Raw genomic sequence first — 55235 nt, 5'->3', positions numbered from 1 at the left:
GTCATGTGGGGAAAAACGGCGGAAATCTGAAAGGAGCGAACAATGCCCCTGCGTGCGATGGCGGCAGATTTGAGTGAGGTGATGTCTTTACCGTTGAACAGGATCTTGCCACGGGTCGGAGGGAGGAATTTGGTCAGCAGGTTGAAAACGGTGGTCTTGCCCGCGCCGTTAGGCCCGATCAAGGCATGAATGTGGCCACGCTGAATTTTGAGATTCACGTCGTTTACGGCGACGAAACCCTTGAACTCTTTGACTAGGCCGCGGGTTTCGAGAACGAACTGGTCACTCATCGTGTCTTGCATCAGACTAGCGCTCCGGCGGAATGGAATAAGTCATGGTGGAGTGGGCCACGGGCTCCTCAATGCCCTCGGAATAAACAAACACCTCACCCACGCCCATAGTGCGCCCCACTTTCAACATGGTGGCCCGGGCCCAGATCGGGCTGTGGGCTGCCGGCTTGCGCAGAAAGTTGATGTTGAGGTTGGTGGTCACCGCCAAGGGCACCAGACCAATTCTGCTCAACAGCGCCGCGTAGAGCGTCAGGTCCGCGAGCCCCATCATGGCCGGGCCGGCAACGGTGCCACCAGGGCGCAAGTGGCCGTCGTCCACATCCAGTTTCATTTCCGCCCAGCCGTCTCCAAGCTTTTGCAGAGTGCCGTAGGCGGCTCCCTGGGGAAACTGCTGATCCAGAAAGGCCTTCAACTCCTCGAATGTGATCCTCATGCGTCGGTTTCATCCCTGGCAAGGTTGCGCAAAACGAAGCGCTGAATCTTGCCGCTGGGCGTCTTGGGCAACTCGTCGACAAACTCGATTTCCCGGGGGTAGGCGTGGGTGGACAATCTGCGCCGCACCAGTTCCTGAAGCTCGTCTTTCAGCGCCTGATCATCGGCCGGCTCCTGCCCCGCTTTGATGACAACGTACGCCTTGATGATCGACCCGCGCTTCTCATCGGGTTTGGCAACCACACCGGACTCGGCCACCGCGGCATGCTCCAGCAGCGTGCTTTCCACATCCGCGGGGCCGACCCGATAACCGGCGGTGGTAATGATGTCGTCATCCCGCCCGCTGAAGGAGAAGCTGCCGTCACCGTGGCAGATCACCATATCCCCGGTGAGGTAATAGCCTTTTACAAACGGGTCTTTTTCACCCCAGGTGTAGCCATCGAAGTGGAACAGCGGGGAGGCGTTCACATCGACCGCCAGTTGACCGATCTCGCCCTCACCCACTTCCTCGTTTTTCTCGTTCAGCGCCACCACCTTGTGGCCCGGCGACGAGTACCCCATGGAGCCCTGGCGCACCGGGTGCTCCAGACCATGGAAGTTGCAACAGGTCATGCCGGTCTCGGTCTGGCCGTAATGATCTTTGACCGGGCAGAAATGCCGGTTCCTGATCCAGTTGACCACTTCCGGATTCAGCGGCTCACCGGCGCTGCTGGCCACCCGCAGGCCGAGGTTTTCCCCTTCGGGCAACACCTGATCATTGGCTTTCAACAGCCGATAGGCGGTGGGCGCCGCGGCAAGGTTGGTGATCTTGTATTTGCGGATCATGTCGTACGTAGACTCGGGCGTGAACGCGCCCGGGTTGAAATGGGTGGCATGCCCCATCATCAGCGGGCCGACAACAGCGTAGTAGAGACCGTAGGCCCAGCCCGGGTCCGCCACGTTCCAGTATGTGTCGTTATCCCGCAGGTCGATGGCGAATCTCATGTAGACGTAGAACGCCATCAGCGCCCGGGCAGGCACGGCAACACCCTTGGCCTTGCCCACCGTGCCGGAGGTAAACATCTGCAGGAACGGATCGGTGCCTTTGATCATCACCGGTTCGAACTCCGCTGGCTGCTCCGCCAGGGTTGCGGCGAAATCCGGAATGTCCGGGGCCGCTTCGGCTGCGCTGGTACAGATAACCGGAGGGCAGTTCTGCACGTCCGTCAGCTTCGGGTAATTTACCGGATCGGTCACCACCAGTTTGGTGCCGGCACGCTCCAGACGGTATTCAATGGCACCGGAACCGAATGCCGTGAACAGTGGCTGATACACAGCGCCGGCACGCAGTGCGCCGGCAATGACCACCAGCAGCTCCGGACTGCGGGGCAGCAGGCCCGCAACCCGATCACCTTTTCCGATGCCGCGGGACTTGAGGTAGCTGGCAAAGCGGGCAGATCGGGCTTTCAGCTCGGCAAAGGTGAGAACACCGTCGCCACCGCCGTCTTTCTCGTAGTAGAGCGCAACCCGCTGGGGATCATCCGCCCATTTGTCGCAGATTTCGTGGCACACGTTGAGCCCGGATTCCAGGCTTCCGTCCAGGATTTCCGCTTCCAGAGCGGCAGCGTCGAAATTGCTGTAAACCGTTGCGTATTCCGGGAGGCTCATGACCAGCTCCTGTTGTTGTTATCATTGAATGCTGGCAGTAGGTTTAGCATAGGGTTATGTTTACGTAAAGGTAAACTTTAGGCTATACCGGCAGCCCAATAATCCCTCCCGATACGGGTCCCGAAAAGCTCGGATCCGCGCCATAACTAGGCGTCGCCGCCGGAGAGAATGTGTGTAAGGGAACCGCATTCGACCATCGGATCATCGCAATTAACAACGATGTCCGAGTGCGCGATGACATACCCCTTTCCCGTGATGTTATTGTTCACCACCTGATGATTACCCGCCTGCCCAACGGAGGTCAGCTCACCGATAAAACCGGTTTCTCGAAGGGAGACGGTTTCCAGTTTGTCCCCCGGTTGTATGCGCCCTTCATGGTTCATCAGAGCGAGTCGGGCCGACGTTCCCGTGCCGGTGGTGCTGCGGCAAATCACTCCGGGGTGTACATAGGTCGCCGAGCGGGAGCGATAATAGCCGTCTGCCAACCGCTCCACGGGCCCCATGAAATGCAGGAAGGGCAAGGGTCCGACATCGCCGAGGGTGTAGTGGGAAAAACCCCGGTCTGCCTGGATCGCCTCCACAATGGCGTGGGCGGTTTCCGCCAGCGTGCGCTCTTCATTCCGGGTCAGACTGAACCCGAGACCGGCGGCGTCAACCAGCGCGTAAAACCCGCCACTGTAGGCCACGCTGTAGTTCACCGGCCCCAGCGAGGGCACGTCGATAGACGCCTGGTAGGTATCAATATAGCTGGGCAGGCCTTCACAGGTGATGGCCTCCACCACGCCATTGTGTACTATCGCTTCAATCTGGACGAGGCCCGCCGGGGATTCCAGCATGAAACGTTGCCGGCCTTCCCGCTTGGGTACGATGCCCGCTTCCAGCACCGCGGTTGCTGTACAGATGGTGTTGGAACCGGAGTAGATGGGATACCCCATCACCTCCATGATGATGTAACCGGCGGCAGCGCGTGGGTCCGAGGCTGGCACCAGCAGGTCCACGGACATTTCCGGGATACCGTAGGGCTCCTCCAGTAACAAGCGCCGCAAGCCGTCCGCATGGTCACGCAGGTATTCCATCCGGGCACGCACGGTATCGCCGGGCAGCTCCGCAATACCGCCGGTGACAATGCGGCTGACGTCTCCGCCCGCGTGGGTATCCATTAACTGCAGGGTCAGCTCCGGTTTCATCATGGCCTCTCCGCTGCGAATAATTTGCCGTGCTCTTGCCACTGACTGTCGGGAACAATCACAATCTTGCCAATAAAATTGCTCGCCCGGTTCATAAAGTACTCCTCCGCACGGTGCAGATCGGACAACGCGAACGCGCCGTGCAGCACGGGCTTCACTTGCCCTTCACGAATCCACGCCACCAGTTGCTCGGCTTCTTCACGGGTGCCATGGGACACCCCGAAAATCTGCACCTGGTAAAGGTAGATGCGGGTCCACAGGATTTCACTGATGTTGCCGCCACTGGCGCCGGCGATGCTTAACCGGGGGTAGGAGCTGCGGGCGTTCATGTCGAAGATCATGGCGTCGATGAAGATATCGGTCATCTCACCACCGACCAGGTCCATCACCGCATCAAAAGGCTTACCACCAGTTTCGGCCTTGACCCGGTCCACGAACGTGGCCATATCCGCACGGTCGAGCACGGCCTCTGCACCCAGCGTCAGCAACGCATCGGACTTGTCCTGCTGGCTCAGCGCATAGGGGATCGCTCCCAGAATGCGGCATAACTGGATCAGCGCGGTGCCCACGCCACCGCTGGCGCCGGTGACCAGCACCCGCTCACCCGCGGTGATACCCGCTGAGGTCAACATATGCATGGCGGTCTGGTAGGAACACATGCCCATGGCGGCCACTTCGGCGTCCGACAGCTCAGAGTTGGGTATGTGATGAAACTGCTCTGCGGGTAACGCGGCGTACTCGGCGTAGCCGCCGTCGGCGCCATGGCCGTAGTAGTCCGGCGTCAGGTTGATGTCGCGGCGTTCATTGGCGTAGATGTTGAAGTCCAGCAGCCCCCGCTCGCCGAGGCGGCTCTCACTCACCCCCTCACCCACCGCCACCACACGGCCCGCGATATCGGCTCCCTGAATGCGGGGAAAACGCAGCGTGGGCTCTCCGCCCATCTGGAAAGACTGCATTTCGCCTTTTTTGGTGGGGTACAACCCTTCCCGGGCTTTGCGATCGGTGTTGTTCTTGGCGGTTGCGGTCACCTGAACCAACACCTCGCCAGGGCCGGGTGATGGCGTGACCACGTCCCGGTACTGCAGCCGGTCGATACCACCATAACCGGTGAGCACCATGGCTTTCATGGTCGTCGGGATCATGGGCGGTGATCCTCCGTAATCGCTGAGTGAGAGGTATCACGTCAGCATAGGAAAGAATACCGCCACTGTCAGGGAATGCCGTTGGGGCCGGGCCACGCCTCAGCGGGCGATTACCCGATACACCGGCTGCAATCGGGGAATCTGTTTCAGAACCACCTGAATGACCGTCATCAGAGGCACCGCCAACAGCACGCCAACCGGGCCCCACAGCCAGCCCCAGAAAAAGATGGACACAAAAATCACCACCGGATTGATGGCCATGCGGAAGCCGTGAATCCAGGGCTCAATGAAGAAACCGACGAGCGTAGTCAGCGCCAGATAACCGAGGGGCGCAATGGCCATCATCCACAGCGCATCCAGACTGATGGCAGACACCACCGCCAGCAAGGCAATGGTGAGAATCACCCCGAGATAGGGAATAAAGCGCGCCAGGGCAGCCACGATACCCCATACCGCCGGGTCCGGAAGCCCCACCGCCCAGCTCATCAGACCGGTGGTGACACCGACCACCAGATTGCTCAAGCCCAGTACCCCAAGGTATTGCGCGATCTGGCTCTGGGAATCGCGGGTGATGCGCAGCGCAGTTTTTCGCTGGGAGCGGGGTAACTGCTTGACCAGGTTGCGGATCAGCCGGTCGCCCCCCACCAGCAGGAAATAGGTCAGGGCAAGGGCAAGCGCCAACCCGGCCACACCATTGCGGGCCTTGCTCATCAGCTGGCTTCGCCAGGATTCGGTTTGCATTACAACGGTGGTGGGTTTTTCCGCCTCTTCTTCGTCCGACAGATCCTCAACAGACTTTTCCACTTCCTTGGCGGATTCCGTCACCCGGTCGATCTGTTGCTTGAAACTGCTCTCCCCCACCAGCAACCGTGAGATTCCCTGGGGCGCTTTCTCCGCCCATTCAATGGCCGGCATGGCAACGGCAACGCCCACCCCCACGATACCGGCCAACACCATCAGCACCAGAAAAAGCGAGCTGACCATGCGCGGCACGCGCCATTTGAGGTAAGCCTTTTTGACCAGCGGTGCCAGCAGCAGACTGGTCAACACAGCAAGGATGATTGGCAGAACGATCTGATGAGCCAGGTAGAGGGTGTAAAGCACACCCAGCACGAACAACCCATGGATAGGCGTCGACAAGTCGGAAGAGAACAGGGGGCGTTGGGTCTCTGCTGCCGGATTGTGCTGGCTGGAGTGGTCGTCCATGATAGGCCCTGGTTACGTGTCAGAAAGCCGACCCGGACAATCCCGGGCCTGCAAATAAAGCGACCAGTCTACCCTGCCCAATGCGGGGCTGCACTACCACGCGAATTACGGGGGCTTAACGCCCGGTGTTCTGTCCGACGCGCTGGTACCCGCCCTGCACCAGTTGCCCGGATTGAACCAGCGTTTCTGCTTTACCGTTTCTGAGTGCCGGCACCACAAACATACCCGCACCGACCAGGAAAAAGACGGCCCCGATGCCACCGACAATGAGTGCAATACCCCACAGCGAGAAAAAGCCGTCGATACGGGCCGACTCCGGCTCACCGGGCGTGAACAGCACGCGAACGCTCTCGCCACGAGCATAACTGGCGGGATTACTGCCGCTGGAGGACTGAAACTCCACTGATCTTCCCTGCTCATCCTCAAATCGGACCACCGGATAATAGGTACCGGAGTCGCTGGATCGGGAATAGATCAGATCTGTGACAACGCCAGGCTTGGCGGTTGCCGTTTCGAGAAACGTCGAGGTGCTTTGAAAGGAGAAAAAGGCGCCAGCGAGCATGCCGAGGCCAATCAGCGTAAAGATCACCCGCAGGGTGTTGAACTTTTTCATATCAGTTCCTTTGATGGTTGTTTCCGTACCCGAGAACGGCCTGTTTTCGGGAAGTGGGGAATATACGTGGACTTGCCTACCGAAGCGCAGTGGGAATATGCCGCACGGTCGGGTGGCAGACCGTTGCGTCACGCAACCAATAACGGAGAGCTCGAGCCAGGGCGCAACATAAGTAGCGCCAATGGCTCTGCCTGGTCACTGGACGGAGATTCCCGGGAACTCCCGGAGCCTCCCGGCCGTTACCAGCCTAGCCCCATCGGATTGTACGATATGTCTGGTAATGTTGCTGAATGGGTAAATGACTACTATCACGCGGACTACTACCAGAATTCAGCGAGAACCAATCCTGTGGGCCCAGCGGCCGGCAAAGCTGTTACCGTTGGCCCTGGCCTCAAAGGACCTGAGAGAGTCATGCGTGGCGGGGACTATCACGGCCAAATCATCAACAGCTCGACTGTTTCCCGACGAGTCGTGCCTGAATCGAGTGTACCTTTGAGTGGCGGGTTTCGTTGTGCGAGTATCTAATCGTGCATCACACAACAATCTTTGCTAAGTCTATTGGGCACATACACCGAAGTCGTTTATTCAGTTCCACACATAGACGCATGAGTTTTGGCACCGGCCAGGTTGCGCTTCATCAGAAAACGCACAGCATTACCAGTGATCCAGAACGAGCGCCATTGAAGAGCCCCATTCCTGTGTTAGAAGGGCAAACGCCATCCGCGCGCACCCACGCTTAGAAAAGCCGCATGCTCAAGTGTTACTCAATTGGTTCTGAGCTATTGACAACACAACGGAAGCCCTGTCTAGGCGAGTCTAACGATACGCCCGATCTTCCAAAAACCGTATCTTGCCCTCCGACTGTGTCTCCATGACCTGCCCAATCTCTTACGGTTCTCTCTCCCTTGCTTCCCGGCGGTCGTTCCGATGCGTGCGGGTTATCTCGCTCAGCAAATTGATAGAAGTCTTCGTAATACCAATCGCGGGTCCACTCCGGAACATTTCCCGTCATATCGTGAATACCCAGGGGGTTTGGGGGATAGCTTCCTACTGGCCTTCGTTCTAGCTCTACACTTGAATACACTAAACCGTTGCCCGACACAGGCGTTGATGGATCGACATACTGACTCGGCCGCCGCAAGTAAGAATCGTTCTCTAAACTACCAGTCTCAGTTGCATAAGGAACGGCATCGCCCCTGCTCCGGGCGGCATACTCCCATTGAGCCTCCGTTGGTAACGCGAACTCAAGGCCAGTCCGCTCTGCCAACCATGCGCAATAGCCCTCAGCCTCACTGAAATTCGGGCTCCGCGCTGGCTTGTGTCGGTAATTAGGTGATAAAGGGTCTGCATTGGCCGTGACCGGCAAAATCGCAGCTCTCGTAAATCCATTCTCGCTTGTGTACTGGCCAGCTCTGCCCTTGGCCCGAAGGTAAGTCATAAGTTCACCCCATGTCGTCTCATACTTGGAGATTGAATACCCATCGAGCTTGACTTTTATTGCAGGCTTATTGTTGTCCAGCAAAGAGTTAAATGGCTCACCGTCGTCGTTCCCTACGTCTCCAAAGTAGAATTCGCCACCTTCGACGTAGACGAGGTTCTGTTGTGCCCGAGTGATCAAAGACTCAATCTCATCTGGGGAAGAAACATTCTCTTCAACTTGGTCTGAGCAACCGTAAACCGTAAAGAAAGCACAAACAGAAAACAAAAATGAATACCCATTAAACTTCATCAAAGACACCACTCCTTAAATCATGCAATACCGCAATTACGGCATGCAGCATGCGGATCTTGGCGCACCGGACCAACCAAATTCGCGGCTTTGCCCATCAAAATTTTTCTGAACAGATTGTAGTGCTGAGCGTTTTTTCCAATGAATGTGAACAAAGAAACGACGTTGGTATCGAAGCTATCTGGTCGAGACTCTCCGTCGGGGTTCATCCGCATGATACTTTCCTCAAAATCTCTCCAACTCTGAAAAGATTCAAGAATTAAACCAATCGCACGGACTTTGGCTCTAGTTCCGTCCATCAGTTTCGGTGTGAGTCCGAAGTCATGAATCAACAATTCGAGGATCTGGCCCTTCACTTCTGGGGGGGAATGAAGAATGACGCTGGACTCACCTGCCGTGATATCCGTGATCAAGTTATTTGCGACAGTGGCTCCAAGCTGCTCCCTTCTCCTGGAGGTCTGAAAGGAGCCCAAAAACTCTCCATAAAATCCGTCAATCAGCTCAACGCCAGATTCCAGCATCCGAGTTGCGGCAATGGTGAACGAGACCCCCGTCCCCAGGGCATACAAAGCCAAACGACGATACCAAGTGAAAGACCTGGTTTCAGAATCGAACAGCTCCAGATAACGATAATCGACATCACCAAGAGCCTTGTAAACAAAGTGAATCATTTCAAGTATGTTAGCGGGATCCACTTCCAGCGTAAAACTCCCAGACGCACCGACACCAACGACGAGGCCGGCATGAAAATTGAAGTAAAACTTTCCGGTCACCTCACTGAATCTCAGCTGAAGCTGAACCTCTCCCCCAATTCCAACTGCCCCCTCAACCTTCTTTCCTATTTCACAAAGCGTTTTCCAGTCTGACTGAGCTGAAAGAACGTCTGCCCATAGCAGTGCGCCAGCAATCTCACAGCCAGCACGGATGCCAGCAAATACACCCCCGTCAATCGATGCTCCTTGCCCACGTTCTCTGGCTGCAATGCCTTTCAGATTTGGAATGCCATCGCTGGAATCTACTTTCACATTTGCGGCGATCAGCGCAGATGCACCCGCAAACCCTGTCAACGATGCCCGCAGTCTTGCTTGAAAGTGCCCCAAAGAAATTTCTTTCCGTTCACCATCCCAGCCACCAACTCGGTAGAAAACTTTGACCTCAGACCGATTATTAACCGGGTAAGACTGTTCAACACCCACTTTGCCCTGAGCCAGAGAGTACTGCCCCTCCAGCTTAGCCTGTAGATGAACTTTACCTTTCCTCGGATCAAACTCGCCGGAAGCACTCGCGCCTGCCGCAAAGCGCATGAACTGAGCTTCCGCTGAGGCGTCAAATCCGGTTTCGTCTATCGCTTGCTGTCGAGCCTGTGCATCGCCCCAGATAGACCAGGATGCTTCATCGTAGAATTTGTTCAATGTCGTCATGAGCGCACCATTCTGATCTGGCTCCCACAACGTTGTATTGAATTTAACGTTCAATTCACTTCGAATTGCATCCCGGAGCTTTGCAGGATCCAAGCCGTTTTCGGTCAACCAACCCTGACTACGAGCTCGATCCCTCGCTGCGATGGAGTACCGACGCGGATGGTTCTTCAGCTTATCCGAGCGAACAAAAGTGACGTGTTTGTTTCCGGCCAGCCGTTTGATCTCAGTGATCGGAGGTATTGTCTGCATATCTCCAGTCAGCACCGACCGGGCTTCCAACTCCTCCGCCAGCCGCCCTTTCTCTTTCTGGACGTCAGACATAAGCTGGCCCTCACCCTCGGTAGGGCTAACTTCCGAATCCCGAGCGCCGTCATCGAGCTCCTCCAACCTTTCGTAAAATTCCCTGATTGGGGTGCACACGAACTCCTCTTCTTCGATCCACTCGGCGAGTTCTTCCTCTGTCAGCAAGATCAGTTCATCCGATCCGGTGACGTGAACCACATCCGCGATTTCCTCGCTACAGGCGGGCTCCTGAGTGACTTGGCCCACCTCGCAACTGGAGAAGTTCGCATCGTTCGCGGCAGGCAACTTCAGCGACTGCCCCGGGAATATTCTGTCCGGATTCTCAATGTCTGGATTCAACCTTAACAGGCTACTCAGTGTGGTTTGGTGACGCTGGGCGATTGCACCAAGGGTATCCCCCGATCGAACGACGTACTCAGAACTCATGAGGCAACTCCGTATGCCAAACGTTTATCCATTTCACTTAACCGCGCACTCGCCAACGAATTGGACTTCGACAGAATCTCCTCAATCTCTGCGCTATTGAGCCGCTCTCCATGGACCAGAGAGAGCTCCGCGTAGCGGCTAACATCCTTTTCAGTCCGAAAACCATGAGCATTGGCCTCGCGTATCAGACCATCGAGGAGTGCCCGATCATCGACTCCAAGGTACTTGCCCAATCTACCCGAAAATTCATCTTTCGCGCCGATTGATAACGCCTCAATGTGCTGTTCCGCCAGCACGAACCAACCTTCGTCGGATGATTCTCGGTATTCGCCGGGACCATCTGTCGCAAATCGATGTAAGCATCCATCAAGATCGAAAGCCAGCCACTCCCCCACTGGACCATTAAAACGGGTGAGTTCCAGGTCACTAAACGCGCCCATCAGGTGTTGCAGCTGCTTGGGTGAGTAGAACCTCAAATAAGAAAACGCCCCGTCAGGCAGTTGAACACTCAATAAACTCCGCAAATGGCCAGCCACCACATCGAGCTCTGCCCCGGAGATCAGAGCGACAGCATGCCCTTGCCACTGTGCCTGCTCTTGCCATATTCGGGATGAGAGCGATGGTTTCACAAGGCAAGGACTTACCTCGATAGCGCTGTGGTGGGGCGTGCCCAGGTACAAATACTCCACTTCCGGCTGATCATCGTGCTCGTAAACAAACCTCGGTGCATCAAGAGCCGCGCCATCAAGCAGTAAGTAAGCATCTTGAATGGTGGTGTGATCGAGATCCGTCATGCAGGGCTTTCCTCGCAGGCACATTCTGCCATAGCGCAGGAACCATCAGACTGACGGCCGCATTGCTTCACCAACGCAACATCTTTCTTGGCTGCAGCCCTTAACGATGGCACAGAGCTAGCGACCGGTCCTGCGGTAGCCCTGGTATCGACCTCTGCCAGTTCCACATGGTCAGAGTTGTTGCATCCCTCAACAAAGCTCGTTGGTAAAACCGGTGCCTCTGCTGCCGCGCCGGTTCCACTCCCCGGCCCACCCCCGGAATTCATCCGCACCAACGGCCCGGACACTGTCACCCCACTCGGATCCACCTTCACAAAACTGCCACCGGCCTTCAGCGTCACTTCGGCACCGGCTTCGATGACGATCTTCATGCCGGCTTTATGGTGAATTTCGCTGCCGGCTTCGATGAGCTGGTTTTTGCCCTGCTTGCTGTGGTGGCTGCCATTGGCCGTAAGGCTGTAATCGCCGCCAATGTGGTCGCGGCGTTCGCCGTCGACGGTGGAATGGTCGCTTCCTTTAATCTGAGCAAAGCGGTTGTTGTCGACGGTCAGATGGCTGTCGTTCTTGATGACTTCCCTGCGGTTGTTTTCGGTCAGCAGGTCCAGGTCTTTCTGGGCGTGGATGTAGATCTGTTCTTTGTCAGCTTCGTCTTCAAACCGCAGTTCGTTGCTGCCCTCGCCTTTGTGGGTCTGGGTTTTTAATGTGGTGCGGGTTTTGTGTTCCGGCAGCGCGTACGGCGGTGTGTTGGTGGCGTGGTAGGTTCTTCCGGTGATGATGGGCTGATCCGGGTCGCCGTCCAGGAAGCTGACGATGACTTCGTGGCCGATTCTCGGCAGTGCCATAAAGCCATACTGACCGCCGGCCCAGCCCTGGCTGACTCGTAACCAGGCGCTGCTGTGCTCGTCATTCTTGCTGTACCTGTCCCAGGGGAAGCGGACTTTGACGCGGCCGTGTTCGTCGCAATGGATCTCTTCACCCTCCGGGCCGGTGACAATGGCCATCTGCGGGCCGTCCATCAGCGGGCGATGGCTGATCTGCGGGCGCCAGGTGCGGTCGGCGGGCACGGCCTTGAAACGGTTGCTGTAGCTGGTGGGGTCGGAACCGCCCTCTTCTTCCAGCGCTTGAGGCTGTTTGCCGGTGTGGACAATGCCGGTCAGCAGCCATTCCCGGTTCAGGGGCTCACTGTCGTGGTCGGTGAGGGTGACTTTGGCGCCGGGGGTGAAATCGGCGCGGTTGCTTTCACCACTGGCGGTGCTGGCGTCGTTTCGCAGGGCATCCAGCCGGGCTTCGGTGAAGGGTTGGCCACTGGCGTCGGCCTTGAAGCGGCCGGGGTATTGATAGCTCTGGTAGTCCTCGCGGTGGGATACGTCTGCACCGACCTGTTCGTGCATCAACGCGTAGGCGGGGTTCTTGAAGGTGTAGTCCTTCATGGCCACCGAACTGGTACGCACTCGCTCCTGGCAGGCGAAGCGGAACACACAGGGAGTCTTGGCGCTGCCGCCGGCTTTGCCGTTGTATTCCACCGGGTCCAGTTTCGGGGCGTCGCCGTGGTGGTCGGCGATGATCAGGGCGGGTTGTTCACTGCCATCCACGGAACCGTGCTGGTAGCGGAAGTGCCAGCCTTCCTCGGCGGCCAGGCGCTCGACAAAGGCCAGGTCGCTTTCCCGGTGTTGGACGCAGTATTCCCGCGCTTCGGGAGATCGCTTCAGATCAAACACGGTGTCAACGATGCCGCGCTCTTCCAGCAGCGTGCGCACAATGGTATCGGTGGTCTGAGTCTGGAAAATGCGGCTGTTGTGCATCAGGCCCAGGCGCCACAGGGCGGGCTGGAACACGACTTGGTAACGGGTGCGGCGGTGGCCGCTGTCGCCGCGGGCGAACTCGTTGGCCACACCGGTGAAGCGGCGCAGCGGGACACCGTCCTGCCAGACCACCAGGTCCACGGTCTGTTCCAACACGTCGGCGGCGGCGACCGAGGGATCGGTGCTGGCCAGCTCAAGGTTGCCAGTGAATAATTCGGAGAGATGCTCCGTCACTCTGAAACCAACGACGGCGAAAACATCCGGGGGGAAATTGCCAATAACGGCGGTATACTGCAGTCCGCTTGCCTGAGGCATATCTTCAATCCTTGAAGGTATGTAGAGATCCTGAATCAGCCCGTCATAGATAGCCCTGCTTCGGCGCCAGCCAGACTGATTTTACGTGCGGGAAAACTACCAGCACTGACACTGAAAATCCAGTCGCCAGTGCTGGAATTGAGGAGGGCATCCTCTCCGGACCGGGGGTTATTCCGGCGTGTAGAGCCGCTGTATGCTTGAGAAGTCCAGCGTTCCATTGCCCTGCCCGGCGTGCAGCTCGAACAGGTTGCGTGCCAGGGAGCCCATGGGGATGGCTGCATGATTCTTGACGGCATTATCAAACGCCAGCCCCAGGTCCTTGTTCATCAGATTGACCAGGAACCCGCCCTCATAGCCCCGGGAAGCCGGAACACCTTCCATCACGCCGGGCCAGGGGTTGTAAACGTTCAGCGCCCAGTTGCCGCCGGAGCTCTGCTTCATGATTTCGGACAAGACGGCGGGATCGAGCCCGTTCTTGACGCCCAGCGCCAGCGCTTCACTGGTGCCCGCCATCAGAATAGCCAGCATCATGTTGTTGCAGATCTTGGCCACCTGACCGGAGCCGTGTTCGCCGGCGTGGAATATGTTCTTGCCCATGCCTTCAAGAATGGGCTTTGCCTTGGTGAAGGTTGCTTCCGCACCACCGCAAATGAACGTCAGGGTGCCTGCCTTAGCGCCACCAACGCCGCCGGACACCGGGGCGTCGAGGAACGGAATATCCCGCGCTTTTGCGACCTCGGCAACACCGCGTGCGGTCTCGGGCGCAATGGTTGATGAATCGATCACCAGAGTGCCGGCCGGCAGGCTGGCCAGCAGGCCATCGTCACCCAGGTAGACCGCTTCCACGTGCTGACCGGCGGGGAGCATGGTAATCACACACTCTGCGCCAGCCGCTGCTTCGTGGGCCGTGTTTGCGGATTTCGCACCCTCGGATACCAGCGTTGCGACGGCGTCCTTGGACAGGTCAAACACGGTGACGTCATGGCCGGCTTTGACCAGATTGCTGGCCATGGGGCCGCCCATATTGCCAAGCCCGATGAAGGTAATTGTTGCCATAGTTCTTCCCCTTTCTTGTTGTATTCGAATGAGTGGGCCGGCTTGCGTTATTGAGTGAAAAAGTCGTCGATCCAGGCCGGGTCCATTTCCGCCAGAGAGGCATAGCGCCAGCGTGGCTGCTGATCCTTGTCAATCAGCAGCGCACGGATACCTTCGGCGAATTCGCCTTTCGTCAGGCACTTGCTGGAAAGCGTCAGTTCTTTATCCAGCACTTCCTGCAGGCTGTCGTGGCGGACGTTGTTGAGGTGCCGCCAGCACAGCGCCAGGGAAGTGGGTGAGGCCGTGGCCAGGGATCGGGTTGCTTTGGCCAGCCAGCCTTCACCGCTCGAGAGTTCGTGCAACTGGGCCACAATGTCTTCCAGCGTGTCGGCATCCGTCACCCGGTTGATGTCGTCAAAGTGGGTGCGCACCGGTGACTCGGGCAGCGCATCGGCGCTTTGTTGCTCGAACTGGCGCAGTACGCTGCTGACCACGGCATGGCTGCTCTCATCCAGCCAGTTCCGTTGTGTCAGGGCGGCCACGACTGACGCTTTCAGATCATGACGGATGAACCGGTCCGCCAGGCCGACAAACAACGCGTCTGCACCATTCATGCGGGCGCCGGTCAGGCCCAGAAACAGCCCCGTGCGTCCCGGTGCGCGGTTCAGGAACCAGCCGGCGGCGACGTCGGGATACAGGCCAATGCTGCTCTCGGGCATCGCCAGTTTGGAGCCCTCGGTGACCACCCGGTGAGACGCCCCCGCCATAATGCCCATACCGCCACCCATGACAATGCCGTGGCCCCAGCACACGATGGGCTTGGGGAAGGTATGGATGAGGTAGTCCATCTCGTATTCTTCTTCGAAAAAAGTGACTCCCTCACCCGCTCCGCTACCCGCTCCACGGGGCTCAGTCATGCTGCGATACAGGGCCACGATGTCGCCGCCGGCACAGAACGCCTTGTCACCCTCGGCCTCCAGCCACACCGCGCACACGCTGCTGTCGTCTGCCCAGCGCTTCAGTTGCGGCGTCAGCAGGCGGATCATTTCCAGAGACAGTGAGTTGAGGGCCTTTGGCATGTTCAGCCGGGCCACGGCAATGTATCCGCCGTCGGCGGTGGGCCACTCCTCGAAAACCATGGGTTGGGCAGTCATATCAACGGTTCTTCCATTCCGGTTTGCGCTTGTCCAGAAAAGCGTTGACGCCTTCCTTCTGATCCTCGGTGGAAAACAGCTCAATGAACAGTTCGCGTTCCATGCGCCAACCGTCCTCATGGCTGCGGCCGTCCCGGGCACTCATGACCAGCGTCTTGCAGCGGGCCGTTGACGACGGGCTCTGCTTGCACGCCATCTCAGCCAGTTCCAGGGCTTTCTCCAGACTCTTACCGGTGGCAACCACTTCTTCCACCAACCCGATCTGCAGGGCCTTGTCCGCCTTGACGCGCTCGCCGCACAGGATCATGCGCTTGGCCCAGCCCTCACCCACCAGCCACGGCAGGTTCTGGGTGCCACCGGCGCAGGGCAACAGGCCAACGCCGGCTTCCGGCAGCGCCATCTGGGCGTGCTCCTCGGCAATTCGGATGTCACAGGCCATGGCACACTCCAGCCCGCCGCCCATGGCATAACCGTTGACGGCAGCAATGGATACCCCGCGAAATCCGCTCAGTGCGGCGAAGGCTTCACCGAAGGCCTGGGCCATCCGGTTGGCTCGGGCTATGTCACCGTCGGCGAACGACTTCAGGTCGGCGCCGGCAGAGAAGAACTTTTCACCCTGACCGGTCACCACCAGGGCGAAAATGTCACGGTCTTCATTCAGTTCCCGGATGGTCGCCGTCAAAGCGGACAGGGAATCCCCGGTCCAGGTATTGGCCGGTGGGTTGTTGATGGTCAGTATGGCAATGTGCCCGCGTTTCTCGAGCTGAATCAGATCGCTCATGGAACTCTCCTTCTATCTGGTTTCCACGACTGCTTGAATGGTTTCGGCCCCGGTTACTGAATGGCTTCCGCCACGCCGTCATCCAGCAGTCGGCGGGCCACAATCAGGCGCATGATTTCGTTGGTGCCTTCCAGAATCTGGTGCACCCGCAGGTCCCGCAGGAAGCGCTCCAGCGGATATTCCCGGATATAACCGTAGCCACCGTGCAACTGCAGGGCGTCGTTCACCACGTCAAAGCAGGCGTCGGTGGCAAACCGCTTGGCCATGGCACAATGCAGCGTGGCCTCGGGATCGCCATTGTCGAGCTTGAAGGCACCCAGGCGTACCATCTGCCGTGAGGCCATCAGGTTGGTGGCCATGTCGGCCAGTTTGAATTGCAGCGCCTGGAATGCCGCCAGCGGCTTGCCGAACTGTTCGCGCTCATGCATGTAATTGCGGGCGCGCACCAAGGCCGCCTGGGCGCCACCCAGTGAGCAGGTGGCAATGTTCAGGCGCCCACCGTCGAGGCCTTTCATGGCGATGGCGAAGCCGTCCCCCTCATCGCCCACCCGGTTACTGGCGGGAATGCGAACGTTCTCCAGGCTGATCATGCGGGTGGGCTGACTGTGCCAGCCCATCTTCTCCTCGTTCTTGCCGTAGGCAATGCCCTCAGCACCGGCCGGAATGACAAAGGTAGATATGCCTCTGGCGCCGGAATCCGCTGCACCGGTACGGGCCATCAGCACCAGCAGGTCGGTGGCACCGGCGCCGGAGATGAACACCTTACTGCCATTGATCACATAACTGTCACCCTCCCGCAGGGCCTTGGTCCTCAGACTGGCAGCATCGGAGCCGGCACCCGGCTCGGTCAGGCAGTAAGAGGCCAGCCACTCACCGCTGGCCAGTTTCGGCACGATTTCCTGCTTGAGATCGTCCGAGGCGAAGCTGGCCACCATCCAGGTCGCCATGTTGTGAATGGTGATAAACGCCGCTGTGGAAGGACAGGCCGCAGCCAGCTCTTCCACAATCACCGAGGTGTCCAGCCTGGACAGGCCCATGCCACCCAGGGCTTCCGGGGTATACATGCCCATAAAGCCCATGTCACCGGCTTCCCTGAGCACGTCTTTCGGGAAAATATGTTCTTCGTCCCAGCGCGCGGCGTGAGGCGCCATGGATTTCTCCGCAAACGCCCGGGCAGCCTCACGAAACGCCAGCTGGTCTTCTGTCAGGTTAAAGTCCATCGCTCATCTCCACTGTCCAGTCCGAAGGGCCCCCTCGGTCAGGTAGGCCCCGATCCCGTTAACGCAACTGAATGGAGAAATTGGCTTCTGTGGACGTGGCCTCACTGGAGAACCAGCGCGAGGTGACCGTCTTGGTTTCGGTGTAGAAACGCACGGCTTGCTTACCATAGGCGTGCTGGTCACCGTAGAAGGACCCCTTCCAGCCGGTGAACGAAAAGAACGGCAGGGGTACCGGGATGGGGATGTTCACACCCACCTGGCCCACATCAATCTCGTGCTGGAAGCGACGTGCACAACCACCGGAACTGGTGAAGATGGACACACCGTTGCCGTATGGGCTGCTGTTGATCAGTTCAATGGCGTCACCAAGGCTGTCCAGCTCCACGCAGGACAGCACGGGGCCGAAAATTTCCTCGTTGTAAATATCCATTTCCGTGGTCACACCGGAGAACAGCGTGGGCCCAACCCAGTTACCATCGGGCAGACCCTCCACGGTGCAGCCGCGGCCGTCCAGCAGCAGCCTGGCGCCCTGGGCTTCACCGGTGGCAATCAGTGATTCGATACGATCCTTGGCTTTGCCAGAAATAACCGGGCCATAACTGGCACCGGAGTCGTTCCAGGCACCCGGGCGCACCTTGGCCATGGCTTCTTTCAGCTCGGGGATCCACTGCTGGGCCTCACCTACAAACACCGCCACAGAGATCGCCATGCAACGCTGACCCGCGGCACCAACAGACGCGCCGACCAGGGCATTGATTACCTGTTGCTTGTCAGCATCCGGCAGGATGACCATGTGATTCTTGGCGCCAGCGAAACTTTGTACTCGCTTCATATTGCGGGTACCGGTTTCGTAAATATAACGGCCCACAGGCACGGAACCGACAAACGAAACGGCCTTGATGGCCGGATCAGTCAGCAGCACGTCCACTTGCTCCTTGCCACCATGCACCACCTGAAGAACACCTTTAGGCGCACCGGCTTCCTCGAACAGCTCCGCCAGACGCATCGGCGTTAGCGGGTCCTGCTCGGACGGCTTGAGAATAAAGGTGTTACCGCAGGCAATGGCCATCGGAAACATCCACAGCGGGATCATGGCCGGGAAATTGAACGGGGTAATACCGGCACACACGCCCAGCGGCTGAATCCAGGAGTGGGTATCCACTTCCCGGGCCACGTTCTCAACCGTCTCGCCCATCATCATGGAGGCCACGTTGGCGGCGTGCTCAACCACTTCAATACCACGCCAGACGTCGCCCTTGGCATCATCAAACGTCTTACCGGTTTCCTGTGACAGGATTTCGGCAATCTCGTCATGGTGTTCTTTCAACAATGCCTGGTAGCGCAGCATAACGCGGGCACGTTCGGACACTGGGACTTCTTTCCAGGACTTGAACATCTCGCTGGCACTGTCGATGGCCTTGCGCATTTCGCTATCGGTGGTGCACGGCGCTTTGGCGATGACCTCGTTGGTGGCCGGGTCGGTCACATCAATCCATTCACTGGCCTGGCTCTGAACAAATTCGCCGGCGAGATACAGAGGTACGTTCTTCATCATTTGTTCCCTGCTTGTTGTTGTACGGGGAAGTCGCCCGAACTGCCGCGGGACGACCACGTTTGAATTGATGCTAGCACAGGAATTCCGTACGCACCGATTGACTAAATTTCGCCCGTGATGGACTATCTTTCGATCAGAGGCCAAACAGTCGATTGATTCATGACCCAGACTTCCCAATGGCCAGTACCGCCAGACAGCATTCGCTATGTGGTGCCTGCCCCCATTATCAGACTAATGTCGACCTACCCTCTCACCCGGGACCTGTACCCGCTGGCATTTGGCCATTACCGCCGGGCCGCGGGCCATCACATGCACCGCGAGCACCACCACGACAATCTTTTGATTTACTGTACCGAGGGCAAAGCCTTCCTGAACGTCGAGGGTGAACCCCTCACGGTGGAGGCCGGCGATTTGCTATTGCTGCCTGCGGGCGCGACGCACCGCTATACCGCTGACCCGGACAATCCATGGACCATTCACTGGGTGCACTATACGGGACCGCTGGCCGAGGACTTCCGCCATTACATGGGCTTCGACAACACCCGCATTCGACACCTTGGTCGTCAGCCCCGCCTTTTGGTGGACTTCAACGGCCTGCTGTCGGTGCGGCAGACCGGCTTTCGCACCCGCGGCCTGATCCACGCCGCCAATCGCCTGCGCCAGTTGCTGGCCGCCGTGCCCCTGAATGCGGATGAAACCAGCCACGAGCGCAAAACCGAGCTGGACACCATCCACAGTTACATGCGGGAGCATCTGGATGAACGGGTATCACTGGAGCAACTGGCAGACCTGGCCGGGTTGTCGCCGGCGCATTTCGCCACCCGTTACCGTGAGCAGACCGGTACCTCGCCCATTGCCCACTTCCTGCACCTGAAGGTGGAGCGGGCTTGCCAGATGCTCGACACCACCAGCCTGAGCTTTGCCGACGTCAGCCGACGCCTGGGTTATGACGACGCTTACTACTTCTCGCGATTGTTCAAGAAAGTGATGGGGCAATCGCCGACAGATTACCGCCACACCAGCCGCCACTGAACGTAGATCGATCGGAAAAGGCGGTTCGGGCCAAGGTTGGGTCTGCCGCTATCTGCGGCTTTTGTTGCGCCCGCTGGAACGATACTCTAGGCCTTCACCCTGTATCCGTCCGCGGGACTGTCACCAAAACACGAGTAACACCATGGCTATGTACACCATTGAAATTGACGAAACCTTCAACGTACCGTGCAACCGGGTTTTCGCCCTGTTTGCCGACCACGAGCGCTTTGGCAAGCTGCTTGGCGCACCGGTAAAGCGTATCCATGACAGCGACCAGGCTGACCCCAATGGCCTGGGCTCTGTGCGCAAGATCGGCATCGGTCCCATCGGGCTGGAAGAGACGGTGATCGGATTCGAGCCGGATTCGCTGATCGAATACACCATCACCAGCTCCAGCCCGATTCGCAACCACCTTGGTCGCATCCGCTTCGAGGATTCCGGTGAGGGTCAGACCCGGGTGAACTACACCATCACTTTCGAAGATATCGTGCCGTTTACCGGAAAGGTGGTGAGCGCAGCCCTTGAGCAGGGCATCCGCAAGGGCATCAAGCGGGTACCGAAGCTGGCCTGAACCCTCGCTTTCCGCGCGATACGCATCGACCGGCTTCTGAGGGCCGGTCGGCTGTTCTGCTGCCAATGCCGGCCCGTTATAAGTACTTCCCCTATTGTCATAATGGGCCTTCGGACGAATACCTGCTGTTCTTTTCATACCAATCATGTGTACAGTCGTACACACAATAGAGTGAGGTCAGGATGACCCCTAACAAAAAACAGCCGTAGGGTTTCGTTTTTGTTTCTTTCTCTAAAAGGAGGCTCTGATATGAGCTTGCATACAAATCGTTTGATTGGTTTGACCCAGGAACGGGCGATGGAAGTAAAAACCGGCGTCACCGACCTGCACATTGGCTGGCAGAACGAGTTCGAGCAGCAACAGCAGAAGGACCCATCCGGACATAACCACCGCGCGCCGGTGGTAACCTGGAAGCGCGACGGCGTCACTTACCAGTTCGTACCGACGCTTGAATTCCGGGTGAATGTCACGGAAACGCTGTGGATTCGCCGCATTCTCGGCCTGACCGACGATCCCGACTTTTTGGTAGACAGCGAGAGCCTTGCTGCTGCCATCGAGGCCCAACTGACAAGTCGGGGCGTTACCCAACCACAGGGTCAGAGCACGGCTAGCGCCTGATCTCCCTGAAAACAGAACAGCAGCCCATCGCTGCTGTTCTGTTGCTTTCCTCTACTGATGTACTCCACTCGGCAGAATGTCCTTAACGGATACTGAGGCTGAAGGCACCGAAGGCAGGACCGCAACGGAAACGGTCATTATCCGTTAACCCTTCATAACTCAAACCTCCCTTTTCATTATACATCCGATACCCGCATGTACCCGCAGACGCTGGGAAAACCGTCGTGGATCAAATGTCATCCGGAAAAGGCGGCAATTAAGCCTGTAATCCGAACGTTTTGTTCAGTAAAATCCGCCTCTTTCAGATTGATTCATGAGGCAGCGCAATGGGCAGAGCCTATCAGAACCGTAAAGAATCCATGGCCAAAACGGCCGCGGCAAAAACCAAGGTCTACAGCAAGTATGGCCGCGAGATCTACATGGCGGCCAAGTCCGGCGGTACCGACCCGGACGGTAACCTCTCGCTGCGCGGACTGATCGAGCGGGCCAAAAAAGACCAGGTTCCGTCCCACGTTATCGAGAAAGCCATCGACAAGGCCAAGGGCGGCGCCGGTGAAGATTATTCCACCGCTCGCTATGAGGGTTACGGCCCGGGCAACTGCATGGTGATCGTGGACTGCCTGACAGACAATCCCAACCGCACCTTTGGTGATGTGCGTCTGGCCTTCACAAAGACCAAGTGCAAAATCGGCACACCGGGCGCTGTCGCCCATATGTTCGACCATTGCGCCATCTTCGCGTTCAAGGGCGAAGATGAAGAAGCGGTGCTGGAAGCGTTGATGGAAGCCGATGTGGATGTAACGGACATCGAGAACGAGAACGGACTGATCACCGTGTTCACCCCGAATACCGAATACGCCAAGGCGCGGCAAGCGCTGGTGGATGCTATTGAGGGCATCGACTTCGACGCGGACGAGATTCAGTTTCTGCCCAAGACGTCAACGCCGGTGGAAGGGGATGACATCCCAATGTTCGAGAAATTTCTGGACATGCTCAACGAACTGGACGACGTCCAGAACGTGTTCCACAACGCCGAGCTGCCTGAGTAAGAGCATTCGCCGGTGTAAACACAAAAGCCCCGCTGCCTTCTCAGGCAGCGGGGCTTTTTACTGGCATTTTGGTATTACTGCGGCGTGGCGAACACTTGAGTCCAGTAGTTCTCGTAATCCACGTTAATGGCGTCCACGCGCGTCACGGCGAACTCGGTAAACCTCGGATCCATGATATTACGACAATGGCCCGGGCTTTCCAGCCAGGCGTCCATCACCGTCTCCACCTCGTCATATCCTGCTGCGATGTTCTCACCAACCACCGACCAATCGTACTCTGTTGCCGTGGCACGGGCGCCGACCCGCAAACCGTCCGATCCTATGTGACTGAAAAAGTTGTTGGTGGCCATATCCTGGCTGTGTGCCGTTGCTGCGGCTTCGATCGGGCAGTTGTAAGTCAGCGGCTGTGCCGCCGAAAACGATTCCGTACCGCAGCTGCGCGCAGTGGCACGGGCCGCATTAACCTGCTCCAGCATGGCGGCCTGGTAAATATCCACCTCGCAACCCTCGATCATCACCGTTTCGCTCTGGGTGGACTCCGTCGCGGTCGCAGAGGTCTCGGAACTGTCGGCAACGGCAGACGCTCGGCCGCTGTCGGTGCTGCTGCTGTCGCTTCCACCACCCCCCCCGCCGCATCCGACCAGCAGGAGTGCAGAGAAAGCCAAGGCTGGAACCGTCAATTTTATGGTCATATTACACCGTAATCCGCGTCAATTTGTAAGCAATGCTACGGTGTCTTTTCGGCGAAAAATGTGAGCACTTCAGCGGAACTACATTAAATTACAGAGACTTACTTTAAAGTAACGCGTCACTGCCACCGCGCTTACCCATGACACTTAAAGACAAGAATTTTCGGGGGCCACCAATGCGTTTGAGGCGAGTTGTCCAGTATGATTGTGACTTTGCGTGACACCCGAGGAGCGCCACCATGAGCCGTACCCCCGAAACCGCCCGAACGCCAAAACTGGTTATTCTGAAAACCGGCTCTACCTACCCGTCGCTCAAGGCGCAATTTGGCGACTTCGATCGCTGGTTTATGCGCGGCCTGGGCGGGGGGCTGGACATTACCGTGGTCAACGTGGCTGCTGGCGAGTCACCGGGTCATCCGGAACAGTGGGACGGTATTGTCGTGACGGGGTCGCCCGCAATGGTCACCGAGCAGGCACCCTGGAGCGAACTGACCGGGACCTGGCTCGCCCAGGCGGTTGATCAGAGGGTTCCGCTGCTGGGCGTCTGTTACGGGCACCAGCTGCTGGCTCATGCACTGGGCGGCGAAGTTGGGTATCACCCCAGGGGACGTGAGAGCGGCACCTATCAGGTGGAGCGGCTGGAGGCTGCGGAAACCGACCCGCTATTCAGGCACCTGCCCGAGCGCTTCAACGCTCAGCTCACCCATCGCCAATCCGTTCTGACATTGCCGGAAACCGCAGTGCTACTTGCCCGCAATAGTTTTGAACCACATCAGGCCTTCCGGGTTGGCCCCTGCGCCTGGGGGGTGCAGTTCCACCCCGAATTCACCGATGAGGTAATGGCGGCCTATCTGGACGTTCAGGCACCGGATCTGGAGAAAGAGCAATTGGATCCCCGGGCTTTGCGAGCGGCAGTAGCTGCGGCACCGGAAGCGAGCAGTCTGCTCGAACGCTTCGCCGAGCTGGTCCGCCAAAAGCAGTAGCACCACTCGACCTGTCAGACGACCCTCTCGCGAGAGAAATAGGCAGTCAGTGCGCGTGTGCAGTATAGTCTTCGGGGTTATGACTCAGGAGCCAGGAAGCTTGCCCATGACAGTGAAGTTCGTGATTGCCGCGTTGTTATTGCTGGTCGCCGGAACCGGCCTTTACCACACCCTGAAACCCCTCCCGGATGGCATCAGTTACAGCGGGCCCCTGGCACCGCTGGTAAACCCGACACTGCTGACCGACGTCACGGTGCACCAGGCCGACGGCAGTACCCGGCTGGAGCACACCATTTTTGACGAAGCTCTGCGCCAGATTGCCAACGCCGAACGATTTATCCTGGTCGATATGTTTCTGTTCAACGACAGCAAACCCGAGGGGGCCTCCGGCTACCGCCCCCTCGCCCGGCAGTTGACTGAGGCCCTGATCCAGCGCAAGCAAGCGCTTCCGGACATCCACATTGTGGTGATCTCCGACCCCATCAATACCTTTTATGGCGGCACCCGCTCGCCCTGGTTCGAAGCACTCAGCGAGGCCGGCATTTCCGTTGTGGAGACGAATCTCACCCGACTCAGGGACAGCAACCCCGCGTGGTCAGGGTTGTGGCGGGTGTGCTGCCAGTGGCTGGGGAATTCCCCGGATGGGGGCTGGCTACCCAATGCCCTGCAAGGCCAGCCGGTCACTCTGCGGAGCTACCTTGCCCTCCCCAACTTCAAGGCCAACCACCGAAAACTGATGGTCACGGATGACGGTGACGCGATGCGGGCGCTGGTGACGTCCGCCAACCCCCATGACGGCAGCAGCCGCCACAGCAACATCGGCCTCAGCTTCAGCGGGCCCGCCGTTGCGGATTTGCTGGCAAGCGAACGGGCGGTGCTGGAAATGTCGGGCATCGACACCGCCCTGATCAGCCGCACAATCGCTGACATTCCTGCCAGAGCTGGTGCCGCACCGGCCATGGGCGATACCGTCCAGGTGGTTACTGAATCCGCCATACTGTCCAGCGCGCTGGGCATGATCGCGTCCGCCGGCGCCGGCGATCGGGTGGATCTGGCGGTGTTCTATCTGTCCCATCGCCAGGTCGTTCAGGCACTGATTCAGGCGCATCAGCGCAAAGCCCGCGTCCGCATACTCCTGGACGCCAATAACGACGCCTTTGGCCACGAAAAGAACGGCATTCCCAACCGTCAGGTGGCGGCGGAACTGACTCGCGCCGGGATACCGGTACGTTGGTGCAATACCCGCGGTGAGCAGTGCCACAGTAAGCTACTGATAACCCGTGACAGCAGCGGCAATGCGGAAATCCTGCTTGGCTCGGCTAACCTGACCCGGCGTAATCTGGATGATCTCAACCTGGAGACCAATATCCACCTGCGGTTATCCGCTTCCTCTGCCGTCGCCACCGAAGCGATCGTTTTTTTCGAGCGCCAATGGCAGCAGGGCCCCGGTTCGACGCCGGTGATGAGCCAGCCCTATGAAATCTGGGCAGACGGGTCCGGACTCAAGTACTGGCGCTATCGGCTGATGGAAGCCACCGGGCTGTCCACTTTCTGAGGCACGAGGCCAACGTTCACATTCATGGCAGATTTTGCCGCGAACGTGATTGAAACGGCGGTTCAGGAACTTACTGAAAAAATGGTAACCCCCTCTGCACTCCTTAACTGGCCTGAGCTCAAGCCGGATGTGCAACCTGCCTGCCCCCTCCGCCGGTTGCCATGCGGAAACCAACTGCTCTATCGTGGTCAACGGTCTATCACCAAAAAGAACAGGAGTTAGGGATGCAGGCAATTCGCAAAAACCTGAGACATGTGTCGTTCTTTCTGGCCATCCTGATGGCCATGACCACGGTCTGGTCATCCGCCGCAACAGCCGATGTGATAGGAACCGGCGAGTTGCTGACGGAACAACGGGCCGACATTGACCGCGAGTCGCTGCTCAGCATGCTTGAGCAGCAAGAGGTCAAGGACAAACTGGCCGATATGGGCGTCAGTCAGGAGGTGGTGGAAGAGCGTATCCAGAACCTGACACCGGCCGAGCTGGCCGAATTCGAGCAACAGCTGGCCCAGGCTGAAGTCGGTGAGGGCGTGGTGGGCATTATCGTGCTCTTCCTGTTGGTGTTCATCATCACAGACATGCTGTGTGCGACCAACATCTTCTCCTTCATCAACTGCATTCGCTGAGTCTACCGTGAGACTGTCAGACGGTATCCAGTGATCGCGCAACTCGCCTCAAACCTCGCCAGAACCTTCATCAGCCTTGTGCTGGTAACGGTTCTGGCCGGCTGCGCCAGCCGCCCCCAATGGCCGGCGCAACCCGCCGGCGACAGCCAGGCCAATCTTCAGCAGCGTTGGGTGCTCGATTCCGTACCCTTCTATCCTCAGGAAAAATATCAGTGCGGACCGGCCTCGCTGGCCATGATGCTGAATACCCGCGGCTTCAACACCAACCCGGACGTTCTCAAAGAGCTGGTCTACCTGCCCGAACGTGAAGGCAGCCTGAGGGTCGAGCTGGTCGCGGGAGCCCGAAGCCATGGCCTACTGGTGTATGAGCTTGATGGCAGCCTGGCCGCTCTGTTGTCGGAAGTCGCTGCTGGCAACCCGGTGCTGGTGATGCAGAATCTGGGACTGAGCTGGTGGCCGCAATGGCATTTTGCGGTGGTGATCGGCTTTGACCGGGACGAACGCAACATCATCCTGCACACCGATACCCGGGAACAACACGCCGAAAGCCTGGAGGTGTTCACTGCCACCTGGAACCGTGCCGACAACTGGGGAGCCGTCATGATGGCCCCGGACCAGCTGCCTGTCACCGCAGACCCTATTTCCTATCTGATGGCGGCCAACGACCTTGAAACCACCGGACGCACCCTGACCGCGATGACCGCCTATCAGACCGCAGAGGCTGAGTGGCCGGAACAGCCCGCCGCCATTATGGGCCAGGGCAACATTGCCTACGCCCGCTCGGACTGGCCGCAGGCAATGGGGCATTTTCTACGAATGACGGAACGATTTCCCACACTGGCACCCGGCTGGCATAATTTATCCCAGGCCCTCGGCAAGGCCGGCTGCGCCAAACAGGCCAACAAGGCGGCCAATTGTGCCGCACAGCTGGCCCCGGACCGATTTCAGCCCACTGCCGGCAACAACGCGGTGGCATCTGGCGCCAGCAACACCCTATGCCCGGTCATCCAGTGCCCTGCCCCGACCTCACCCTGAGCGGTCAGGCTTTGCGGAACAGGGCAACATCCTTCGCCGGCACCTCAAGTTGCCAGCCATGCACCCGCGCCAGCCATGCCAGAGTGGCCTCCCGGTAAAATACCACGTGGGTGGGATCCCGGCGGTAATGCCAGTTGGCAAACTGCCGGTCGTCGGTCTGGAAACAGGTCATCACGGCCAACCAGCCACCGGGCCTCACCAGCGAATCCAGTTGGCGAAAAACCTTCGCCGGCTGATGCAGGTGCTCCACCACTTCGGTGCAGGTCACAAAATCGTAGGTGTGATTCAGCGCCGACGGATCAGCATGGAAGAACGGGTCGTAGAGGCTTATCTTCATCCCGGCCTGTTCGAGCATCAACGCCAGCGCCGGGCCGGGGCCGCAGCCAAAATCCAGCCCCTGCGCGCCCACTTCAAGACGCTCCAGCAGGGGCGTGGTCAGCTTTGACAGGAAGCGGCGGTAACCCGGATCGTGCGGATCGTTGTCATGCAGATCGTAGACGTCACGTTCCCGATGCGCCGTAAGCCAGTGGGCTGGGTCCATCACCGTGGCTTCACACCACGGGCAGCGATGATACGCCGTGCCTTGCACCTGCTGAAAAGGCTTTAGCCGGCCGGTTTCACACACCGGGCAGGTTTGCGGTTCGATCAAAGACGCTCCTGATAATCTGAACAAGGTTTCATTGTGATATTCGGTCATGACCCGGCAACCGTGAATCGCTCGGGATCCGGTGCCCGCTATGAGCGTGTTGAACTTACCCTGGACAATGGCGACTCCGCCTGGGTCTAACGGCTGATGGAACCGGTATTGCAGGAATTGTCGGAAGAGCTCGATGACTAGTCCGCAAGGCCTGCCGCCGCGCGCAATTGCCGATCCAGAACCTGTGCATCCAGTGCCCCGGCAGCAATCACTTCAACCCGCGACATGTCACGGGCCTCGGTGGCGATCACCGACAATGCGCCGTCAGCCACATTGACCGCCCGCCAGCCTTCCAGGCAATGCACCACGGCTTTGAAGCGCGCCAGTCGGTCGTCCATCGCCATGGCCATGAGGGTGTTTTCGTCCAGCCGCAATTCGGGATGGATCTTCCACCCGACACTGACATGGCCCTGGCCCTGGTTGGTCACCTGCTGCCAGGGCTGTTCGTTGATATCCACCGGCGTTTCACCATCCGCACGCTGCCCGTGATGGTGGTGTGCGTGAGGGGTGGTTACCTGCGGCAAATCGGTGTTGCCCTCAAGCCACTGCGGAGCCAGCCGCCCGAAACGGGTATGAAACACCGCCCGCCGCGCCGGCTCCAGCGCTTCTGCCCACTGATCAAAGGCAGCAATCTGCTCAGCTGTGCAGACATCGGTTTTATTGGCCACCAGAATGTCACTGGCTGCCACCTGATCACGGAACTGCACATTCTCGCGCACCCGGGCGTCCTCAAGCCGCCGGGGATCCACCAGACAAATGACCGGCCCCAGAGCCAGCACGTCCCGGTAGTGCTCACTGGTCAGGGTATCAAGGATCTGGGACGGGTGGCCCAGCCCGGTGGGCTCGATCAAAAGGCGGTCGGGCTTCGACTTGTGGATCAGTTGATTCAAACCGATCTGCATCGGCAGGCCGGCGACACAGCACATGCAACCGCCGGGAATCTCCCGCACAAACGCCCCCTCCCGTTCCAGCAGCGCGCCATCGATGCCGACCTCACCAAATTCGTTGACCAGCACTGCCCAGACTTCGCCCTCGGGCCGCTGGCTGAGCAAGTCCAGTATCGCGGTGGTTTTCCCGACCCCGAGGAACCCCAGGATCAAATTGGTTGGAATAGGCTGTTTCATGGGCGGTCCGCAGGCAGAGAGACGTTTTAGAATGTTATACTATAACACCTTGAGACAGCATGGGCATTCACAATTTGTGAGCCTGGCCAGCCTCAGATCTGCACCTTGCCTCGCAGAGCCTTGGTTTTACCCTTTCGGGTTTTCTTGTCAACGCGTTTGCGCTGCGACGACCTGGTCGGGCGGGTTGCACGGCGGACCTTCTGCTGTTTGACCGCCTCCAGTATCAGTTCTTTGAGTCGCTCAAGGGCATCCTCTTTGTTCAGTTCAAGGGTCCGGAACGACTGGGCCTTGATGATAATGATGCCCTCCTTGCTGATGCGCTGATCCGATAGTTGCATCAGCCGCTCTTTGTAGAACGGCGGCAAGGTCGACCGGAGAATGTCGAAACGAAGGTGCACAGCAGAGGCCACCTTGTTCACATTCTGCCCGCCGGCACCCTGGGCGCGAATCTGGGTTATTTCAATTTCCCAGTCGGCGAGTTCTACGGCGCTGGAAATTTTCAACATGACGGCATCACGGCTTCACATAGACTTTAGAAGGCATCGGCGGCAATCCTTCACTGGAACTGGATCAGGAAGGATGGAGTATCCCCTTCCCGCGTGCCACTAACTTAAAGAATACCGGCGGATAACACAATTTTGGCGGCGCTCTCCCCGCTGCCCTGTGACTGACGCCTTACCGTGACCCTGCTATCATGCGCTGAACATCAGACACGCCTCACCGTTTAACCGTTACAGGACACCCATGGCCACCGGAACCTCCACCCGTCTCAACAAATACATCAGCGAAAGCGGTATGTGCTCGCGACGGGAAGCAGACCGGTACATCGAGCAGGGCAATGTCTACATTAACGGCAAACGCGCCACGGTGGGCGATCAGGTGTTGCCGGGCGATACTGTCAAGGTCAACGGCCAGGTTATCGAGCCGCGGTCTGAGGACGAACTGGTGTTCATCGCAGTCAACAAGCCCGTGGGTATTGTCAGCACCACTGACAGCGCGGAAAAACACAATATCCAGCGGTTTGTGGGACATGGTGAGCGGATTTTCCCGATCGGGCGGCTGGACAAAGACTCCCAGGGGCTTATTTTCATGACCAGCAATGGGGATCTGGTCAACAAGATTCTGCGGGCGGGCAACAATCACGAAAAGGAATACCTGGTCACCGTCGATAAACCAGTCACCAAAGCCTTTATTGAGGGCATGGCAAACGGAGTGCCGATCCTGGGCACCGTCACCAAAAAGTGCAAGGTTCACCAGGAATCGCGGTTTGTTTTCCGCATCACGCTGATTCAGGGGCTGAACCGCCAGATTCGCCGGATGTGCGAGCACTTCGGCTACGAGGTGACCCGACTGGAGCGCGTCCGCATCATGAACGTCAGCCTGAAGGGGCTGCCGGTCGGCCAATGGCGGGATCTGACCCAGAAAGAGCTGGCGGAATTGTTCGACGCCATCCGCGATTCGTCCTCGGAAGCGCCGCCCGCCGCAAACAAGACCGCCTCCCGACCGGACAAGGGCGCCACCCGGAGATCCCCCGGGAAGAGCGCTGGCGCAACGTCGAAACCCTCCAGACACAAAAAACCCGGCAACAGAGACGCGGCCAGGCCCGGAAAACGCTCAAAACAGGCCAAACCCAAACAGCGCAGCGTCAAGCGTTGATCTGGAACAGAGAAAAACCCGTCCTTAAAGACTACACTGTTGGAGTATGCTAAAGGCCAGGATTAATTCGCCGAGCCAGGCCCATCTGAGTCGGTCAATTTCCTGCTGTAAACACAGTGATGAGGATGCACCGGTGAATGATCATACCCATGGCCTGAGTGAGTGGTTCGACCTGACCTTTATGGGGCATGGCCATTGTTACTTGTGGCGTCCCGATCTCGTTTTGCTCCATTCGATTTCCGATACGTTGATCGCTGCAGCCTACTTCACCATTCCGGTTGCTCTGTATGTTCTGATGGCCAAACGAAAAGATCTGGAATATCAGTGGATGTTCGTTCTGTTTGCCCTGTTCATCTTCGCCTGTGGCACCACACATCTTTTGTCTGTTTGGAACATCTGGCATGGCGATTACTACATTTCCGGCGCTGTAAAGGCCCTGACCGCCATTGTTTCCATTCTCACTGCCATTCTGATCTGGCCGCTGATTCCCAAGGCACTCGCCCTGCCCCGCCCAATGCAACTCCAGCAGGCAAACTTCGACCTGCAGTCTGAAGTCAATCTGCGGAAAATATCTGAAGGCAACCTTCTTACCGCACGCAATGAGCTCCAGAACCACGTCAAGCAGCTGCTTGAAACCAAGAGGCAACTCGAAACAGAAATTGCCTACCGCCGCGCCGCGGAGGAGAAAGAAAAAGCCAAATCCCTTGCCCTGGAGCGGTCAAATGAGGATCTGGAACAGTTTGCTTTCATCGCCTCCCACGACCTCAGGGAACCATTGAGAAAGCTCATGTCGTTTACCCAGCTGCTTTCGTCCGGCCGCTACGGCAGCTTCGACGAAAAAGGCCAGCAGTTTGTGGCGTACATCCGGGACGCGGCCGAGCGTATGGAAGCCCTGATCAACAGCTTGCTTGCCTATAGCCGGGTCACCACACAGAGCAGTGATTATGAGGACGTTTCTTTGGCTGAACTGACGGAAGAAACCGAGCGAGACCTGCAACTCAGAATTGAGGAATGCGATGCCCGGATCGAGAAGGATATTCAGGGTACGGTGATGGGCAACCGCTCACAACTGCGTCAGGTGGTGCAGAACCTCATCGGCAATGCGATCAAATACCGGGCTCCGGACAAAGCGCCGGTCATCCGGATTACCGGCGCCCCGGTCTCGGAGCAAACCTACCGATTGACCGTGACCGATAACGGCATCGGTTTTGATCCACAGTACAAGGACCAGATATTTGAGGTGTTCAAACGTCTCCATGGGCGGGACGAATACGAGGGTACCGGCATGGGGCTGGCTATCTGCAAGAAGGTGGTTGAACGGCACGGAGGCGCTATCACCGCAACGAGTACAATCGGCGAGGGATCAACCTTCCAGATCGACCTTCCCGTCCATCACATGAGGCAGTTCTCCGCATGAGACCCATCACGATTCTAATGGCCGATGACGATCCCCTGGATCGCATGTTGACCCAGGAGGCCTTCGACGAAAGCAAATCCATTAATCCACTGTATTTTGTGGAGAATGGCGAGGAGCTGCTGAAATACCTGCGCCGCCATCCGCCCTACAACGCCAAAGAACACCCGTTTCCGGATCTCATTCTGCTCGATCTGAACATGCCGAAAATGGACGGTAGGGACTGCCTGGTCGCCATCAAAAACGACCCGGCGCTGAAACATGTGCCGATCATCGTTCTGACCACGTCGAACCGCGAAGAAGAAGTGTTCCGGAGCTACGATCTCGGCGCCAGCTCCTTCATCTCGAAGCCGGTGGATTTTGAAAAACTGGTCAGCCAGATACAAATCTTCAACAGTTACTGGTGTTCCATCGTGGAGTTGCCTGATGCCAGTGAACACTGAATTCAACGTTGTCGTCATCGAGGATGACAGTGCCGACTTCCTCATTCTGGAAAGCCTTCTGCTGGCTTCCCAGCGCTTCCGTTTTCGACTCACCCATGTAAAAAGCTTTCAGGAAGCCCAACAGCACCTGACCAATCCGGCCTACGACATTTTTCTGTTGGACTATTTTCTGGGCGCAGATACCGCCATCGACTTCTTGAAAGAAGCGTCGCTGTTGCACATACCACAGCCGGTCGTGGTGCTGACCGGCGCGGACTCCGGACGCATTGATGACGAAGTGATCAACCTGGGCGCCGCCGACTTTCTGCCCAAGAACGAGCTGTCCACCCCACTGCTGGAACGCACCATCCACCATGCCATCGAACACAAACGCGCCGAAATGAATCTGGAGCGACTGGCCAAACGCGACCCCCTGACCGGGCTCGGCAACCGCCTGCTGTTCGAGGAGATGCTAGAAGCCTCTCTGGCCCGGGCCGAACGCAAAAACGGCAAGCTGGCGGTACTGTTTCTGGACCTTGACCGTTTCAAGGAGATCAACGATTCCCTCGGCCACCCGACCGGTGACCTACTGCTTACCCTGATTGCCGACCGCATCCGCAAGGTGATCCGTAGCTCGGATTTTGCCGCCAGAATTGGCGGCGACGAATTCACCATACTGGTCGACGAAATCCACGACTACGAGGATGCCGCCCTGGTGGCCACCAAGCTACTTGATGCCATCGCACCCCCCACGGCCATCCGCGGACACGAGATCAATATCTCCGCCAGTATCGGCATCGCCCTGTACCCGGAAAACGGAAAAACGCCGATCAAGCTGATGCAGAAGGCCGACATAGCACTGTATGAAGCCAAACGGCACGGCATCAACCGGCTGCAGTGTTTTACTGCGCGGCTGCAAACAGAGCTGGAAAAAAACATCAAACTCGAGAGAGGCTTGCGGCGGGCACTGGAGCACAATGAATTTGAACTCTATCTGCAGCCCAAGTGGAACCTCGCCGACCGGACCATTATCGGATTCGAAGCCCTGTTGCGCTGGATTGAGGACGAAGGTGGCGTTAAACACTTCGTGTCCCCGGCCGCGTTTATCCCCATCGCCGAGAAAACCGGCCTGATCATCCCGATCGGAGCCTGGGTGATCGAGCAGACCTGCCGGTTGCTTAAAGACTGGGAAGCTCGCGGCATTACCCAATTCCCGATTGCCATCAACGTATCCCCGGTTCAGCTCAAGCCCGGCAACTTCGGCGCTTCGGTCAAGGCCGTTCTCGACAGGGAGAACATACCGTCAAGATTGCTTGAAATCGAACTGACCGAAGAGACCATGGTGGACATCAACTCGGAAGACGATAACGCCCTGGAAGAGCTCGACCAGATCCGGTCAACCGGTGCCAAGATCTCCATTGACGATTTCGGCACCGGGTATTCATCGTTGAAATACCTGAAGCATTTCCCGGCAGATTATCTGAAAATCGACAAGAGTTTTGTCTCCGTTGACGGCCAGGATTCACTGGCTGAACCGGCCATTTGCCGCGCCATTGTGACCATGGCCGAATCCCTGGGGATGCAGGTGATTGCAGAAGGCATCGAAACTGAGGAGCAACTGGCGGCCCTGACCGCAATTCAGTGTAGGATGGGGCAAGGCTACCTGATTGCCAAGCCCATGCCGGCAGAGCAGGCTCTGCAGCTGGCGCTGAGTCAAAAGGGCCGGAGCCCCGAAGTCTCCGGGCAACTCTCGTCCTCGGGGGGGCGAAATCACCAATGAATATGCCCGCCGATCCGCGAAATGACAGACAGGTTGAACCCCGCTCGCCATCAAGACCGTTCAGGATCGCGCTTCTGGCACCCCGTGAGGAAGAACGGGAGGAGCTCTGCGACGCGCTGCAGGTCAACGGCATGGGCCACGAACTCTTGGTTTTCGACGATGCAGACCAGCTGTTTGAGGCCATTGAAGCAGCCAGCATTAACCGGGCTGTCCGAAACGGCGGCCTCCCGAACCTGCTGATGATCGCCGCGGCAACCGGCACCAGATCAACCACCGACATTCTTACACGCCTCAAGGGCACCGCGACCATCAAGGCCATTCCGGTGATCGTCTTCTGCCCCCGCGATGTGACATCGAGCACACCACAGCTTTACCAGCTGGGCGCAGCGTCGGTGATTCGCATGCCGCTTCAGTTCAACGGCCTGATCGAAATCATCCGCGTTATGGAAGACTACTGGTTCAAGGTCGCACTACCACCCCCGGTCTGACCGAAGGGCCGGGGGTGGTGGATTCAATCCGTGCTATTTCTTTACCCACTGACCGTCGATCAGCACGAACTGACCCGGGGGCGTTTTCTCGATTGCTTTCTTGCCGGCCACGGTTTCTACCTGGGTGACCGGGATGTTGTGTTTCTCGGCAATGCGGGTGTATTCGTCTCTGCGGGCGCTGTTGATGGCCTGCGCCACCTCACGGGCCTCGCCACCGGCCTTGACCACGTCCAGGTAACCCGCTGGCGTCTCACCCACCGCCCCCTGCTGCTTTGCGGATTCCAGCTTCTGTTTAGCCTCGTCGAGGCTCATGGCAAATGCCGGCAGAGCCAGGCTAAATGCCAGAATTACCGCACCCAGTTGCATCAATCGTTTCATTATCAACTCCTTGCAAGCGCCGGCTTCGATCAGAACAGACCCTGTTCACTGAACAGCTCGTCTACCTCTTTGTCGACCTTGACGTAGATTTCATGCTGAATCTTGACGTTAAGATTCACGGTAATGGGCTCTTTCGGTGCGGCCATCTGCACCGTGGGCGTGCACCCGTACATCGCCAACGGCAGCATCATGACCATCAACATCCGCACTGCGAGCGGCCGGAGCGACCGCAATCCATTCATCATGGCACTGTCTCCTGCCCGGACTTCTGCCCGGATTGTTGCAGGCGTTCCCGAACCCGTTCGGTCACCGCCTCGTTTACCCTGCCACTCAGCTGCAGGCTGGTTAGCAGGGCGGGAATGTCTTCTTCAAGATTGATGTTCAGCACCACCGGTTGCCCGCCGCGGACGTCGGGGTTTTCACCCTCCAGCCGCAAACCGAGCACCAGCTTGCCTGTGTTATCGTAGTCTATCGTGCTATCGAGCACCGAATAGTGAAAGTTTTGCAAAGCCTCCACCACCAGCTCCATGGCCTGGCTGCTTCCCAGCATGGCCTGCAGCCGCTCGGCGGGCAGCCTCAGCAATCCGCCCGGTGCCATGGCAGACACCCGGCCCAGCTCCACCTCAACACCGGACCCGCTGACCTTCAACGGAACGCGGCCGCTGAGCGTGCCGGAACCCGTCAGTCCCTCCGTCGGGTATACCTGCAACAACCTCGCCAGCGACACCTCGTACACATCAATGGGCAGTCGCCAGGGTTGTCGGGCAAGGTCAAACGAGCCAGGCGCCACTCGCAAACGGCCATCCAGAAATCCGGCCGTCGCCTGCTGAATGTCCAGAACGCCGGCGGCAAGCTCAGTCCGGGGCGCCCGATATACTGCGAGCACACGCACCGGGCCGATACCGATACCGGAATTGATCTGGCCGATCACCACATCTCGGGCACGAGCCACCAGCGCGTCCTGTTCCAGGCTGACCAGCAGGCGCCCATTCAGGCCGGAGACAGCGGTGCGGTCAATCAGGCCGCCCACCCCGTCGAAGTCCAGTTGGCCGTGCACCGCCAAGGGCTGGCCGGGGGCCTGGTGCACCCGAGCTTCCAACTGTATCTGGCCGGCACTCAATTCCAGCGACCCGGGCCAGTCCACAAATGTGGCCGCCATCGCCTTTGTGCCCTGCCCTCCTCCGAGGGCCATCATCACATTGGCCACCAGGAACGTCCCCATCCGATGTCTCGCAGCGACCTCTGCGGTCAGACCGGAATCGGCCCTTAGTTGCCCCGCGACCCTCACGTCGCTCAAGGGCCCCCTCACCGTGCCGTCGAATTGCCAGCCCAGGGCGTTCAGGGTTGGGTGGTGCAGCGCGCCAATATCCACTGCCACTTGACCGGTTATCGAACTGCGCTCAGGCAAGGTACCCGGAGTGTCCAGATCCACGGTGAGGGTGACATCCGTCAGGTCCACCCGCACATCATTCAGTTGCAGTCCATTACCGGCTATGTTCTGAACGATCCGTGCCGCCCGCAGGCGGGAACCGGGCTTGAAGCGGATCCGGGCCACGTTATTATCCGCGTCAACGGCGGTGACCACATCGGCATGAAGGCCGGTAAATGACCAGCCTCCGGAGTGAATATCCGGTAGCGCCAGGTCAAATTGGCCCTGCTGCAGCACCAGCGACCAGCTCATGGCAAAGACAGGCTGAGTGAGCACGAGGCACATCGCCAGAACTGCCAGGTGGACCCGGGGCTTCCATGGCGAGAGGCCATCACAAGACAACATAGTGCTCCTGTCGATCAGGGCGATGACCCCTGGCGGGTTTTCATCAAACCGAAGCGCTCCACCACGGAATAAACGGATCCCTGATCGCCCCTTTTGCTTTCAAACAGGACAAAATCGGAGACAGTAAAGCTTCCGAACGAGCAGCTCTGGTATTCGTCCAGCAACGCTGCCACGGAACCCGGCTGTTTGCCAAATCTCGCCAGTGTCACATGGGGGCGAAAGCCCCGTTTCTCTGGCGTGAATCCGAGGCCTGTGATGCGGGCGGCCAGCGCTTCATGCATCACTGCAATCGGATTCAGCGGCTGCACGCCAGCCCACACATGGCGAGGATTGTGTGGCGGACCAAAGCTGCCAAGGCCGTGGACGTCCAGCTCGAAGGGCTCAAGCGGGAGATCCCTGGCAGCGGCCCGGGCATTCACCGCCCTGCCAGACTCCACATCCCCAAGAAACAACAGGGTGATGTGGAACTGATCATCGCGCTGCCAGCGCGCGCCGGCAACCGGCGTAGGCACCTGCAGCAGCCGTTGCCGGATAGCGGCGGGAATCTCGAGCCCGAAAAACAGCCGGTGCATTACGCTCCTCAATCTACCCGGGTGATGTTCTGACAGGCACTCGCCATCTTGAGCCTGCACAAGTGTACGCTTTAGAGTGCCAGCAGAACGAGGCCGAGAATCGCCAGCGCCAGCAGGAACCCGCGCGCGTAGAAATCCGGTCGGCGGTCGTCATCGCCGGTCACGACAGCCTCGGGCGCCGATGCTTCGTATTCCGACACCACCTGTCTGGCGCGGTACAGGTCCTCATCCGCCACATGAACGTTGCTGAAACCGGCTGCGCCGATTTCACCCATCGCCCCCTGCAGATACAGGCCGCCAACGTACGTCTCAATGCCGTTCGCCTCGATCAGACCGGCCACAATGTGCGCCTCGGTGATATCACGGGCTCTGTAGGCTATTTGCAACGCCTTGCTCCTTCTGTGATGGTTCCGGTAGGCACCCGCCGCACCCTGCGGGTATTATCTGAAGCATAGTTGAAGAGTCGTCGAAGCATAGTTTTCCGGGGGTTACCGGATTCATCTGGATACGGGCTACGCCATGTTATGGATTGTGATTGCCATCGTTGGGCTGATCATTGCGATTACGCTGGTCCTGTTTCGAGTAGAGGACTTTTCCCATTTTGATCAGGACGAGCACCCCGTGCGCGAAGCGCTGCCAAGCGAGGCTCACGAACAGGTGCTCGGGCGTATCCGCGACATGGGCAACGCATCGCGCGGGTTGAGGGGCAAAGCACGGCTGATGGCATTGCGCCAGCATATGGACGGCCTCAGCGAAGGGCTGGCGCTGGCCTCGGCGTTCCGTTTCAACGACGAGCCCCGCGGCGAGTGGGTGCTGGCACCGGGAGCGGATAGCCAGCGGCGGATGCTCTACATTCACGGTGGCGCCTGGGCCGCGGGCAGCCCCCGCAGTCATCGCGCCATTACCGACCGGCTCTCTCACATTGCCAACGCTGCGGTCTTCGCACTCGACTACCGCCTGATGCCGGAAAACCGGTTCATGGACGGCGTAAGAGACTGCCGCAAAGCCTATGCATGGCTTCTGGATCACGGCCCGGATGGCGAATCCGCAGCCGATTTCATGGTTGTTGCCGGCGATTCCGCAGGGGGCAGCCATGCCCTTGCCCTGATTGCCTGGATTCGGGATAGCGGCCTGCCGCAGGCCGACGCGGCCATCGCCCTGTCGCCGTCCACCGACCTGACCCTGACCGCGCCCAGCAATCGCGGCAATATTGCCAGCGACCCCCTGCTGGGGCCAGTGTTCGGCGGTTTGTCCAAGATTCCCCTGCCGGTGATCTGGTGGGCCACGCTGGCCGCCTTTCGGGTGTCACCGACCAGTCCGGTGGCGTCGCCCCTGAGGGGCAACCTTGCCAATCTTCCGCCCACCCTGATCCACGCCAGCGATACCGAGATGCTGCTGGATAACGCCCGCCGATATGCTGCCAAAGCGCGATCCATGGCGTCCCCGGTTGAGCTGCACACCTGGCCCGGCATGGTGCACGTATGGCATATTTTTACGCCATTATTGCCAGAGGCCAACGATGCCTTCGACGACATCGCCGAGTTTCTGGCGCAACTGGAAGCACCGCAGGATCACAAACCGTAACCTGACATCCCGGCGAAACCATAATAATCTGGCATGAGGATCAGGCAGTCAGGACTCCAGTATGGGTAGGTCGTTGCGATATTTAGTAATTATGTGCCTTTCAGCGTTAGCACTTGGCGGCTGTGCCAGTAACCAGGCTCTGCAGAAGGGATCGCCTGACGGCTACGCCCATGCATCGGTGCCGCCGCCACAGGACTCCGCCAAAGCGCAGAAACTCTGGCAGGTGTTCGAGCGCTACCAGGGCACGCCCTACCATTACGGCGGTACCTCCGCCCGCGGCTTTGATTGTTCCGGCTTCATTCTCACCGCCTTCCGGGAGGGCCTGGACAAGCAACTGCCACGCACCACCTCACAAATGCTCGCCTCCGGAGATGCCGTGCACCCGGGAGACATTGAGCCCGGTGATCTTGTGTTCTTTCGTATCGGGGGAAAGGAGCAGCACGCCGGGATCTACATGGGCGGAGACCGGTTTATTCACGCGTCGACGTCGTCCGGTGTAACCCAATCATCGCTGAACGGGTATTACTGGAAAGGCCGCTTCACCGAGGCCCGTCGCTTTGACTGATGCCGGAGTATCCGATTAATGCGCCTTTGCCACACCTGTTTCGGGTTGATCGCCACGCTGTTTGTAAGCCTGCCCGCCACCGCAGAGGTTGAGCTTACGCCCTTTGCCGGCTATCGCATGGGTGGCGAGTTCGACGTCAACAACCGAACCGACGACGAAGACCGACGCGTGGATCTTGAAGACACCGTAAGCCAGGGTCTGTTGCTGAATGTGGACCTGAGCGAACCCGGCAAACAGCTGGAGCTCTATCTGGGACGACAGGAAACAACGGCGAGGAGTTCCGAGGGTTTACTGACACCGACCCGGACCAGCGTCGACCTCACCATTACCCAATTGCAGTTCGGCGGTCTCTATTTTCCCGGCGGCACAACCACAGGCGGGTTTGTTTCCGGTGTCGCCGGCGTCACCCGGCTGGACCCGAAACCCTCAGGCCTGGACACCCATCACCGCGCTTCTCTGTCACTGGGCGGTGGCTACAAGTGGCCGCTGAATGACCACCTGCGGCTGCGACTGGACTTGCGGGGGCTCTATACTGTGCTGGACAGTGGTGGCGCGGTATTCTGCTCCGGCGGCTGCAATGTCCGCTTCGAGAGTAACGGCTTTTTTCAGGTAGAAGCCTCCGCAGGGCTCGCCGTCCGCTTCTGATCAGGCTTTCTTGCGTCTCACGTACAACACCTTGTGCACCCGTGCGACGCACGCCCCGGTCTCATCAACAATGTCGACATCCCACTCCGGCAGCATTTTTTCGCCACTGGCAGTGGCCTCTCGGATGGCCGCCACGCGCTCTTCGGTCAGCTCGAAACGGGCCGTTACCGTACCCTTGCCCGGGCGAATGAAGTCGATGCTGGCCGACTTGTCCCATACGATGTAGTCGTCCCCCAGCTTGCGCATCAGCAGCAACATGTACATGGGATCCACCATGCTGTAGAGCGAGCCGCCAAAATGGGTACCCACGTAATTGGTGTTGTACCAGTGCTGGCGCATCTCTACCGTGGCGGAGCTGAAGTCATCAGCGAGCTGTGTCACCTTGACCCCGGCGCCCAGATACGGTGCAAAGGTAGACAGAAAACGGCGCAGGGCGCCGGCGCTGGTAAACCAGCGTCGAAGAGTGGAATTCATCAGCAAACCTCGGTGGTCGGTCGGTTTCGGAAATACTGGATAGCCGGCCATCTTCAAGACAGCTGCCAGCCATTGCAAGCCATTTCATACGACCGTTTGAATGCTAGAGACCATTTCCCAGCGCAAGGTGCAGCGCAATCGCGGTCATCATCAGGCCGATCAAGCCATCGATGATCCGCCAGGCCAGCGGCCGCGCGAGAATCGGCGCCATGGCAGACCCGCACCAGGCCAGCAATCCGAACCACAGCACAGAGGCACTGCTGGCCCCGGCGACGAAGGTGGTGGCATCCGGCTGCTGGGCACCCACTGCAGGAATCAGCAACAGAGTGTCCAGATAAACCTGCGGGTTCAGCAAGGTCACGGCCAGGGTCGTAGACACCACCGCTTTCAGGCTTCGTTTGGTCGCTTCGCCGGTTTCCAGGGCAGCCCGGCCACGAGCAGCTCGCATAAATGCCTGAGCCCCGAGCCAGCCAAGAAACACCACCCCAAGCCAGCGCAGAATGTCCAGGGCCTGGGGCATCGCCATTAATGCTGCACTGACACCGAACATCCCCAACGTAAACAGGGTGACATCCGCCACCATGCAAACACCGGCTGACCACCAGTGATGCTCCCGGCGGATGGCCTGGCTCAGCACATACGCATTCTGCGCACCAATGGCAACGATGATTCCGCCGCAGACAATCAAACCTGTCAGGTAACTCTCCAGCACGCTCTACCTCCTTATCCAGTTGCGCAAGGCTGCCGCTCTGCGACTATACTCGGACGCTCGGCCTGACGATCGGACACTTCTCAGCCACAAGGACAAACGATTGGATCTGACCACACCCGCACTGCTGTTTCCTGCCATCTCGCTGCTGTTACTGGCGTACACCAACCGGTTCCTCGTTCTGGCGCAACTGATTCGCCAGCTCAAACAGATGGACACCGAGGAGGACCATGCGTTGATTGCGCGGCAGATCGGCATGCTGCGTAAGCGCATTGTGCTGACCAAGCGCATGCAGACCTACGGGGTGCTCAGCTTTTTCCTGTGCACGGTGTCGATGTTCCTGCTGTTTCTCGGCTCTGACCTGCCGGGCGTGGTGGCGTTCGGCGCCAGCCTGGTGTTGCTGTCCTTATCGCTGCTCTATTCCCTCTACGAGATACAGATCTCGACCAATGCCATCAACGTAGAGCTGGCCAGCTTCGAAGCCCGAAAAAGTTCCGGCAAAGAGGATATCGACTACTCCTGACGCCCTGTACCGCCGCGGCGAATCCGTCTGACCCCGAACCAGTGCGGAAAGCGCAGCAGGCAGAACAGAGCAATCACGTCGTAAACCGCGTGCCAGAACATCACCAGTACGATACTCCCGGACAGCAGATAGGCCACGCCCAGAATCAGACCCAGCCCGGTTGCGATCAGGAAGTAGGTGAACGACACCCAGTGCACCAGCCCGAACAGCACTGACGCGCCCAGAACCGCCACCGTGGCATTGGTGTGCACCAGCAACCCGCCCTGAACCGCGCCGCGGAACAGCAGTTCCTCGCCGATGCCCGCCAGCAGTGACAGGCACACCAGTACGGCAGGCGAATAGCTGACCGCGAAGTCGTACAGCCCCTGCATCTGCCGCTCGAGATGGTCGGGCAACAATCCGGGAATGTGGGTACACAGAAGCAGACCGACATAGGTCAGCATCGCTCCGATCACACCCCATAAAAGGCTGTGCCAGAGGCCGTGGCCCAGCAGCGGAACCGGGATATCGAGCAGCACAATGGCCACCAGACCGACCACACCAATGGCGCCCTGAAAAGCCAGGGCCGTCAGGGCGGGGATTCCGGATGGGCGCCGGTTTTTCATCTGCAATTACTGATCGAACAGCGGCTTCACCGGGAACAGGTCATCGTATTGTGGCGCCTGTTTCTGTGCCTTGGCCTGGAAGGTTTTCATCATGTCTGTGGGACGGAACATGCCGGCCTGCCACGTGGCCATGTACTTCAGGCTGTCTTCCACGCTGTGGTCGCGGCTGTAATTGAGCATTTCCTTGCAACCGGTCACTGCCAGTGGTGAGTTGGCTGCAATCTGACCTGCTACCGACATGACCGCCGCCAGCATGGCTTGCTGATCCGGGTAAACCGAATTCACGAACCCCAGACGGTAGGCTTCCTCGGCGGCACATTTGCGCCCGGTGTAGGCGAGTTCCCGCACCACACCCTCGGGCATCAGTTTCGGCAGACGCTGCAGCGTGCCCACGTCCGCTGTCATGCCCAGCTCGGTTTCCTTGATGGTGAAGTAGGCATCCTCGGTGCAGTAACGGCTGTCTGCTGCGCAGACCAGATCCAGCGCACCGCCAATACAGCCACCGTGGATAGCCGCCAATACCGGAAGGCGAATCTGCTCCAGAGACGTCAGTGTGTCCTGCAGCTGCAGAACCACGCGACGCAGGTTTTCCGCCATGCGGCCCGGATCACCGCCCATGGGCACCGATTTCGGGTCACTGAACACACTCAGATCCATGCCCGCGGAGAAATGCTTACCGGTGGATGAGAGCACAATGACGCGGGCGTCAGTGTTGGCTTCAATGTCCTGCATGCAGCGGAGCAGTTCCAGCCAGAACGCCTTGTTCATGGTGTTCAGCGCGTCGGGGCGACTGAACTGCACATGGGCAATGTGGTTGGACACCTCAATGGAAAAACTCTCATAGGTTGCAAGTTCTGGCACGCGGCACTCCTTTTTACGCAGATCGGGTTCGGGTCAACGCCGATTAAACCATGTTCCCGGGTACAGCGCCCACCCCCGGCCCGTTGTGAGCGCGCTATTGGTGCCCGGGACCTTTGCCTGGCGGAAATTTCCACCAGGCAAAGAGCACGGCCAATCCGAACAGGGAGTATGCGACGATGAAAACCCAGGGTGGCGCTTCGTAGTACAGCAAACGCTGCAACCAGTACTGCACAAAACTGCCGGTGTAACCTGCCTCACCGGCCTCGGCACGCAGCCACATCTCCAGTGTGGTCAGGGGGCACAACACCCCCAGCCATGCCTGTAACACCACGACCCCGATCGCCAACAGGTGGAGGTAGCGAAACCCACGCCGGTTAACCCAATGCCAGTCCAGCCGATTGCCGACCAGAATCAGCACCAGCCCGGCAACCACGAACACCACGATCGCGACATGAAGGGCCAGCACCGCATCCGCCAGAATCTGATAAGGCATGGTTCGTATCCTGCTATGACCGCCCGGACGGCATCACCACCCACTCCGGATCCTCGAACTCCCCGAGTGGATGGATGTCCACAAACGGCGCGGCACTGCGGATGATCTCGGCAATGCGAGGGTTCTTCCCGGATTCCATCGCATCCCGCGCCGCCTTGCTCTCCCAGGTGGCGATGGCGATCAATGTGTGGGGGTCACCGATCTTCCGGTGCAGTTCCGTTCCACGGGCGCCCGGTGCCTGCTGTATCAACTCACTGGCCCGCACCCAGGCGTCGGCGTATTCCTCTGCGGTATGTCCCTCGCGGATACGAACTTCAAAAATAAATTTCATCATCCCTCCCCCCTGGAGTGTGCTGTCCAGCCACAGGTTGCGCTCAATCACCGGAGCCTGCTGGTTAATGCTTATGAGAAATACCTTTGCATTCCGCTCAGTCAGGAGTATGGTGACTCTCGTTGGAAAGATTTAGCAAAGCATTTCATCAATAAGACGCTTCTCTGTAGTTTATTCGTAGTGCAACGTCCTGTTTTTGACCACGCCAGTTTTTTGTTTCCCGCACAACGCTGATCTGACGTCATCGCGACGGTCAGGCGGCACACAAAATTTAGAATTCAGGATAGTTAAACTATGTCTACTGTTACCGGTACTGTTAAGTTCTTCAACGAATCAAAAGGTTTTGGCTTCATCACTCGTGAAGGCGGCCCCGACGTATTCGTTCACTACAGCGCTATTCAGGGCGGCGGTTTCAAGACTCTGGCTGAAGGCCAGCAGGTTGATTTCACCGTGACTCAGGGCCAGAAAGGTCCTCAGGCGGAAAATGTTGTTGGTCTGTAAATAACAGCCCACGCATTAAGAAAAGGCAGCTTCGGCTGCCTTTTTTCGTTTCCGTTACCCCGCTTTCCCAGCCAGCCTCGCCATTACTTGCCCAGCAGTTCCCCAACCGGTCGCAAATCGACAACGTGATCGCACAAGGATTTCACGATCATCAGAATCGGTGTCGCGACGATCAGCCCCACTGGGCCCCAGATCCAGCCCCAGAACAGCAAACCGATAAAGATGGATACGGTATTAAGGCTTGATACCTGGCTGGTCATCCAGGGCGTCATCAGATACCCCTGAATACTGGTGATCACCAGCGACACCAGCCCCACCACGAGCACCATGTCCACCGTTCCAAACTGCAGAAACGCTGCCAGACTGACACCAATAAACACGAGAAACGGGCCAAGGTAAGGGATTCCGCTGGCGATACCCGCCGCAACCCCCCACAAACCGGCTTCTTCCACACCGATGGCGAGGAAGGCAAGCCAGGTCGCTATACCCACAAACAAAGCTCCGACGAGCATCACAAACAGAAACTGCCGTACCTGGTGATGAAAATCGTTCATCAGCCGGGCCGCATTGCGCATTCGCTGGAAGGATGGTCCGGACAATCGAATGATCTTTCGGCGATAGAGTTTGCCGATGGAAAGCATGAAAAACACCAGAAACACAACGGAGAAAAGCTGCGAAAACAGCAGCAATGCCGCGGAGGAGCCACGCATCAGGTAGTTCCGCAAATTGAAGGAGTCATCCACGATACGGACCGGCGTTACACCAGGTTCGGAGTCTTCCTCGTCGTCCTGCTTGGTCGTCGACTCGATTTCCTTTACCGCTTTCTCCGCCTTTTCCAGCAGATCCTCTTCTCCGGCTACCGGTGTCTGGGCGCGTATTCGCTCGATTTGCTTCGCGGCCAGCGGGATCTTGTCCAGCATGGCCATGGCTTCACGCTGAAGCGGGACACTGGCCGCCGCGGCCAGCGCAATCAGCGACAGGATAACGATCCCCGCGCCAACGGCACGTGGAATCCGCAGCCGTCCGAAAGCGGATACCAGAGGGTCCAGCGCATACGACACCAGAACCGCCACAACTAGAGGCAACAGAATGGCCTCGGCCCAGTCGATGAAAAATACAGTGGCGATCGTGGCAAGCACAACCAGCGCCGCATCCCTCACCTTGACCGGACTTTTCCATACCGGTTCCGCCTGATCCGATTGCACGTTTCTATCCTTGTCTTGCATGAGCGTTATCCTTTTTGCTCTTACCACGCCAGCCAGATTACATGGCGGGCGCCCTTGCCCGGACGGTGCGCCCGCACGGTGACCGGATCAACCGAGAGCCCGGCGCGCTTCAGCCGTTCGGTAAAGGCCGGGTCCTGCCCTGCGGACCAATACGCCAGAATGCCATCCGGCCGCAACGCCGCATGGGCCGCTTCGATACCTGCCGTGGTGTACAGCCAGTCATTTTCCTTGCGGGTCAGCCCCTCCGGGCCGTTATCAATATCCAGGAGTATGGCATCAAAGGTACTGGCTGAATCCCGGATCAACTGCACCACATCACCCACATGTACCCGCGCTCGTGGATCATGCAATGGATAGCCGGCGGCCGATCCCAGAGGCCCGCGATTCCAGGCCTCCACTTCCGGAACCAGTTCGGCGACCGTCACCTCCGCGCTGTCACCCAGTGACTGCAGCGCCGCCGCCAGGGTAAACCCCATACCCAGACCACCAATCAATACCCGCGGCGCCGGGTGGTCCGCAAGACGCTCGCAAGCGAGTGTGGCCAGTGCATCCTCCGACCCATGCAGGCGACTGTTCATCAGTTCACCGGTGGTACCGGCGATCTTGATGGAAAACTCATCATTGCGCTGAAGCAGCCTCAACCGGGTTCCCTTGCCCGGGATGGTCGCGGTACCGAGTAGTTCAAAACGGGCCATAAAGTGTGTCATCCTAATGATTAGAGAGCGCCTATCATACTTCACGTCCCGGCTTCAGGAGTATGGCACCGCTGCAGCAGGCGGGCCAAAAGAGCGGCGTCTGACTTGAACAAAAACAATCTGATCTGGATAAGGCGAACTCTGTGACGGAATCCTCTTTGCGAATTGTGATTTTTGGCGCCGGCAGCATCGGCTGCTACCTTGGCGGCCGACTGCTGTCTGCAGGCGCCGATGTGGTGATGATCGGTCGGCCACGATTGCAGGAAACGCTCAAACAGGTCCCCCTGGTAGTCACCGACTATCAGGGCTTCAGCGCCCGCAGCCAACTCACCAACGACCAGTACCTCTGTGAGGCTGAAGCTGCCCGGGGCGCCGATCTGGTTCTGGTTACCGTAAAATCCGCCGCCACGGTTGAAGCGGGCAAACAACTGGCACCCTGGATTCCCGCCGGCACGCCGGTCGTCAGTCTGCAGAACGGCATTTCCAACGCCGAGCATTTGCAGGCGGCCATGCCGGAGGCCAACGTGCTGGCCGGCATGGTGCCCTTCAATGTGCTGCAACAGGAACCCGGTCATTTCCATCAGGGCACTGAGGGTCATCTGGTGGCCGAGCAACACTCGTCACTCGAAGCGTTTTTGCCCTGGTTTGAAACAGCGGGACTGCCGCTGGAGCTGAGATCGGATATCGAGTCGGTGATGTGGTCGAAACTGCTGCTGAACCTGAACAACCCGATCAATGCCCTGTCCGGCGTGCCTCTGCTGGAGGAATTGTCACAGCGGGGGTATCGCCGTTGCCTGGCCATGGCTCAACGAGAGACCATGCAGCTACTGAAGGAGGCGGAGATTCCCACCGTCAAACTGACCGGTCTACCCATGCGTCTTATTCCGCCGCTGATGTCTTCCCCGGACTGGCTGTTCACCCGGCTGGCGCAGAAAATGCTCACCATTGATCCGGTGGCACGGTCGTCCATGTGGGAAGACCTGCAAGCCGGCCGGCCGACGGAAGTGGACTGGATCAATGGCGAAGTCGTGAAGCTGGCAAACAAACTGGGGCGGCAAGCCCCGGTGAACCAGAAGCTGGTGGACCTTATCCATCAATGTGAAACACAAAGGCAGACATGGCGCGCGGACCAGCTGCTCTCGGCACTGCAACACCCCTGAAACGGAGTTGAGCCGGTATGTCCTCTGTCGTGATCTTCGCCATCTTCGCCCTGACCGTGATCGGTCTGAGCGTCTTTCGCTTGTTCTTTTACCGTCGATGGCGTCGTGATCGCGAGTTGAGAAAGGCGTTTCCGGACCATTGGCGAACGCTGTTAGGCGCGAACGTGCCGTTCTACTTGCAACTGCCCGAACCTGCCCGCCGCCATCTGGAACAGCGCGTGCAACTCTTCCTCGCCGAGAAAACATTCTATGGCTGTGACGGGTTTACGGTGGATGACAGAGTGCGGGTGACCATCGCCGGCCACGCCTGCCTGCTGATTCTGGCGCGCGCCTACTCCGATTTCGATGAGGTTCGCAGCATTCTGGTGTATCCCGGCAGTTACCGGGTTGAGCACGAAGAGGACGACGGCACGGTGGTGAGTGTGCGCGAAGAAATTCGTGCCGGCGAAGCTTCCGGCTATGGCCAGGTGGTGCTGGCCTGGGAGGAGTGTCTGGAGGGCGCAGTCCATCCCGAGGGCGACCACAATGTGATTCTCCACGAATTTGCCCATCAGCTGGATTACCTTGATGGCAGTGCCGATGGTGCCCCTCCGCTCAGCGGCGAGCAGGCCCGCTATTGGCAGCGCACCATGTCGCAGGCGTACGAAAATCTGCGCACTTCACTGGCGCACCACCATTCGTCCTGGCTGGATCCGTATGGCGCGACCGAGCCCGCCGAATTCTTCGCGGTGCTCACCGAAGCCTTCTACCAGCAGCCGCAACACCTCAAGAGTGAACAGCCGGAGGTTTACGCGGCATTGTGTGGTTTCTATCGCCTCGACCCGCTGCGGCCCGACCTCATGGAAGCCTCCGGAACACCGTAAAAATCGTGTAAACATCAACCAATCGTGCCTACGAATAGTAAAGTAAAGATCAAGGCATCATCGAACGGTACCGCCCCATGACCCGATACCTGCTATGGCTATCGCTGATCACGCTCAGCACCGTCGCCCAACACACACAGGGCGCCCTGCGTTGCGGCTCTTCGCTGGTCAGCGAGGGCGACTGGCCGCTGGAAGTGGAAGAGCGCTGTGGCACACCGGACTACGTGGCAGAATACCCCACGGCGACCCTTCCGGGGCTCGGCGTTGTGCAAACCGAGGAGCACTGGTACTACAACCGTGGGCCGCAACGGTTCGTGCAACGACTGGTGTTTCGCAATGGCAAACTGACCGGTGTCGAGAGCCTCGGGTATGGCTTCCATACCTCCGACAACGCCCGCTGCAGTTCACGGGCTTTACGACAGGCCTCGAATGAGTACGAGCTGGTGGCCCGCTGCGGCGAACCCATCTCGAAAAACATCGAATGGCGGTTTCCACAGCAGCATCGGCACGCCAACCGCTGGCAAAGTGCGCAACCGGTTCTGGTGCAGGAGTGGCTGTACGACTTATCGCGCAATCAGTTCCGGCAGGTGGTCACCCTGCGCAACGGCAAGGTCTCCAACGTGGAATCCCGTTCTGGCAGCCACTGAGTGCCGGGTCTGGCACCCCTTCAACGACCATCCCCCTTCACGCCCAGCCGGTCCAGATACAGGTGCAGTTCCTGCTCACTGAGATCTACATACTCCAGAACCCGGCCGTACAGCATCACGGTCGGCACATTGCGGCCATCCAGCTCCCGCTGGGTCTCCTGAAGCACATACAGAATGATGCGTTCGGTCCGGGTGAGGCCGTCCCGCACATCAGGCATGGCTTCCAGCAGGGTGTTCAGCTCGTCCGGACTCAAGGTGTGCTCAGTCTCAATTCAGATGGCTTCAGTCGCCGACGGTGTAGGAGAGTATGCGGGACAGGTGGCTGTAGGGCAGCCCGGTTTCCTCATGCCAGCGAGTAAACGCCTGTTGTGCCTGAACCAGCGCTTTCTTGCTGCCCGGGGTAGCATCCAGCAACTCTTCCCGCCGCAATCCGGCGACCACGTCAGGAGACAGTATAAAACCGTCCCAGCCCACCCGGCGCAAGAAATACTGAGCCGAGTTTCCGCCCAGACGCGCTCCGTTGCGTTTCAGCCAGAGCAGCAGGCCTACCTGATCTGCAGAGGGCCAGCTGGCCAGGAACTGACCAAAACTGCCGTGCTCGCGAGCGGTATCAACGATCAGCCGGGCATTTTCAGGCACTGTGCGGATTTTCTGCATATTACGGACAATGCGTTCATCCTGTGCGAGCGCCTCAAGCACTTCCGGCGGTACCTGCTGCCAGTAAAGCGGCACGAAGCCCTGAAACGCGGCTTCAAAGTCAGGCCACTTGCGCTCGATCACCCGCCAGACGAAACCGGCCTTGAAAATGCAGCGGGTTATCTCGGACAGGTAGCGGTCATCCCCCAGTAATTCCAGTTCACCGGGCTCAGCAACCTTGGGCAGCATGGCGCGCAGCGCCACTTCTCCACCTTTGCGAGCGGACGCCTGATCGTATATGCGGGAAAAAGACATAGAGTAGTTTCCGGAATTCTGGTTGTGGTTTGCTGAACGTGTGGTCCACTATAAAGGAAACCCCACGGATCAGGGAGACACGCATATGCCGCTTATCGGATGGGTATTCATTCTGCTGGCCATCGGCCTGGTGCTCGGCAGTCTGTTCATGCTGAGAGACAGCGCCGGGAAATTCCGCATCTCGGATGACAAGATGAAGAAGATCCAGGAACGCAAAGCCGAGCTGGAGGCCGAGGAAAGCGCCGAAGACAAGGAAAACTGAGCCGGTCAGTGGTGACCGTGCCCATGCATCCCGTTCTTTTCCTGCGGTTTCAGTGGTTTGCCATCGAGGGATCGCACAGTCAGCTCCACCTTCAGGCTGTCTGCACCGTCAAAACTCAGTGTCATCGGGACCGCCTCGCCCGCTTTCAGGGGGCCTTCGAGTTGCTCCAACATCAGGTGATAACCGTGGGGTTTGAGCTCAACGGTCTCCCCGCCAGGAATCGTCAGCCCGTTTTTCAGCGGCTGCATGCTCATGACCCCGTCGTTCATGATGCTTTGATGAATGGAGACATTGGCGGCCCTCGGTGTTTCAGCCGCGGTGAAGGTGATCTCGCTGTCACCGGTGTTGGTGAGGGTCATGTAGCCAACGCCCATGGGGGATCCCGGCGGCGTGGGGCGACTCCAGGGATTCTCAATGACCACCGTACCATGGCTGTGGTGATCGGCGGTGACAGCGGGAAGTGTTGTCATTACGGAACAGGCCAGTAGCAGGCCGACAGCCAGAGAGTTGCAACGTGTCATGGTAGCTCGCAGATAATGTGTCAGTTTGGGTAGCACCCGGATTTTGTCAGGGTTTTACCAAAGCTTCCACCAGAGCCCCAAGAAATCGGGAAGCCTCGCCACCAGTCGCAGCGCGGTGATCAAAGGTCACCGAAAGCGGCAAGATGCGCCGTACGGTCGCTGCCCCCTTGAAGGGCACCACTTTCTCCCGGATGGTGCCCGCGCCGACGATCGCTACCTGCGGCGGTGTCACAATCGGGTTGGCATACTGGCCGGTCATGGTGCCGAAATTGGACAGGGTAATGGTGGCCCCCTGCATTTCCCCGGGGGGAATCTTGCGGGTGGCCACCGCGTCGCGCAGGTTCTCGAGGCCTTGACGCAGATCTTTCAGGGACCGGTGGTTCACGTCCCGCAACACTGGCACAAACAGTCCATCCGGGGTATCCACGGCAATGCCTATGTGCACCTCATCCAGCAACTGCCGGCTGAGGTTATCGCCGTCAAACCAGCAGTTCATCGCCGGCGAGGTTTCACAGGCGTTGGCGATGGCCCGCACCAGGCGCATGGTGATGTCCGTCCCCTTTTTCCAGTCGCCAATGTCCACGTCCTCGTAGATGGACACAGGCACTACCTGCGCGTGGGATAACGCCATGTTCCTGGCCATGGTGCGGCGGGTGCCCCGCAGCGGTTCGGAATCCCCCAGCTGCTTCTGGTGACTGGCGTGCTTGTGCACGTCGTCGTTGGTGACCAGACCGCCCGGGCCGCTGCCCTTGAGCTGCTCCAGGCTCACGCCCAGACGCTCCGCCAGGGCGCGCACCCCCGGCGTTGCACGATTGGAGCGCGCGCGCTTGCTGGAAGGCGCGGCACCAACAATAAACTGGTCCTGACGGGAACCGGCTTCGGCCTTTTTCAGCTCACCTACCACGGTGCCGCCGTCATCGCCTTCGCCTTCGTAGGCCAGCAACGGCTCACCGGTGTGGATGATGTCGCCCGGTTCACCGTACAGCTTGGCGACGACACCCGCCTCCGGTGACGGCACCTCGACAATGGCCTTGGCGGTCTCCACGCTGACCAGCGCCTGGTCCACGGCCACGGTGTCGCCCACTTTGACATGCCATTCCACAATTTCCGCTTCAGGCAGGCCTTCGCCCAGATCCGGCAGTTTGAAGTTCTTCATAACGCGATCACCTGTTCCACGGCCTCCACAATGTCATCCACCTGGGGCAGATAGGCTTGCTCGTTGCGGTAGTACGGCATGATGGTGTCGTAACCGGTCACCCTCACCACCGGTGCCTGCAGGTCCAGAAACGCCGCTTCGGCAATGGACGCGGCAATCTCCGCCCCGACACCACCACTGCGACAAGCCTCATGGACGATCACAGCTCGGCCGGTTTTGGCCACCGAGCACAGCAGGGTTTCACGATCCAGTGGACTCACCGTGGCCACATCAATGACTTCGGCCGAGATGCCCTGCTCAGTGAGTTTGTCTGCCGCCTGCAGGGTTTCCATAATGGACGCACCCCAGCTGATCAGGGTGACGTCGTCGCCCTCCCGCAGTGTGAAACAGGTATCCAGGGGCAGCGCGTCACCGTTGTCAGTGACGCTCTGGGTTACCGCACGGTAGATACGCTTGGGCTCCAGGAACACCACCGGATCCGGGTTGCGAATCGCCGCCAGCAGCAGCCCATAGGCGCGCTGTGGCGAACTGGGAATCACCACGCGCAAGCCGGGCACATGGGCGAACAGCGCCTCGGTACTTTCCGAATGATGCTCCGGCGCGTGAATGCCGCCACCGAACGGCGCGCGATACACCAACGGGCAATGCAACCGGCCACGGGTGCGGTTGCGCATACGCGCAGCGTGGCTGACCATCTGCTCCATACCGGCGTAGATGAAGCCCATGAACTGGAATTCCGCCACCGGTTTCAGACCCTGGACGGCCATCCCGATGGTGGCACCGGCAATCAGGTTTTCCGCCAGCGGCGTGTCCATCACCCGCTTGTATCCGAAGCGCTCCTTGAGGCCCACCGTCGCCCGGAACACACCGCCGTTGGTGGCGATATCCTCACCCAGCACCACCACGCTTTCATCGTGGGCCATCTCCCAGGCCAGGGCCATGTTCACGGCCTCGACCAGAGTGATGTCCTTCACTTCGCTGGCACTGGACCGGGCAACGGCTTTCTGCGCAGACGCGTTCATGCAGCACCTCCCTGCCCGGTGCGGGCACGATACTTGTCAGCAATCCGTTCGCGTTGGGCCTGCAGCGCCATCGGCACAGTTTCAAACAGGTAGTCCACCATCGCGGTCGGTGGCTCAGGCTCGGTCGCCAGATAGGCCTCAACCGCCCTGTCGACCGCCTCTTTGCATTCGGATTGCAATCGTTTTTCTTGCTCCGGATCCCAGAGGCCGGTGTTGTGGAGGTAATTCTGCAGGCGTTTGAGGCCGTCTCTTTCCCAGGCCTTTTTCAGTTCCTCGGCACTGCGATACCGAGTGGCGTCATCGGCGGTGGTGTGATCCCCGAGCCGGTACGTCACCGCCTCGATGACCGACGCACCTTTACCGCCATGGGCACGCGCCAGTGCCTGATCCATGGTTTCGGTCACCGCAAAGTAATCGTTGCCATCCACCACATGCCCGGGCAGTCCGGCCCCGATCGCTTTCTGTGCAATGGTCTCGGCACTGCTCTGAACTGTGCGAGGGGTGGAAATCGCCCATTGGTTGTTGATCACCACGAACACCACCGGCAAATGCCAGGCCCCGGCCAGGTTGATGCTTTCCAGGAAATCCCCTTTCGACGTACCCCCATCCCCGACGCAGCAGACTACGGCACGGGCTTCACCGCGAATCCGGAAAGCGGAGGCCACACCCACCGCATGACAGCACTGGGTGGCAATGGGTACCGAGATGGGCAGGTCTTCGGGGCAGTGTTTCCAGGCACTGCCACGTTCATCGCCCCCCCAGTACAGCAGCAATTCCGTGAGGCTGACGCCACGCAGGATGTGCGTTGCCTGATCCCGGTAGTAAGGTACGAACACATCGGTACTGGCCAGGCTCTGGCCGATCGCGGTGCCAATCACCTCATGCCCGAGAACCGACGGGTAGGTCCCGCATTTGCCGGTGCGCTGCAAGGCGATGGTTTTGGTGTCAAAGGCGCGGGTCAGCACCATGTTGCGGTAGGCGGCCAGGGTACGTTCGGTCTGTTCGGCCTGAGGTGGTAGCTCGCCAAGTGGCTTGCCGTGATCATCCAGGTAACGGGTGCTGTCCACGTGAAATTCGTGGCGTTGTCTCATCCCATCCTCCTCTCCCCTGCCTTTTGGTGAAGGCGCTGACTGCGAAGAAAGCCTGCTTGTGGCGGGCCGGCCGGCAGTTCTGGGGTGGCTGTTTTGTTGGAACGCGGGTTTCGCGTTGCTGGGACTTGCGCAGAGGCCCCGAAGGCGCTCTGTTTAATATTTAGACGATGACCACGGATAGTTCAATACACCCGGGCGGGGAACCGCCTGCCAGAAGCTAACAACAGCTTAATGAAAAAGGAAAAATGGCCAGTCTAGAATAAAGCGACGTATCCCATCGTGAGGAGCACCACCATGAACGTGATGAACGTGTTGAACCAGATCATGCAACAGGCCTCAGGTAGTCCCTCTGGCGGCGGATCACAGAGCGGCATGGAACTGAACAAAGTGGTTCAGAACGTTGGCACACAGTTCCGCGGCGGACAAGGAGGCAGCCGCGGCGTGGACGTCAAGAGCCTGCTTGGCGGCGGTGCACTGGGCCTGATGCTGGGATCGAAACGCGGGCGCAAGATGGGTGGCACGGCACTGAAATACGGCGCTCTGGCGGGCGTGGGCGTGCTCGCCTGGAAGGCCTATCAGAACTACCAGGACAACGCCCGGGGCGGCCCGCAACCCATGGCCACTCACAACCAGGGACAGCCGATCGAACAACTGCAGGGGCAGGCCCAGGAGCGTCGTGGACTGGAAATACTGCAAGCCATGATCATGGCCGCACGGGCCGACGGCCACATTGATGCCAACGAGCGCACGATACTGACCCAGGAAATTGAAAAGCTGGGACCAGACGACGAACTGCATGCGTGGATTCAACAGCAATTTGATGCCCCGCTGGATG

At 58.8% G+C, this 55235-nt stretch carries 63 protein-coding genes (2 of these 63 only partly in view); 24 read left to right on the top strand and 39 right to left on the bottom strand.

Features of this window, described 5'->3' with window-relative positions; genetic code table 11:
• The 7 genes from MLC70_RS07410 to MLC70_RS07380 all read right to left on the bottom strand — a co-directional run.
• Window positions 1–290: the 5' end (the start) of an ABC transporter ATP-binding protein gene (locus MLC70_RS07410; RefSeq protein ID WP_248182744.1), read on the bottom strand. The gene continues 487 nt to the left of window position 1, outside the view; the window shows 290 of its 777 coding nt (coding positions 1–290); its start codon is at window positions 288–290; the stop codon falls past the left edge of the window.
• A gap of 16 nt (window positions 291–306) precedes the next feature.
• The gene (locus MLC70_RS07405; RefSeq protein ID WP_248182643.1) at window positions 307–723 is read right to left on the bottom strand and encodes a PaaI family thioesterase; all 417 of its coding nucleotides are present in this window, start codon (window positions 721–723) and stop codon (window positions 307–309) included.
• The gene (locus MLC70_RS07400; RefSeq protein ID WP_248182642.1) at window positions 720–2369 is read right to left on the bottom strand and encodes an AMP-binding protein; all 1650 of its coding nucleotides are present in this window, start codon (window positions 2367–2369) and stop codon (window positions 720–722) included. Before MLC70_RS07400 ends, MLC70_RS07405 begins: the two co-directional genes overlap by 4 nt.
• 146 nt (window positions 2370–2515) lie before the next feature.
• On the bottom strand, window positions 2516–3556 hold the full coding sequence (locus MLC70_RS07395; protein WP_248182742.1) for a proline racemase family protein: 1041 nt from the start codon (window positions 3554–3556) through the stop codon (window positions 2516–2518).
• On the bottom strand, window positions 3556–4698 hold the full coding sequence (locus MLC70_RS07390) for an alcohol dehydrogenase catalytic domain-containing protein (RefSeq protein ID WP_248182641.1): 1143 nt from the start codon (window positions 4696–4698) through the stop codon (window positions 3556–3558). Before MLC70_RS07390 ends, MLC70_RS07395 begins: the two co-directional genes overlap by 1 nt.
• 99 nt (window positions 4699–4797) lie before the next feature.
• A complete protein-coding gene (locus MLC70_RS07385; RefSeq protein ID WP_248182640.1) occupies window positions 4798–5904 on the bottom strand; it encodes an AI-2E family transporter in 1107 nt (368 codons plus the stop codon).
• A 115-nt stretch (window positions 5905–6019) separates the two neighbouring features.
• Window positions 6020–6517, bottom strand: a complete 498-nt coding sequence (locus tag MLC70_RS07380; RefSeq protein WP_248182638.1) for a DUF3592 domain-containing protein — start codon at window positions 6515–6517, stop codon at window positions 6020–6022.
• A gap of 66 nt (window positions 6518–6583) precedes the next feature.
• Between MLC70_RS07380 and MLC70_RS18740 the strand changes: the two genes are divergently transcribed.
• A complete protein-coding gene (locus MLC70_RS18740) occupies window positions 6584–7042 on the top strand; it encodes a formylglycine-generating enzyme family protein (RefSeq protein WP_427902093.1) in 459 nt (152 codons plus the stop codon).
• A 235-nt stretch (window positions 7043–7277) separates the two neighbouring features.
• Here the strand turns inward: MLC70_RS18740 and MLC70_RS07375 are convergent, their stop codons facing one another.
• The 9 genes from MLC70_RS07375 to MLC70_RS07335 form a co-directional block, all read right to left on the bottom strand.
• Window positions 7278–8246, bottom strand: a complete 969-nt coding sequence (locus MLC70_RS07375; protein WP_248182741.1) for a formylglycine-generating enzyme family protein — start codon at window positions 8244–8246, stop codon at window positions 7278–7280.
• Between the two features lie 20 nt (window positions 8247–8266).
• On the bottom strand, window positions 8267–10396 hold the full coding sequence (locus MLC70_RS07370; protein WP_248182637.1) for a LysM peptidoglycan-binding domain-containing protein: 2130 nt from the start codon (window positions 10394–10396) through the stop codon (window positions 8267–8269).
• Window positions 10393–11190, bottom strand: coding sequence for a DUF4123 domain-containing protein (locus MLC70_RS07365; RefSeq protein ID WP_248182634.1), 798 nt, complete (start codon window positions 11188–11190; stop codon window positions 10393–10395). The genes MLC70_RS07370 and MLC70_RS07365 overlap by 4 nt, the downstream gene beginning before the upstream one ends.
• On the bottom strand, window positions 11187–13307 hold the full coding sequence (locus tag MLC70_RS07360) for a type VI secretion system Vgr family protein (RefSeq protein ID WP_248182632.1): 2121 nt from the start codon (window positions 13305–13307) through the stop codon (window positions 11187–11189). Before MLC70_RS07360 ends, MLC70_RS07365 begins: the two co-directional genes overlap by 4 nt.
• Before the next feature lie 168 nt (window positions 13308–13475).
• The gene (mmsB, locus tag MLC70_RS07355) at window positions 13476–14363 is read right to left on the bottom strand and encodes a 3-hydroxyisobutyrate dehydrogenase (protein WP_248182630.1); all 888 of its coding nucleotides are present in this window, start codon (window positions 14361–14363) and stop codon (window positions 13476–13478) included.
• Window positions 14364–14410: 47 nt separating this feature from the next.
• Window positions 14411–15496, bottom strand: coding sequence for an enoyl-CoA hydratase/isomerase family protein (locus tag MLC70_RS07350; protein ID WP_248182629.1), 1086 nt, complete (start codon window positions 15494–15496; stop codon window positions 14411–14413).
• 1 nt (window position 15497) lies between these two features.
• Window positions 15498–16277, bottom strand: a complete 780-nt coding sequence (locus MLC70_RS07345) for an enoyl-CoA hydratase (RefSeq protein WP_248182627.1) — start codon at window positions 16275–16277, stop codon at window positions 15498–15500.
• Window positions 16278–16330: 53 nt separating this feature from the next.
• The gene (locus MLC70_RS07340) at window positions 16331–17497 is read right to left on the bottom strand and encodes an acyl-CoA dehydrogenase family protein (protein ID WP_248182625.1); all 1167 of its coding nucleotides are present in this window, start codon (window positions 17495–17497) and stop codon (window positions 16331–16333) included.
• A 58-nt stretch (window positions 17498–17555) separates the two neighbouring features.
• The gene (locus MLC70_RS07335; protein ID WP_248182624.1) at window positions 17556–19052 is read right to left on the bottom strand and encodes a CoA-acylating methylmalonate-semialdehyde dehydrogenase; all 1497 of its coding nucleotides are present in this window, start codon (window positions 19050–19052) and stop codon (window positions 17556–17558) included.
• Between the two features lie 159 nt (window positions 19053–19211).
• Here MLC70_RS07335 and MLC70_RS07330 point away from each other — a divergent pair, with 159 nt between their 5' ends.
• From MLC70_RS07330 to MLC70_RS07315, 4 genes are all read left to right on the top strand, one after another.
• Window positions 19212–20084 (top strand): AraC family transcriptional regulator, encoded by an 873-nt coding sequence (locus MLC70_RS07330; RefSeq protein ID WP_248182623.1) that lies wholly within the window; start codon window positions 19212–19214, stop codon window positions 20082–20084.
• 142 nt (window positions 20085–20226) lie between these two features.
• Window positions 20227–20655 (top strand): SRPBCC family protein, encoded by a 429-nt coding sequence (locus MLC70_RS07325; RefSeq protein ID WP_248182622.1) that lies wholly within the window; start codon window positions 20227–20229, stop codon window positions 20653–20655.
• A gap of 249 nt (window positions 20656–20904) precedes the next feature.
• Window positions 20905–21273, top strand: coding sequence for a hypothetical protein (locus MLC70_RS07320; RefSeq protein WP_248182621.1), 369 nt, complete (start codon window positions 20905–20907; stop codon window positions 21271–21273).
• 326 nt (window positions 21274–21599) lie between these two features.
• A complete protein-coding gene (locus MLC70_RS07315; RefSeq protein ID WP_248182619.1) occupies window positions 21600–22322 on the top strand; it encodes a YebC/PmpR family DNA-binding transcriptional regulator in 723 nt (240 codons plus the stop codon).
• A 74-nt stretch (window positions 22323–22396) separates the two neighbouring features.
• On the opposite strand, the gene MLC70_RS07310 is transcribed toward MLC70_RS07315, so the two are convergent.
• On the bottom strand, window positions 22397–22987 hold the full coding sequence (locus MLC70_RS07310; protein ID WP_248182617.1) for a CAP domain-containing protein: 591 nt from the start codon (window positions 22985–22987) through the stop codon (window positions 22397–22399).
• Between the two features lie 263 nt (window positions 22988–23250).
• Here MLC70_RS07310 and MLC70_RS07305 point away from each other — a divergent pair, with 263 nt between their 5' ends.
• From MLC70_RS07305 to MLC70_RS07290, 4 genes are all read left to right on the top strand, one after another.
• Complete coding sequence (locus tag MLC70_RS07305) at window positions 23251–23994, top strand: glutamine amidotransferase (protein ID WP_248182615.1); 744 nt, start codon at window positions 23251–23253, stop codon at window positions 23992–23994.
• A gap of 106 nt (window positions 23995–24100) precedes the next feature.
• Window positions 24101–25549, top strand: a complete 1449-nt coding sequence (locus MLC70_RS07300; protein WP_248182614.1) for a phospholipase D family protein — start codon at window positions 24101–24103, stop codon at window positions 25547–25549.
• A 224-nt stretch (window positions 25550–25773) separates the two neighbouring features.
• Entirely contained in the window at window positions 25774–26175 is a 402-nt protein-coding gene (locus MLC70_RS07295; protein WP_248182612.1) for a PA2779 family protein, read from the top strand.
• A 30-nt stretch (window positions 26176–26205) separates the two neighbouring features.
• Window positions 26206–27210, top strand: a complete 1005-nt coding sequence (locus tag MLC70_RS07290; RefSeq protein ID WP_248182611.1) for a PA2778 family cysteine peptidase — start codon at window positions 26206–26208, stop codon at window positions 27208–27210.
• A 4-nt stretch (window positions 27211–27214) separates the two neighbouring features.
• Here MLC70_RS07290 and MLC70_RS07285 read toward each other — a convergent pair whose 3' ends face one another.
• The 3 genes from MLC70_RS07285 to arfB form a co-directional block, all read right to left on the bottom strand.
• A complete protein-coding gene (locus tag MLC70_RS07285) occupies window positions 27215–27751 on the bottom strand; it encodes a class I SAM-dependent methyltransferase (RefSeq protein ID WP_427902094.1) in 537 nt (178 codons plus the stop codon).
• 293 nt (window positions 27752–28044) lie between these two features.
• On the bottom strand, window positions 28045–29031 hold the full coding sequence (locus tag MLC70_RS07280; RefSeq protein WP_248182609.1) for a CobW family GTP-binding protein: 987 nt from the start codon (window positions 29029–29031) through the stop codon (window positions 28045–28047).
• 92 nt (window positions 29032–29123) lie between these two features.
• Window positions 29124–29537: an alternative ribosome rescue aminoacyl-tRNA hydrolase ArfB gene (gene arfB / locus MLC70_RS07275; RefSeq protein WP_248182608.1), complete on the bottom strand. Its 414-nt coding sequence runs from the start codon at window positions 29535–29537 to the stop codon at window positions 29124–29126.
• A gap of 238 nt (window positions 29538–29775) precedes the next feature.
• On the opposite strand from arfB, the gene rluF reads away from it, so the two are divergent.
• From rluF to MLC70_RS07250, 5 genes are all read left to right on the top strand, one after another.
• Window positions 29776–30687 (top strand): 23S rRNA pseudouridine(2604) synthase RluF, encoded by a 912-nt coding sequence (gene rluF, locus MLC70_RS07270; protein WP_248182607.1) that lies wholly within the window; start codon window positions 29776–29778, stop codon window positions 30685–30687.
• A 133-nt stretch (window positions 30688–30820) separates the two neighbouring features.
• Window positions 30821–32104 (top strand): sensor histidine kinase, encoded by a 1284-nt coding sequence (locus MLC70_RS07265; protein ID WP_248182606.1) that lies wholly within the window; start codon window positions 30821–30823, stop codon window positions 32102–32104.
• The gene (locus MLC70_RS07260) at window positions 32101–32544 is read left to right on the top strand and encodes a response regulator (RefSeq protein WP_248182604.1); all 444 of its coding nucleotides are present in this window, start codon (window positions 32101–32103) and stop codon (window positions 32542–32544) included. The genes MLC70_RS07265 and MLC70_RS07260 overlap by 4 nt, the downstream gene beginning before the upstream one ends.
• A complete protein-coding gene (locus tag MLC70_RS07255; RefSeq protein ID WP_248182602.1) occupies window positions 32528–34303 on the top strand; it encodes a putative bifunctional diguanylate cyclase/phosphodiesterase in 1776 nt (591 codons plus the stop codon). Before MLC70_RS07260 ends, MLC70_RS07255 begins: the two co-directional genes overlap by 17 nt.
• A complete protein-coding gene (locus MLC70_RS07250; RefSeq protein WP_248182600.1) occupies window positions 34300–34791 on the top strand; it encodes a response regulator in 492 nt (163 codons plus the stop codon). The genes MLC70_RS07255 and MLC70_RS07250 overlap by 4 nt, the downstream gene beginning before the upstream one ends.
• Before the next feature lie 33 nt (window positions 34792–34824).
• On the opposite strand, the gene MLC70_RS07245 is transcribed toward MLC70_RS07250, so the two are convergent.
• The 5 genes from MLC70_RS07245 to MLC70_RS07225 form a co-directional block, all read right to left on the bottom strand.
• Complete coding sequence (locus MLC70_RS07245) at window positions 34825–35169, bottom strand: YdbL family probable chaperone protein (RefSeq protein ID WP_248182599.1); 345 nt, start codon at window positions 35167–35169, stop codon at window positions 34825–34827.
• Between the two features lie 29 nt (window positions 35170–35198).
• Window positions 35199–35414 carry a YnbE family lipoprotein gene (locus MLC70_RS07240; protein WP_248182597.1) on the bottom strand — a complete coding sequence of 72 codons (216 nt, stop codon included), beginning with the start codon at window positions 35412–35414 and terminating at the stop codon, window positions 35199–35201.
• Window positions 35411–36943 (bottom strand): intermembrane phospholipid transport YdbH family protein, encoded by a 1533-nt coding sequence (locus MLC70_RS07235; protein ID WP_248182596.1) that lies wholly within the window; start codon window positions 36941–36943, stop codon window positions 35411–35413. The genes MLC70_RS07240 and MLC70_RS07235 overlap by 4 nt, the downstream gene beginning before the upstream one ends.
• A gap of 14 nt (window positions 36944–36957) precedes the next feature.
• Window positions 36958–37515, bottom strand: a complete 558-nt coding sequence (gene thpR, locus MLC70_RS07230) for an RNA 2',3'-cyclic phosphodiesterase (protein WP_248182595.1) — start codon at window positions 37513–37515, stop codon at window positions 36958–36960.
• A gap of 71 nt (window positions 37516–37586) precedes the next feature.
• Window positions 37587–37901 (bottom strand): putative signal transducing protein, encoded by a 315-nt coding sequence (locus MLC70_RS07225; RefSeq protein WP_248182594.1) that lies wholly within the window; start codon window positions 37899–37901, stop codon window positions 37587–37589.
• A 133-nt stretch (window positions 37902–38034) separates the two neighbouring features.
• Here MLC70_RS07225 and MLC70_RS07220 point away from each other — a divergent pair, with 133 nt between their 5' ends.
• From MLC70_RS07220 to MLC70_RS07210, 3 genes are all read left to right on the top strand, one after another.
• On the top strand, window positions 38035–39099 hold the full coding sequence (locus MLC70_RS07220; protein WP_248182593.1) for an alpha/beta hydrolase: 1065 nt from the start codon (window positions 38035–38037) through the stop codon (window positions 39097–39099).
• Window positions 39100–39160: 61 nt separating this feature from the next.
• Window positions 39161–39664, top strand: a complete 504-nt coding sequence (locus MLC70_RS07215; protein WP_248182592.1) for a C40 family peptidase — start codon at window positions 39161–39163, stop codon at window positions 39662–39664.
• A gap of 18 nt (window positions 39665–39682) precedes the next feature.
• The gene (locus tag MLC70_RS07210; RefSeq protein ID WP_248182590.1) at window positions 39683–40309 is read left to right on the top strand and encodes a hypothetical protein; all 627 of its coding nucleotides are present in this window, start codon (window positions 39683–39685) and stop codon (window positions 40307–40309) included.
• Here the strand turns inward: MLC70_RS07210 and MLC70_RS07205 are convergent, their stop codons facing one another.
• Both MLC70_RS07205 and MLC70_RS07200 read right to left on the bottom strand, forming a co-directional pair.
• Window positions 40310–40783, bottom strand: a complete 474-nt coding sequence (locus MLC70_RS07205) for a DUF4442 domain-containing protein (protein WP_248182589.1) — start codon at window positions 40781–40783, stop codon at window positions 40310–40312.
• Between the two features lie 103 nt (window positions 40784–40886).
• Window positions 40887–41495, bottom strand: a complete 609-nt coding sequence (locus tag MLC70_RS07200; protein ID WP_248182587.1) for a LysE/ArgO family amino acid transporter — start codon at window positions 41493–41495, stop codon at window positions 40887–40889.
• A gap of 100 nt (window positions 41496–41595) precedes the next feature.
• On the opposite strand from MLC70_RS07200, the gene MLC70_RS07195 reads away from it, so the two are divergent.
• Entirely contained in the window at window positions 41596–42015 is a 420-nt protein-coding gene (locus tag MLC70_RS07195; RefSeq protein WP_248182586.1) for a DUF2721 domain-containing protein, read from the top strand.
• On the opposite strand, the gene MLC70_RS07190 is transcribed toward MLC70_RS07195, so the two are convergent.
• The 4 genes from MLC70_RS07190 to MLC70_RS07175 all read right to left on the bottom strand — a co-directional run bounded on the left by MLC70_RS07190 (window position 42006) and on the right by MLC70_RS07175 (window position 44305).
• The gene (locus tag MLC70_RS07190) at window positions 42006–42620 is read right to left on the bottom strand and encodes a CPBP family intramembrane glutamic endopeptidase (RefSeq protein WP_248182585.1); all 615 of its coding nucleotides are present in this window, start codon (window positions 42618–42620) and stop codon (window positions 42006–42008) included. The genes MLC70_RS07195 and MLC70_RS07190 overlap by 10 nt on opposite strands.
• A 6-nt stretch (window positions 42621–42626) precedes the next feature.
• Window positions 42627–43481, bottom strand: a complete 855-nt coding sequence (locus MLC70_RS07185) for a crotonase/enoyl-CoA hydratase family protein (protein WP_248182584.1) — start codon at window positions 43479–43481, stop codon at window positions 42627–42629.
• Between the two features lie 94 nt (window positions 43482–43575).
• Window positions 43576–43974, bottom strand: a complete 399-nt coding sequence (locus MLC70_RS07180; RefSeq protein WP_248182582.1) for a DUF2784 domain-containing protein — start codon at window positions 43972–43974, stop codon at window positions 43576–43578.
• Window positions 43975–43987: 13 nt separating this feature from the next.
• On the bottom strand, window positions 43988–44305 hold the full coding sequence (locus MLC70_RS07175; protein WP_248182740.1) for an antibiotic biosynthesis monooxygenase family protein: 318 nt from the start codon (window positions 44303–44305) through the stop codon (window positions 43988–43990).
• 294 nt (window positions 44306–44599) lie between these two features.
• Between MLC70_RS07175 and MLC70_RS07170 the strand changes: the two genes are divergently transcribed.
• On the top strand, window positions 44600–44806 hold the full coding sequence (locus MLC70_RS07170; protein WP_248182581.1) for a cold-shock protein: 207 nt from the start codon (window positions 44600–44602) through the stop codon (window positions 44804–44806).
• An 83-nt stretch (window positions 44807–44889) separates the two neighbouring features.
• Here the strand turns inward: MLC70_RS07170 and MLC70_RS07165 are convergent, their stop codons facing one another.
• Both MLC70_RS07165 and MLC70_RS07160 read right to left on the bottom strand, forming a co-directional pair.
• Window positions 44890–46032, bottom strand: coding sequence for an AI-2E family transporter (locus MLC70_RS07165; protein ID WP_248182579.1), 1143 nt, complete (start codon window positions 46030–46032; stop codon window positions 44890–44892).
• 20 nt (window positions 46033–46052) lie between these two features.
• On the bottom strand, window positions 46053–46727 hold the full coding sequence (locus MLC70_RS07160; protein WP_248182578.1) for a spermidine synthase: 675 nt from the start codon (window positions 46725–46727) through the stop codon (window positions 46053–46055).
• Window positions 46728–46870: 143 nt separating this feature from the next.
• On the opposite strand from MLC70_RS07160, the gene MLC70_RS07155 reads away from it, so the two are divergent.
• The 3 genes from MLC70_RS07155 to MLC70_RS07145 all read left to right on the top strand — a co-directional run bounded on the left by MLC70_RS07155 (window position 46871) and on the right by MLC70_RS07145 (window position 49397).
• Window positions 46871–47887: a 2-dehydropantoate 2-reductase gene (locus MLC70_RS07155; RefSeq protein ID WP_248182577.1), complete on the top strand. Its 1017-nt coding sequence runs from the start codon at window positions 46871–46873 to the stop codon at window positions 47885–47887.
• A gap of 17 nt (window positions 47888–47904) precedes the next feature.
• Window positions 47905–48750 carry a M90 family metallopeptidase gene (locus MLC70_RS07150; RefSeq protein ID WP_248182575.1) on the top strand — a complete coding sequence of 282 codons (846 nt, stop codon included), beginning with the start codon at window positions 47905–47907 and terminating at the stop codon, window positions 48748–48750.
• A gap of 77 nt (window positions 48751–48827) precedes the next feature.
• Entirely contained in the window at window positions 48828–49397 is a 570-nt protein-coding gene (locus tag MLC70_RS07145) for a DUF2845 domain-containing protein (RefSeq protein WP_248182574.1), read from the top strand.
• A gap of 20 nt (window positions 49398–49417) precedes the next feature.
• On the opposite strand, the gene MLC70_RS07140 is transcribed toward MLC70_RS07145, so the two are convergent.
• Both MLC70_RS07140 and MLC70_RS07135 read right to left on the bottom strand, forming a co-directional pair.
• Window positions 49418–49615 carry a hypothetical protein gene (locus MLC70_RS07140; RefSeq protein ID WP_248182738.1) on the bottom strand — a complete coding sequence of 66 codons (198 nt, stop codon included), beginning with the start codon at window positions 49613–49615 and terminating at the stop codon, window positions 49418–49420.
• 64 nt (window positions 49616–49679) lie between these two features.
• Complete coding sequence (locus MLC70_RS07135) at window positions 49680–50348, bottom strand: DNA-3-methyladenine glycosylase I (RefSeq protein ID WP_248182573.1); 669 nt, start codon at window positions 50346–50348, stop codon at window positions 49680–49682.
• 85 nt (window positions 50349–50433) lie between these two features.
• Here MLC70_RS07135 and MLC70_RS07130 point away from each other — a divergent pair, with 85 nt between their 5' ends.
• On the top strand, window positions 50434–50610 hold the full coding sequence (locus tag MLC70_RS07130; protein ID WP_248182571.1) for a DUF2897 family protein: 177 nt from the start codon (window positions 50434–50436) through the stop codon (window positions 50608–50610).
• 5 nt (window positions 50611–50615) lie between these two features.
• Here MLC70_RS07130 and MLC70_RS07125 read toward each other — a convergent pair whose 3' ends face one another.
• The 4 genes from MLC70_RS07125 to pdhA are packed head-to-tail and all read right to left on the bottom strand — an operon-like array spanning window position 50616 to window position 54400.
• A complete protein-coding gene (locus tag MLC70_RS07125) occupies window positions 50616–51131 on the bottom strand; it encodes a copper chaperone PCu(A)C (RefSeq protein WP_248182570.1) in 516 nt (171 codons plus the stop codon).
• Window positions 51132–51177: 46 nt separating this feature from the next.
• The gene (locus MLC70_RS07120) at window positions 51178–52287 is read right to left on the bottom strand and encodes a dihydrolipoamide acetyltransferase family protein (RefSeq protein WP_248182568.1); all 1110 of its coding nucleotides are present in this window, start codon (window positions 52285–52287) and stop codon (window positions 51178–51180) included.
• Window positions 52284–53309 carry an alpha-ketoacid dehydrogenase subunit beta gene (locus MLC70_RS07115; protein WP_248182567.1) on the bottom strand — a complete coding sequence of 342 codons (1026 nt, stop codon included), beginning with the start codon at window positions 53307–53309 and terminating at the stop codon, window positions 52284–52286. Before MLC70_RS07115 ends, MLC70_RS07120 begins: the two co-directional genes overlap by 4 nt.
• The gene (gene pdhA / locus MLC70_RS07110; RefSeq protein WP_248182565.1) at window positions 53306–54400 is read right to left on the bottom strand and encodes a pyruvate dehydrogenase (acetyl-transferring) E1 component subunit alpha; all 1095 of its coding nucleotides are present in this window, start codon (window positions 54398–54400) and stop codon (window positions 53306–53308) included. Before pdhA ends, MLC70_RS07115 begins: the two co-directional genes overlap by 4 nt.
• A gap of 294 nt (window positions 54401–54694) precedes the next feature.
• On the opposite strand from pdhA, the gene MLC70_RS07105 reads away from it, so the two are divergent.
• Window positions 54695–55235, top strand: the 5' portion of a protein-coding gene (locus MLC70_RS07105; RefSeq protein ID WP_248182563.1) for a tellurite resistance TerB family protein. 185 nt of this gene lie beyond the right edge of the window; the window shows 541 of its 726 coding nt (coding positions 1–541); it begins with the start codon at window positions 54695–54697; the stop codon falls past the right edge of the window.

Origin of the sequence: Marinobacter goseongensis (assembly GCF_023156235.1) — a bacterium.
Lineage (GTDB): Bacteria > Pseudomonadota > Gammaproteobacteria > Pseudomonadales > Oleiphilaceae > Marinobacter > Marinobacter goseongensis.
This window is presented reverse-complemented; position numbering and strand designations above follow the sequence as displayed.

Bases quoted from the DNA above. Each gene is read 5' to 3' on its own strand.
- MLC70_RS07405 (WP_248182643.1), bottom strand. From the start codon at position 723: ATGAGGATCACATTCGAGGAGTTGAAGGCCTTTCTGGATCAGCAGTTT.
- MLC70_RS07400 (WP_248182642.1), bottom strand. From the start codon at position 2,369: ATGAGCCTCCCGGAATACGCAACGGTTTACAGCAATTTCGACGCTGCC.
- MLC70_RS07395 (WP_248182742.1), bottom strand. From the start codon at position 3,556: ATGAAACCGGAGCTGACCCTGCAGTTAATGGATACCCACGCGGGCGGA.
- MLC70_RS07390 (WP_248182641.1), bottom strand. From the start codon at position 4,698: ATGATCCCGACGACCATGAAAGCCATGGTGCTCACCGGTTATGGTGGT.
- MLC70_RS07385 (WP_248182640.1), bottom strand. From the start codon at position 5,904: ATGGACGACCACTCCAGCCAGCACAATCCGGCAGCAGAGACCCAACGC.
- MLC70_RS07380 (WP_248182638.1), bottom strand. From the start codon at position 6,517: ATGAAAAAGTTCAACACCCTGCGGGTGATCTTTACGCTGATTGGCCTC.
- MLC70_RS07375 (WP_248182741.1), bottom strand. From the start codon at position 8,246: ATGAAGTTTAATGGGTATTCATTTTTGTTTTCTGTTTGTGCTTTCTTT.
- MLC70_RS07370 (WP_248182637.1), bottom strand. From the start codon at position 10,396: ATGAGTTCTGAGTACGTCGTTCGATCGGGGGATACCCTTGGTGCAATC.
- MLC70_RS07365 (WP_248182634.1), bottom strand. From the start codon at position 11,190: ATGACGGATCTCGATCACACCACCATTCAAGATGCTTACTTACTGCTT.
- MLC70_RS07360 (WP_248182632.1), bottom strand. From the start codon at position 13,307: ATGCCTCAGGCAAGCGGACTGCAGTATACCGCCGTTATTGGCAATTTC.
- mmsB (WP_248182630.1), bottom strand. From the start codon at position 14,363: ATGGCAACAATTACCTTCATCGGGCTTGGCAATATGGGCGGCCCCATG.
- MLC70_RS07350 (WP_248182629.1), bottom strand. From the start codon at position 15,496: ATGACTGCCCAACCCATGGTTTTCGAGGAGTGGCCCACCGCCGACGGC.
- MLC70_RS07345 (WP_248182627.1), bottom strand. From the start codon at position 16,277: ATGAGCGATCTGATTCAGCTCGAGAAACGCGGGCACATTGCCATACTG.
- MLC70_RS07340 (WP_248182625.1), bottom strand. From the start codon at position 17,497: ATGGACTTTAACCTGACAGAAGACCAGCTGGCGTTTCGTGAGGCTGCC.
- MLC70_RS07335 (WP_248182624.1), bottom strand. From the start codon at position 19,052: ATGATGAAGAACGTACCTCTGTATCTCGCCGGCGAATTTGTTCAGAGC.
- MLC70_RS07330 (WP_248182623.1), top strand. From the start codon at position 19,212: ATGACCCAGACTTCCCAATGGCCAGTACCGCCAGACAGCATTCGCTAT.
- MLC70_RS07325 (WP_248182622.1), top strand. From the start codon at position 20,227: ATGGCTATGTACACCATTGAAATTGACGAAACCTTCAACGTACCGTGC.
- MLC70_RS07320 (WP_248182621.1), top strand. From the start codon at position 20,905: ATGAGCTTGCATACAAATCGTTTGATTGGTTTGACCCAGGAACGGGCG.
- MLC70_RS07315 (WP_248182619.1), top strand. From the start codon at position 21,600: ATGGGCAGAGCCTATCAGAACCGTAAAGAATCCATGGCCAAAACGGCC.
- MLC70_RS07305 (WP_248182615.1), top strand. From the start codon at position 23,251: ATGAGCCGTACCCCCGAAACCGCCCGAACGCCAAAACTGGTTATTCTG.
- MLC70_RS07300 (WP_248182614.1), top strand. From the start codon at position 24,101: ATGACAGTGAAGTTCGTGATTGCCGCGTTGTTATTGCTGGTCGCCGGA.
- MLC70_RS07295 (WP_248182612.1), top strand. From the start codon at position 25,774: ATGCAGGCAATTCGCAAAAACCTGAGACATGTGTCGTTCTTTCTGGCC.
- MLC70_RS07285 (WP_427902094.1), bottom strand. From the start codon at position 27,751: ATGGACCCAGCCCACTGGCTTACGGCGCATCGGGAACGTGACGTCTAC.
- MLC70_RS07280 (WP_248182609.1), bottom strand. From the start codon at position 29,031: ATGAAACAGCCTATTCCAACCAATTTGATCCTGGGGTTCCTCGGGGTC.
- arfB (WP_248182608.1), bottom strand. From the start codon at position 29,537: ATGTTGAAAATTTCCAGCGCCGTAGAACTCGCCGACTGGGAAATTGAA.
- rluF (WP_248182607.1), top strand. From the start codon at position 29,776: ATGGCCACCGGAACCTCCACCCGTCTCAACAAATACATCAGCGAAAGC.
- MLC70_RS07260 (WP_248182604.1), top strand. From the start codon at position 32,101: ATGAGACCCATCACGATTCTAATGGCCGATGACGATCCCCTGGATCGC.
- MLC70_RS07255 (WP_248182602.1), top strand. From the start codon at position 32,528: ATGCCAGTGAACACTGAATTCAACGTTGTCGTCATCGAGGATGACAGT.
- MLC70_RS07250 (WP_248182600.1), top strand. From the start codon at position 34,300: ATGAATATGCCCGCCGATCCGCGAAATGACAGACAGGTTGAACCCCGC.
- MLC70_RS07245 (WP_248182599.1), bottom strand. From the start codon at position 35,169: ATGAAACGATTGATGCAACTGGGTGCGGTAATTCTGGCATTTAGCCTG.
- MLC70_RS07240 (WP_248182597.1), bottom strand. From the start codon at position 35,414: ATGATGAATGGATTGCGGTCGCTCCGGCCGCTCGCAGTGCGGATGTTG.
- MLC70_RS07235 (WP_248182596.1), bottom strand. From the start codon at position 36,943: ATGTTGTCTTGTGATGGCCTCTCGCCATGGAAGCCCCGGGTCCACCTG.
- thpR (WP_248182595.1), bottom strand. From the start codon at position 37,515: ATGCACCGGCTGTTTTTCGGGCTCGAGATTCCCGCCGCTATCCGGCAA.
- MLC70_RS07220 (WP_248182593.1), top strand. From the start codon at position 38,035: ATGTTATGGATTGTGATTGCCATCGTTGGGCTGATCATTGCGATTACG.
- MLC70_RS07215 (WP_248182592.1), top strand. From the start codon at position 39,161: ATGGGTAGGTCGTTGCGATATTTAGTAATTATGTGCCTTTCAGCGTTA.
- MLC70_RS07210 (WP_248182590.1), top strand. From the start codon at position 39,683: ATGCGCCTTTGCCACACCTGTTTCGGGTTGATCGCCACGCTGTTTGTA.
- MLC70_RS07205 (WP_248182589.1), bottom strand. From the start codon at position 40,783: ATGAATTCCACTCTTCGACGCTGGTTTACCAGCGCCGGCGCCCTGCGC.
- MLC70_RS07190 (WP_248182585.1), bottom strand. From the start codon at position 42,620: ATGAAAAACCGGCGCCCATCCGGAATCCCCGCCCTGACGGCCCTGGCT.
- MLC70_RS07180 (WP_248182582.1), bottom strand. From the start codon at position 43,974: ATGCCTTATCAGATTCTGGCGGATGCGGTGCTGGCCCTTCATGTCGCG.
- MLC70_RS07175 (WP_248182740.1), bottom strand. From the start codon at position 44,305: ATGAAATTTATTTTTGAAGTTCGTATCCGCGAGGGACATACCGCAGAG.
- MLC70_RS07170 (WP_248182581.1), top strand. From the start codon at position 44,600: ATGTCTACTGTTACCGGTACTGTTAAGTTCTTCAACGAATCAAAAGGT.
- MLC70_RS07165 (WP_248182579.1), bottom strand. From the start codon at position 46,032: ATGCAAGACAAGGATAGAAACGTGCAATCGGATCAGGCGGAACCGGTA.
- MLC70_RS07160 (WP_248182578.1), bottom strand. From the start codon at position 46,727: ATGGCCCGTTTTGAACTACTCGGTACCGCGACCATCCCGGGCAAGGGA.
- MLC70_RS07150 (WP_248182575.1), top strand. From the start codon at position 47,905: ATGTCCTCTGTCGTGATCTTCGCCATCTTCGCCCTGACCGTGATCGGT.
- MLC70_RS07145 (WP_248182574.1), top strand. From the start codon at position 48,828: ATGACCCGATACCTGCTATGGCTATCGCTGATCACGCTCAGCACCGTC.
- MLC70_RS07140 (WP_248182738.1), bottom strand. From the start codon at position 49,615: ATGCCTGATGTGCGGGACGGCCTCACCCGGACCGAACGCATCATTCTG.
- MLC70_RS07135 (WP_248182573.1), bottom strand. From the start codon at position 50,348: ATGTCTTTTTCCCGCATATACGATCAGGCGTCCGCTCGCAAAGGTGGA.
- MLC70_RS07130 (WP_248182571.1), top strand. From the start codon at position 50,434: ATGCCGCTTATCGGATGGGTATTCATTCTGCTGGCCATCGGCCTGGTG.
- MLC70_RS07125 (WP_248182570.1), bottom strand. From the start codon at position 51,131: ATGACACGTTGCAACTCTCTGGCTGTCGGCCTGCTACTGGCCTGTTCC.
- MLC70_RS07120 (WP_248182568.1), bottom strand. From the start codon at position 52,287: ATGAAGAACTTCAAACTGCCGGATCTGGGCGAAGGCCTGCCTGAAGCG.
- MLC70_RS07115 (WP_248182567.1), bottom strand. From the start codon at position 53,309: ATGAACGCGTCTGCGCAGAAAGCCGTTGCCCGGTCCAGTGCCAGCGAA.
- pdhA (WP_248182565.1), bottom strand. From the start codon at position 54,400: ATGAGACAACGCCACGAATTTCACGTGGACAGCACCCGTTACCTGGAT.